This is a genomic window from Acidovorax sp. Root267, from assembly GCF_001429215.1.
GTDB classification, from domain to species: Bacteria; Pseudomonadota; Gammaproteobacteria; order Burkholderiales; family Burkholderiaceae_C; genus Acidovorax; species Acidovorax radicis.
This window is the reverse complement of sequence record NZ_LMJC01000029.1, coordinates 282237-338246: the sequence shown is the minus strand read 5'-3', so window position 1 is coordinate 338246 and position 56010 is coordinate 282237. Positions and strand designations below refer to the sequence as shown.

51 protein-coding genes (2 of these 51 running past the window's edge) are annotated in these 56010 nt (G+C 66.7%); 24 read left to right on the top strand and 27 right to left on the bottom strand.

Annotation, left to right across the window (positions count from 1 at the left end):
• On the top strand, positions 1-2236 hold the 3' portion of the coding sequence (locus tag ASE39_RS17930; protein WP_057272015.1) for an EAL domain-containing protein. It extends 176 nt beyond the left edge of the window; only the last 2236 of its 2412 coding nucleotides appear in the window; the start codon falls outside the window, past its left edge; its stop codon occupies positions 2234-2236.
• On the opposite strand, the gene ASE39_RS17925 is transcribed toward ASE39_RS17930, so the two are convergent.
• Positions 2211-3146 carry an ATP-binding cassette domain-containing protein gene (locus ASE39_RS17925; protein ID WP_057272129.1) on the bottom strand — a complete coding sequence of 312 codons (936 nt, stop codon included), beginning with the start codon at positions 3144-3146 and terminating at the stop codon, positions 2211-2213. The genes ASE39_RS17930 and ASE39_RS17925 overlap by 26 nt on opposite strands.
• Positions 3147-3273: 127 nt before the next feature.
• On the opposite strand from ASE39_RS17925, the gene ASE39_RS17920 reads away from it, so the two are divergent.
• The 3 genes from ASE39_RS17920 (at position 3274) to ASE39_RS17915 (ending at position 4806) form a co-directional block, all read left to right on the top strand.
• On the top strand, positions 3274-4065 hold the full coding sequence (locus ASE39_RS17920; RefSeq protein WP_057272014.1) for a helix-turn-helix domain-containing protein: 792 nt from the start codon (positions 3274-3276) through the stop codon (positions 4063-4065).
• A gap of 115 nt (positions 4066-4180) precedes the next feature.
• Positions 4181-4453 (top strand): FMN-binding negative transcriptional regulator, encoded by a 273-nt coding sequence (locus ASE39_RS27305; RefSeq protein ID WP_348981579.1) that lies wholly within the window; start codon positions 4181-4183, stop codon positions 4451-4453.
• Entirely contained in the window at positions 4384-4806 is a 423-nt protein-coding gene (locus ASE39_RS17915) for an FMN-binding negative transcriptional regulator (protein ID WP_282434132.1), read from the top strand. Before ASE39_RS27305 ends, ASE39_RS17915 begins: the two co-directional genes overlap by 70 nt.
• Positions 4807-4891: 85 nt before the next feature.
• On the opposite strand, the gene ASE39_RS17910 is transcribed toward ASE39_RS17915, so the two are convergent.
• The 3 genes from ASE39_RS17910 to ASE39_RS17900 form a co-directional block, all read right to left on the bottom strand.
• Positions 4892-6028, bottom strand: coding sequence for a GGDEF domain-containing protein (locus ASE39_RS17910; RefSeq protein ID WP_057229385.1), 1137 nt, complete (start codon positions 6026-6028; stop codon positions 4892-4894).
• A 30-nt stretch (positions 6029-6058) separates the two neighbouring features.
• Complete coding sequence (locus tag ASE39_RS17905; RefSeq protein ID WP_010462791.1) at positions 6059-7540, bottom strand: AMP nucleosidase; 1482 nt, start codon at positions 7538-7540, stop codon at positions 6059-6061.
• A gap of 69 nt (positions 7541-7609) precedes the next feature.
• The gene (locus ASE39_RS17900; protein WP_057272013.1) at positions 7610-9682 is read right to left on the bottom strand and encodes a bifunctional diguanylate cyclase/phosphodiesterase; all 2073 of its coding nucleotides are present in this window, start codon (positions 9680-9682) and stop codon (positions 7610-7612) included.
• Positions 9683-9847: 165 nt separating this feature from the next.
• Between ASE39_RS17900 and dbpA the strand changes: the two genes are divergently transcribed.
• The 4 genes from dbpA (at position 9848) to ASE39_RS17880 (ending at position 14177) form a co-directional block, all read left to right on the top strand.
• Positions 9848-11251 (top strand): ATP-dependent RNA helicase DbpA, encoded by a 1404-nt coding sequence (gene dbpA, locus ASE39_RS17895; RefSeq protein WP_057272012.1) that lies wholly within the window; start codon positions 9848-9850, stop codon positions 11249-11251.
• 227 nt (positions 11252-11478) lie between these two features.
• Positions 11479-12222 (top strand): GntR family transcriptional regulator, encoded by a 744-nt coding sequence (locus ASE39_RS17890; RefSeq protein WP_057272011.1) that lies wholly within the window; start codon positions 11479-11481, stop codon positions 12220-12222.
• 122 nt (positions 12223-12344) lie between these two features.
• The gene (locus tag ASE39_RS17885) at positions 12345-13355 is read left to right on the top strand and encodes a tripartite tricarboxylate transporter substrate binding protein (RefSeq protein ID WP_057272010.1); all 1011 of its coding nucleotides are present in this window, start codon (positions 12345-12347) and stop codon (positions 13353-13355) included.
• Between the two features lie 3 nt (positions 13356-13358).
• Positions 13359-14177: an amidohydrolase family protein gene (locus tag ASE39_RS17880; RefSeq protein WP_057272009.1), complete on the top strand. Its 819-nt coding sequence runs from the start codon at positions 13359-13361 to the stop codon at positions 14175-14177.
• 38 nt (positions 14178-14215) lie between these two features.
• On the opposite strand, the gene ASE39_RS17875 is transcribed toward ASE39_RS17880, so the two are convergent.
• The 4 genes from ASE39_RS17875 to ASE39_RS17860 all read right to left on the bottom strand — a co-directional run bounded on the left by ASE39_RS17875 (position 14216) and on the right by ASE39_RS17860 (position 17737).
• Positions 14216-14905 (bottom strand): ankyrin repeat domain-containing protein, encoded by a 690-nt coding sequence (locus tag ASE39_RS17875; RefSeq protein WP_057272008.1) that lies wholly within the window; start codon positions 14903-14905, stop codon positions 14216-14218.
• Positions 14906-14946: 41 nt separating this feature from the next.
• Positions 14947-15444, bottom strand: a complete 498-nt coding sequence (locus tag ASE39_RS17870) for a heme-binding protein (RefSeq protein ID WP_057272007.1) — start codon at positions 15442-15444, stop codon at positions 14947-14949.
• Positions 15445-15576: 132 nt separating this feature from the next.
• On the bottom strand, positions 15577-16206 hold the full coding sequence (locus tag ASE39_RS17865; protein WP_057272006.1) for a response regulator: 630 nt from the start codon (positions 16204-16206) through the stop codon (positions 15577-15579).
• A complete protein-coding gene (locus ASE39_RS17860) occupies positions 16196-17737 on the bottom strand; it encodes an ATP-binding protein (RefSeq protein ID WP_057272005.1) in 1542 nt (513 codons plus the stop codon). The genes ASE39_RS17865 and ASE39_RS17860 overlap by 11 nt, the downstream gene beginning before the upstream one ends.
• A gap of 119 nt (positions 17738-17856) precedes the next feature.
• Here ASE39_RS17860 and ASE39_RS17855 point away from each other — a divergent pair, with 119 nt between their 5' ends.
• The 3 genes from ASE39_RS17855 to ASE39_RS17845 all read left to right on the top strand — a co-directional run bounded on the left by ASE39_RS17855 (position 17857) and on the right by ASE39_RS17845 (position 20651).
• Positions 17857-18795, top strand: coding sequence for a cation diffusion facilitator family transporter (locus ASE39_RS17855; RefSeq protein WP_010462774.1), 939 nt, complete (start codon positions 17857-17859; stop codon positions 18793-18795).
• Entirely contained in the window at positions 18792-19247 is a 456-nt protein-coding gene (gene dtd / locus ASE39_RS17850) for a D-aminoacyl-tRNA deacylase (RefSeq protein ID WP_057272004.1), read from the top strand. Before ASE39_RS17855 ends, dtd begins: the two co-directional genes overlap by 4 nt.
• Before the next feature lie 144 nt (positions 19248-19391).
• Positions 19392-20651, top strand: a complete 1260-nt coding sequence (locus tag ASE39_RS17845) for an MFS transporter (protein WP_057272003.1) — start codon at positions 19392-19394, stop codon at positions 20649-20651.
• A 4-nt stretch (positions 20652-20655) separates the two neighbouring features.
• Here ASE39_RS17845 and ASE39_RS17840 read toward each other — a convergent pair whose 3' ends face one another.
• The 5 genes from ASE39_RS17840 to ASE39_RS17820 all read right to left on the bottom strand — a co-directional run bounded on the left by ASE39_RS17840 (position 20656) and on the right by ASE39_RS17820 (position 27177).
• Positions 20656-21396, bottom strand: coding sequence for a sulfite exporter TauE/SafE family protein (locus ASE39_RS17840; protein WP_057272002.1), 741 nt, complete (start codon positions 21394-21396; stop codon positions 20656-20658).
• Between the two features lie 312 nt (positions 21397-21708).
• Entirely contained in the window at positions 21709-23541 is a 1833-nt protein-coding gene (locus tag ASE39_RS17835) for an FG-GAP repeat protein (RefSeq protein ID WP_082615499.1), read from the bottom strand.
• A gap of 67 nt (positions 23542-23608) precedes the next feature.
• Positions 23609-25558: an FG-GAP repeat protein gene (locus ASE39_RS17830; RefSeq protein ID WP_082615498.1), complete on the bottom strand. Its 1950-nt coding sequence runs from the start codon at positions 25556-25558 to the stop codon at positions 23609-23611.
• A gap of 136 nt (positions 25559-25694) precedes the next feature.
• Positions 25695-26159 (bottom strand): rRNA maturation RNase YbeY, encoded by a 465-nt coding sequence (gene ybeY / locus ASE39_RS17825; RefSeq protein WP_010462763.1) that lies wholly within the window; start codon positions 26157-26159, stop codon positions 25695-25697.
• A 61-nt stretch (positions 26160-26220) separates the two neighbouring features.
• A complete protein-coding gene (locus ASE39_RS17820) occupies positions 26221-27177 on the bottom strand; it encodes a PhoH family protein (RefSeq protein WP_010462761.1) in 957 nt (318 codons plus the stop codon).
• A 47-nt stretch (positions 27178-27224) separates the two neighbouring features.
• Between ASE39_RS17820 and ruvA the strand changes: the two genes are divergently transcribed.
• The 4 genes from ruvA (at position 27225) to ASE39_RS17800 (ending at position 31824) form a co-directional block, all read left to right on the top strand.
• Positions 27225-27800, top strand: coding sequence for a Holliday junction branch migration protein RuvA (ruvA, locus tag ASE39_RS17815; RefSeq protein ID WP_010462759.1), 576 nt, complete (start codon positions 27225-27227; stop codon positions 27798-27800).
• A gap of 71 nt (positions 27801-27871) precedes the next feature.
• Positions 27872-29794 carry a trypsin-like peptidase domain-containing protein gene (locus ASE39_RS17810; RefSeq protein WP_057271999.1) on the top strand — a complete coding sequence of 641 codons (1923 nt, stop codon included), beginning with the start codon at positions 27872-27874 and terminating at the stop codon, positions 29792-29794.
• Between the two features lie 9 nt (positions 29795-29803).
• Positions 29804-30865: a Holliday junction branch migration DNA helicase RuvB gene (ruvB, locus tag ASE39_RS17805; RefSeq protein ID WP_010462755.1), complete on the top strand. Its 1062-nt coding sequence runs from the start codon at positions 29804-29806 to the stop codon at positions 30863-30865.
• A 47-nt stretch (positions 30866-30912) separates the two neighbouring features.
• Positions 30913-31824, top strand: a complete 912-nt coding sequence (locus ASE39_RS17800) for a hypothetical protein (protein ID WP_010462753.1) — start codon at positions 30913-30915, stop codon at positions 31822-31824.
• Here the strand turns inward: ASE39_RS17800 and ASE39_RS17795 are convergent.
• From ASE39_RS17795 to ASE39_RS17765, 7 genes are read right to left on the bottom strand one after another with little or no spacing between them, the layout of a single operon-like run.
• Positions 31766-33595 carry a lysoplasmalogenase family protein gene (locus ASE39_RS17795; RefSeq protein ID WP_057271998.1) on the bottom strand — a complete coding sequence of 610 codons (1830 nt, stop codon included), beginning with the start codon at positions 33593-33595 and terminating at the stop codon, positions 31766-31768. The genes ASE39_RS17800 and ASE39_RS17795 overlap by 59 nt on opposite strands.
• 37 nt (positions 33596-33632) lie before the next feature.
• Positions 33633-34802, bottom strand: a complete 1170-nt coding sequence (locus ASE39_RS17790; protein WP_057271997.1) for a DSD1 family PLP-dependent enzyme — start codon at positions 34800-34802, stop codon at positions 33633-33635.
• Positions 34786-35427 (bottom strand): histidine phosphatase family protein, encoded by a 642-nt coding sequence (locus tag ASE39_RS17785; protein WP_010462747.1) that lies wholly within the window; start codon positions 35425-35427, stop codon positions 34786-34788. The genes ASE39_RS17790 and ASE39_RS17785 overlap by 17 nt, the downstream gene beginning before the upstream one ends.
• 30 nt (positions 35428-35457) lie before the next feature.
• Positions 35458-36069 (bottom strand): DUF4136 domain-containing protein, encoded by a 612-nt coding sequence (locus ASE39_RS17780; protein WP_057271996.1) that lies wholly within the window; start codon positions 36067-36069, stop codon positions 35458-35460.
• A gap of 55 nt (positions 36070-36124) precedes the next feature.
• Positions 36125-37096 carry a tRNA 2-thiocytidine(32) synthetase TtcA gene (gene ttcA / locus ASE39_RS17775; protein WP_199864302.1) on the bottom strand — a complete coding sequence of 324 codons (972 nt, stop codon included), beginning with the start codon at positions 37094-37096 and terminating at the stop codon, positions 36125-36127.
• Positions 37097-37100: 4 nt separating this feature from the next.
• The gene (locus ASE39_RS17770; RefSeq protein WP_010462740.1) at positions 37101-37472 is read right to left on the bottom strand and encodes a dihydroneopterin aldolase; all 372 of its coding nucleotides are present in this window, start codon (positions 37470-37472) and stop codon (positions 37101-37103) included.
• 38 nt (positions 37473-37510) lie between these two features.
• Positions 37511-38296, bottom strand: coding sequence for an SDR family oxidoreductase (locus tag ASE39_RS17765; protein ID WP_010462738.1), 786 nt, complete (start codon positions 38294-38296; stop codon positions 37511-37513).
• Positions 38297-38311: 15 nt separating this feature from the next.
• On the opposite strand from ASE39_RS17765, the gene ASE39_RS17760 reads away from it, so the two are divergent.
• From ASE39_RS17760 to ASE39_RS17750, 3 genes are all read left to right on the top strand, one after another.
• Positions 38312-39430 carry an SAM-dependent methyltransferase gene (locus tag ASE39_RS17760; protein ID WP_010462736.1) on the top strand — a complete coding sequence of 373 codons (1119 nt, stop codon included), beginning with the start codon at positions 38312-38314 and terminating at the stop codon, positions 39428-39430.
• Positions 39431-39576: 146 nt separating this feature from the next.
• Complete coding sequence (locus tag ASE39_RS17755; RefSeq protein WP_057271995.1) at positions 39577-40551, top strand: tripartite tricarboxylate transporter substrate binding protein; 975 nt, start codon at positions 39577-39579, stop codon at positions 40549-40551.
• Positions 40552-40556: 5 nt separating this feature from the next.
• Positions 40557-42974: a hypothetical protein gene (locus ASE39_RS17750; RefSeq protein ID WP_082615497.1), complete on the top strand. Its 2418-nt coding sequence runs from the start codon at positions 40557-40559 to the stop codon at positions 42972-42974.
• Positions 42975-43100: 126 nt separating this feature from the next.
• On the opposite strand, the gene eutC is transcribed toward ASE39_RS17750, so the two are convergent.
• Genes eutC through ASE39_RS17720 form a run of 6 tightly spaced genes read right to left on the bottom strand, consistent with a single transcriptional unit; the run spans position 43101 to position 49865 of the window.
• Positions 43101-43925 (bottom strand): ethanolamine ammonia-lyase subunit EutC, encoded by an 825-nt coding sequence (gene eutC, locus ASE39_RS17745; protein ID WP_057271994.1) that lies wholly within the window; start codon positions 43923-43925, stop codon positions 43101-43103.
• Positions 43922-45316, bottom strand: a complete 1395-nt coding sequence (locus ASE39_RS17740; protein ID WP_057271993.1) for an ethanolamine ammonia-lyase subunit EutB — start codon at positions 45314-45316, stop codon at positions 43922-43924. Before ASE39_RS17740 ends, eutC begins: the two co-directional genes overlap by 4 nt.
• 19 nt (positions 45317-45335) lie before the next feature.
• Entirely contained in the window at positions 45336-46112 is a 777-nt protein-coding gene (locus tag ASE39_RS17735) for a DeoR/GlpR family DNA-binding transcription regulator (RefSeq protein WP_057229327.1), read from the bottom strand.
• Between the two features lie 28 nt (positions 46113-46140).
• Complete coding sequence (locus ASE39_RS17730) at positions 46141-47766, bottom strand: ABC transporter permease subunit (RefSeq protein ID WP_242421480.1); 1626 nt, start codon at positions 47764-47766, stop codon at positions 46141-46143.
• A 20-nt stretch (positions 47767-47786) separates the two neighbouring features.
• Positions 47787-48785, bottom strand: a complete 999-nt coding sequence (locus ASE39_RS17725) for an ABC transporter ATP-binding protein (RefSeq protein WP_057271991.1) — start codon at positions 48783-48785, stop codon at positions 47787-47789.
• A 54-nt stretch (positions 48786-48839) separates the two neighbouring features.
• A complete protein-coding gene (locus ASE39_RS17720; RefSeq protein ID WP_082615496.1) occupies positions 48840-49865 on the bottom strand; it encodes an ABC transporter substrate-binding protein in 1026 nt (341 codons plus the stop codon).
• 214 nt (positions 49866-50079) lie between these two features.
• Between ASE39_RS17720 and hisN the strand changes: the two genes are divergently transcribed.
• From hisN to ASE39_RS17690, 6 genes are all read left to right on the top strand, one after another.
• Positions 50080-50883, top strand: a complete 804-nt coding sequence (hisN, locus tag ASE39_RS17715; RefSeq protein ID WP_057271990.1) for a histidinol-phosphatase — start codon at positions 50080-50082, stop codon at positions 50881-50883.
• Between the two features lie 135 nt (positions 50884-51018).
• A complete protein-coding gene (locus ASE39_RS17710; RefSeq protein WP_057271989.1) occupies positions 51019-51945 on the top strand; it encodes a TauD/TfdA family dioxygenase in 927 nt (308 codons plus the stop codon).
• An 88-nt stretch (positions 51946-52033) separates the two neighbouring features.
• Positions 52034-53089 carry an ABC transporter substrate-binding protein gene (locus tag ASE39_RS17705; RefSeq protein WP_082615495.1) on the top strand — a complete coding sequence of 352 codons (1056 nt, stop codon included), beginning with the start codon at positions 52034-52036 and terminating at the stop codon, positions 53087-53089.
• A 14-nt stretch (positions 53090-53103) separates the two neighbouring features.
• A complete protein-coding gene (locus ASE39_RS17700) occupies positions 53104-54117 on the top strand; it encodes an ABC transporter ATP-binding protein (protein ID WP_057271988.1) in 1014 nt (337 codons plus the stop codon).
• A complete protein-coding gene (locus tag ASE39_RS17695) occupies positions 54114-54989 on the top strand; it encodes an ABC transporter permease (RefSeq protein WP_057271987.1) in 876 nt (291 codons plus the stop codon). Before ASE39_RS17700 ends, ASE39_RS17695 begins: the two co-directional genes overlap by 4 nt.
• A gap of 127 nt (positions 54990-55116) precedes the next feature.
• Entirely contained in the window at positions 55117-55311 is a 195-nt protein-coding gene (locus ASE39_RS17690) for a DUF2905 family protein (protein WP_010462719.1), read from the top strand.
• 47 nt (positions 55312-55358) lie between these two features.
• On the opposite strand, the gene otsA is transcribed toward ASE39_RS17690, so the two are convergent.
• Positions 55359-56010, bottom strand: partial view of an alpha,alpha-trehalose-phosphate synthase (UDP-forming) gene (otsA, locus tag ASE39_RS17685; protein ID WP_057271986.1) — the end only. Its footprint extends 728 nt past the window's final position; only the last 652 of its 1380 coding nucleotides appear in the window; its start codon lies beyond the right edge, outside the window; it ends in the stop codon at positions 55359-55361.

Here is a 56010-nt window from a genome sequence, read left to right as displayed (position 1 = left end):
CGGGCAATTGTTGTTTGGCCTGGGCCGGGTGCCCCTGCTCAGCGGGAATGACAAGGCGGCCTGTTCCGACTTTCTGGCCGACGTGCTCAAGGAGCACCCGCAGTACACGGGCCTACTCACCATCCGGCCGGACGGATCCCTTTTTTGCGATTCGCTGCGCAGCGGCCGCCAGCTCGATCTGCGGGACCGACACTACTTCCAGCGTGCCCTGACGGCCACCATGCCCGTCATGGAAGCCGTCATCGGGCGCCTGACGGGCAAGGGCGTGCTGCAGGTGGCCTACCCGGTCCGCGAGGCCGATGGTGCGCTGCGCTACATCCTTCTCGCATCGCTCGATATGCAGGCCTATGGCAGCGCGATGGTGCAGGCCCAGCGCTACGAGCGCATGCACCTTCAGGTGTGGAATGGAGATGGTTCGGTGGTCATGGACTTCCAGCGCGCCGGCGGCAGCCCGCTGTCTCTGCAGGCTGTTGAGCGCGACTTCATGGGTCGCCCCGAGGGCGGGCACGATCTGATCGAAGGCGCTGACGGAGTGCGCCGCGTCTGGGTGCGCGCACAGCTTCCCCGCTCGCACGATGCCGAGCTGCGCCTGGCTCTGGTCGTTCCCGAGGACGACCTCCAAGGTCCGGTGGAGAGCCAGTTCCGCTGGGCGCTGGGGGGCTTGCTCGCACTGGCTGCCGTGGTGTTCGCGGCGGCGCTGCTGCTGGTGGAGTTTGCGGTGCGCCGCTATGCCACTCGTGCGATCCGGGCGATCGGGAGGATGGATGTGGGCAACTATGCCGAACCCATCGGTGCGCCCTATCCCCCCGGCGAACTGGGCGAGGTGGCGCGGGCCCTGGACCGCATGGCCGCCTCGCTGTTGCGCCAGCAGCAGACCATTGCCCAGCACACCGAGACCCTGGAGCGCCAGGCCCGCGTGGACCCGCTGACACAGCTGGCCAACCGTTATTGCCTGTCCGAGCGCCTGGACGCCGCCCTGGTCAGGGCACGCGACACCGGCCGCATGGTGGGTGTGCTGGTGATGGATCTGGACCGCTTCAAGGGTGTGAACGACAGCCTGGGCCACAGCCGGGGCGATCTGCTGCTGCAGGAGGTGGCGACGCGGCTGCAGGCCTGTGTGGGCGATGGCGGCATCGTGGCGCGGCTGGGCGGGGACGAGTTTGTGGTGGTGCTGCCCGACCTGCCCGGGGTCTCTGCCGTGGAGCCCATGGCCCAGCAGATGCTGCAGGCGTTGACCCTGCCTGTGGAGACGGGCTCCACCAGTTGGCTGCTGAGCACCAGTCTGGGCATTGCGATGTTCCCGCGCGACGGCGAGTCGGGCGATGTGCTGCTGCGCAACGCCGATGTGGCCATGTACGGTGCCAAGAACCAGGGAGGCAATCGGCTGGCGTTTTTCAGCCAGCACATGACCGAAGCGCTGACCGAACGTTTGCACATCGAAGCGGGCCTGCGCCATGCCATCGAGTACGGAGGCCTGCGTTTGCATTACCAGCCCATCATAGATGCGCGCACGGGTCGCGTTTCTTCCGTCGAGGCGCTGGTGCGCTGGCAGGACCCCGAGCGGGGCCTTGTGTCACCGCTGCAGTTCATTGGTATCGCCGAAGAAACGGGCCTGATCGTCCCCCTGGGAGACTGGGTGCTGCGCGAGGCCTGTGCGCAGGCCCGCGGCTGGATGGAGGCGGGTTGGGGTGCAATTCCCGTGGCAGTCAATCTGTCGGCCCGCCAGTTCCAGGAGCCTTCACTGGACCAGACCGTGGCGCACGCCCTGCAGTCCACGGGGTGCCCGCCTGGGTTGCTGCAGATCGAAATCACCGAAAGCTCGATCATGGACCCCGTGGAGCAGGCCCTGCAAACCATGGACCGGCTGACCGCACTGGGGGTGCAACTCGCGATTGATGACTTTGGCACCGGCTATTCGTCGCTCAGTCAGCTCAAACGGTTTCCGGTGCGCAAGCTCAAGATCGACAGGTCTTTCGTGCGGGACCTGGGGCACGATGGTAGTGGCGAGGTGCTGGTCGATGCCATCGTGGCGTTGGCCCAGAAGCTGGGCCTGCGCACTGTGGCCGAAGGGGTGGAGACCGAGTACCAGGCGGCTTGGCTGGCGCGGCAGGGGTGTGACGAATTCCAGGGCTATCTGTTCTCCCAGCCGTGCACGCCCGAGGCACTGGAACAAGTGCTGCGTGAGCGCAACCTGCCACCGGCAGGCGGACTCACTCCCGGATCTGCCGCCCCGTGAGTTTGAGGAACAGATCTTCCAGATTGGCAGGCCGGTGCAGCGTGCGCAGGTGGCCGTGCGTGGCCAGCGCCTGCAGCAGCGGCTGGGCGTTCTGGGTGTAGAAAAATACGGTCTCGCCGCTGATTTCCACGCGGGCGGCCAAGGCGCGCAGCGCGGCATCCTCGGCCATCTGGACGGCGCCCACCCCAAACACCTCCACCACATCGGGCTCCAAGTGCTGGGCGATCAGTTCGCGCGGGCGGCCTTCGGCGATCTTCTTGCCATGGTCCAGTACCAGAAGGCGCGAGCACAGGCGCTCGGCTTCGTCCATGAAGTGCGTGGTCAGCAGAATCGACTTGCCTTGCTGCAGCAGGAGTTGCAGCCGCTCCCACATCAGGTGGCGGGCCTGCGGGTCCAAGCCGGTGGTGGGTTCGTCCAGCAGCAGCAGGCGCGGGTTGTTGACCAGCGAGCGAGCCAGCGACAGGCGCCGTTTCATGCCGCCCGACAGCTCGCCCGGCTTGGCATCTGCCTTGTGGGTGAGGGCGGCGAACTCCAGCAACTGAGGCACTCTTTCGTCCATCACCCTACCCTTGATGCCAAAGTAGCGGCCGAAGACGCGCAGGTTCTCGGCGCAGGTGAAGTCTGGGTCCAGTGTGTCGAACTGCGTGACCACGCCCAGCTGCGCCTTGATGGCCAGCGCATCGCGCGGCATGTGCAGCGGGGTGCCACCCGCTTTCGGATGGAAGTGCACCGCACCTCCATCGGGCGCCGCCAGGCCCAGGCACATGCGGATGGTGGTGGTCTTGCCTGCGCCGTTGGGGCCGATGACGCCCAGGCATTCGCCGGGGGCAATGGCAAACGACACGTCGTCGACCACGGTGGTTTCGCCATAGCGTTTGCGCAGGTTCAGGGCTTCAAAGAGTACGGTCATGGGTTGATTGTGTGCGATGCTGGCGCTCCCAGGGCGGCGGGGTGCCAAGAGCCCATTGGCCGGTTGCCGCGCCATGGTGTGGGGCAAGGCTTTGTCGCGCAAGGCGCATGACGGAACGAAAGGGGATATGGGAATTGCTGTGCTGGACAGCGGTTATGTAGAGCTGCCGTTGGGCACACTGGATGCCACCCGGATCGAAGCGGTGTGGCGCTGTGGCCTGGCTGCGGGGCAGCCGCAGCGGGTGCTGCCAGACGGCCGCATGGACCTGGTCGCGCATTGTGTGCTGCATCCGGACAGCTCTGTGGCGTCGGTCCGGCTGGTCGTGGCGGGCCCCGCCGACACGGCCACGCAGGTGGTTTTGCGCGCCAACACCGTGCTGGTGGGCGTGCGCTTTCACATGGGCTGGGGCGGTGTGTGCCTGGGGGTTGTGCCCCACACGCTGCGCAACCAGGCCCTCACGGGGCCATGTGCCTTGGCGCTGCTGGGTCCTCTGGCCGATGCGGTGGTGCGCGCAGACACCGTGCCGCGTGCCCAGGCCGCCTTGTGTGCCGCGGTCAGTACGTTGGCTGCGCGGGCGGTGGTCACTGCCGCGCATGGCCGGGCACTCCAGGCCATCGCTCGAATGAAACAACGCGTCCAGGCCGGGGCCTTTGGCGAGGCGGCGGGTGCAGAAAGTTCGTCGCGCACCTTGCGCCGGGACATTGTGGCGGTGGCCGGCTTCCCCCTTCGGACCCTATCGGGTGTTTTGCGTTTCCAGCGGGCCCTGGAGCTGCTGGATGCCGGAGGTGGCCCGCTCAGCGGGGTGGCCGTGGCGGCTGGTTACACCGATCAGGCGCACATGACCCGGGAGTTCCGCCGGTTTGGCGGCTTTACGCCCACAGTGCCGCCACCGGCTCCGCTGGTCCGCTTGTTCGGATAAAAACGGCTCCGAATCGGTAGGGCCTTCCTCGGGCTGCGATTGGAGCGTGGCCGAAACGTTCAAGACGCAAACCTTGCCCAGGGCCAGACTGTGGGTTTCTGATTGCCCCAATGCCATGCACAGCCAACCCCTTTTCCAGCTGGAAGACCCCCATGCCATTCACCACCTCATGCGCGCCTATCCATTGGCCACGGTGGTGGTCGTGACGCGCCAGGGGCTGGAGGCGAATCTGCTGCCCCTGGAACTTTGCACCGAAGAGGGTGGACCCACACGGCTGCGGGGACATGCGGCGCGGGGCACCCGCTGCTGCAGCCGGGCATGGACGGCGCTGAGGTGCTGGCTGTTTTTCAGATTCCCAACGCCTACATTTCACCGCGCTGGTATGTGAATGGCCAGCGCAGCGGCCGCCTGGCACCCAGCTGGAACTATGCGGCCGTCGAGGCGCGGGGGCGCCTGCGCTGCGTCGATTGCCGTGACTGGCTGCAGGCCCACCTGCAGGCCCTCACGCTCTCGCAGGAGGCTCGGCGCGACGCGCCGTGGCTGCTGGAGCATGCCGTCTCCGGGTTTGTGGAAGAGGCCGCCGGGCGTTTGCGGGGTTTTGAAATCGATATCGATCATCTGACGGGAAAACGATTCCTGTCGCAGCAACGCACCGAGGCGGATCGGCGTAGCCTGATCGAACACCTGTCCAAGGAGGGCTCGGGCGCCGCGCACGATGTGGCCCGGCTGGTGGTTCCGTGAGGGGGTACGAAAAAAGGCTGCTAGCGCTTATTTGTCAAACGCTCTTTGCTATTCAAAAAATAGCATTCACCTGCTGGTGCAAGGCTCAGGATGCCGCCATCAACCGGCCGCGGCCTGCGGTTTTTGCCTCGTACAACGCGCCGTCGGCACGGGCCATGAGTTCGGCCAGGCCCGATTCGCCAGGCTCCATCACGGCCATTCCGGCGCTGTAGTCCAGCGCAAAGCCCAGTTCTACCACGCTGGCCGCATGCAGACGCCGACGAAGGCGCCGGTCGAACGACAGGCCTGCCGGGGCGCTGTTGTGCAACAGCAGCACGCCAAACTCCTCGCCGCCCAGTCGTCCTACCAGGTCGCCGCTGCGGCTCGTGTCGCCCAGCAGCCGCGCAAATAGCTGCAGGGCTCGGTCCCCTGCCTCATGTCCTTGGGTGTCGTTGACGCGTTTGAAGTGGTCCAGGTCCAGCATCAATGCAGTCATGGGCAACTGGTGGCGGATGGCGTGGGCCAGAAGGCTGCCCCCCTGCGTGGTGAAGCCGCGCCGGTTGAGCAGGCCCGTCAGGCCGTCGGTCATGGCCAGCGTGCGCAGCTTCTGCTCGGCCTCGTAGCGCCAGGCCACCAGCACGGCGACGGTTCCAAGCACCAGGCTCACATTGGTGGCCAGGGCTGCGGCCAGGTTGATTGGGTGGGGGGTGCGGAAACTCGGGTATTGGTCGGTAAAGGCACCCAGCAGCCCGCGCGCCAGCGTGAAAGCGGCCGACGTGAGCAGGCAGCCCAGCAGCAGCGCGCGCCAGCGCCCATCTGCCAGCACCCGCGGGTACAGCGTGGCGCGCGCCACGATGCACAGAATGACCGCCATCAGCCCGTTGGCCCAGCCCACGCGCCATGCGTAGTGGCCAAACCCCAGCGTGTAGCCCAGTGGTGCCAGGACCACCAATGCCAGCAGCACGCGCCGCAGGGGGCGTGGGCCCAGCCACTCTTCAAGGGCCCGGTACAGCATCCACTGCGCTGCTGCATTGCAGGCAATCGACACGGTGGACAGCGCCTGGTCCCACAGGGTGGAGGACGCAATGATGGCGGCCCAGGCCACGGCCTGCAGCAGCATGCTGGCTTGCACATGGCGGGCTGCGCGGCCTACGTCCCGGCCCATGATCATGGGCAGCGCGGCCGAGATCATGAACAGGTTGGCCGCCATGACGGCCATCAGCGTCAAAAAATCCAGTGGCATGGGTCGAATCGGCCCCGTGATTCGGGGTGTTTACTGGAAGGCGACTTCGGCAAAACTGCGCAGCTTGCGGCTGTGCAGCCGGTCCACGCCACCGTTGCGCAGGATTTCGATGGCGCGCATGCCGATGCGCAGATGCTGGTCCACACGCTCGCGGTAGAAGTGGTTGGCCATGCCGGGCAGTTTGATCTCCCCATGCAGGGGCTTGTCGCTCACGCACAGCAGGGTGCCGTAGGGCACGCGAAAGCGAAAGCCGTTGGCGGCGATGGTGGCGCTTTCCATGTCCAGCGCCACGGCGCGGCTTTGGCTGAAGCGGCGCTGGGGCGTGTTGTCGGGCAGCAGCTCCCAGTTGCGGTTGTCGGTGCTGGCCACGGTGCCGGTGCGCATCACGCGTTTCAAGTCCGCGCCGCTGATCTGCGTGATGTCGGCCACGGCCTGCTGGAGTGCCAGCTGGATCTCGGCCAGCGCCGGGATGGGAACCCACAGCGGCAGGTCTTCGTCGAGCACATGGTCTTCGCGCACGTAGGCGTGGGCCAGCACGTAGTCGCCCAGCCGCTGGCTGTTGCGCAGGCCCGCGCAGTGGCCCAGCATCATCCAGGCGTGCGGGCGCAGCACGGCGATGTGGTCGGTGATGGTCTTGGCGTTGGCGGGGCCGACGCCGATGTTGACCATGGTGATGCCGCTGCTGTCCGCGCGCACGAGGTGGTAGCCGGGCATTTGCGGCAAGCGCGGCGGGGCCACGCCCAGTTCGTCGCCGGGCTGGGCACTCAATCCCACGCGGCGGGTCACGACATTGCCCGGCTCGATGAAGGCGATGTACTCGCTGTCGGGTTTGGCCATCTCGGCATGGCCCAGGCGCACGAATTCGTCGATGTAGAACTGGTAGTTGGTGAACAGCACGAAGTTCTGGAACCACTCGGGTGCCGTGCCGGTGTAGTGGCGCAGGCGGTGCAGCGAGTAGTCCACGCGTGGTGCAGTGAACAGCGACAGGGGTTGTGCCTCGCCCGGGCGGGCTTGCCAGGTGCCGTTGGCAATGCCGTCGTCCATGGCTGCCAGGTCGGGCAGGTCGAACACGTCGCGCATCAGCATGCGGCGCTCGGGTGTCAGCGTGCCCTCGATGTGGTCGTGCTCGGCAAATGAGAAGTGGATCGGAATGGGGTGGGCACTGGTGCCCACTTCCAGCTCCACGTTGTGGCTGGCACGCAGCAGACGGAACTGCTCGGCGTAGTAGTGGGCAAACAGGTCGGGTCGGGTGAGGGTGGTTTCGTAGCGCCCGGGGCCCTCCACAAAGCCATAGGCCAGCTTGGTATCGGCCCGCGCCACCGTGGTGGTGTGCACCCGCACAAAGGGGTAGAACGCGCGCACGGCGCCTTCGGGCGTTTCACCCGCCACAAAACGCTGCATGGCATCGCGCAGGTGGCCAATCTGTTGCTGGTAGATGCGCTGCACCTGGGCCAGTGCGTCGGCCGGGTCGGTGTGGCGGGTGGGGGCGATGAAGTCGGGGATGAGGGGCATGCCCCTATTGTCCACAAGCCGGGAACGTGTTTGTGTGACGGGCCTCGGGAAAGGGGGCTGAACAGGTCCTCACGCCGAAAAATCGCGCATCCAGCGCTGGAGCGCCTCGGCGTCCAGTGGCACGGACACCACATGCCCCTGGATCAGGTCGCACTCCAGGTCCTTGAGCAATTGCACCTGTGCCGGGGTTTCAACCCCCTCGGCCACGGTCTTGAGCTGCAGGCTGCGGGCCATCTGGATGATGGCCGTGACAATGGCCACGTCGTCGGGGTTGCCGGGCGTGTCCACCACAAAAGACCGGTCGATCTTGAGGCTGTCGATGGGGTAGCGCTTGAGGTAGGCCAGCGACGAATACCCCGTGCCAAAGTCGTCGATGGAGATGCCCACGCCCAGCGCCTTGAGGGCGTTGAGGGTGTCCAGCACCTGGCCGGTCTGGTGCATCAGCACGGATTCGGTCAGCTCGATGCCCAGGTACTGCGGCGCCAGGCCGGTATCGCGCAGCACGGCCGCGATCTCGCCAGCCACATCGCGCTGGCGAAATTCGAGCGCCGACAGGTTGATCGCCACCGGCACCAGGGCCAGGCCCTTGTCCTGCCAGGCCTTGAGCTGGCGGCAGGCTTCGCGCATCACCCAGCGGCCAATGGGGGTGATGAGGCCGCGCGATTCCGAAAACGTGATGAACTCGTCTGGCCCCACCAGGCCGCGCTGCGGGTGGCGCCAGCGCACCAGCGCCTCCAGGCCCTGCAGGGAGCCGTCTTCCAGGCAGATCTGCGGCTGGTAGTGCAGCACAAAGGCGTTGTCCACAATGGCCTCGCGCAGCAGGCGCTCGTGCTGCAGCACGTCGATGGCGCTGGCCTCCATGCTGGGGGTGTAGAACTGGCGGTTGCCGCGCCCGCTGTCCTTGGCGTGGTGCATGGCCGCATCAGCGCAGCGCAGCAGCGCATCACCGGTGGCGGCATGTTCCGGGAAAAGGCTGATGCCGATCGAGGGGGACACCGTCAGCGGCACCTGGCCCAGGGTGAACACGCCGTGCATGGACTCCAGCAGCTTGTCGGCCACCCGGGCGGCATCGTCGGGGCCCTGCACATCGGTCAGCACCACCACAAACTCGTCGCCGCCCAGCCGCGCCACCACGTCGGCGTCGCGCACGCCCTGGCGCAGGCGTTCGGCCACATTGCACAGCAACTGATCGCCCGCATGGTGGCCCAGCGAATCGTTCACCGTCTTGAAATGGTCCAGGTTCACAAAAAGTACGGCTGCACGGCCATGGCGCCTGCGGGCCAGCGACAGCACCTGCGACAGCTGCTCCATCAGGAAGTGCCGGTTGGGCAATTGCGTGAGGGTGTCGTGCAGCGCAATGAAGGCCTCGCGCTCCTGCGCCTGCTTGCGCGCGGTGATGTCCCGCACCACCACGATGCGGTAGTCCGCATGGTGCATCGGCATGGTCTTGCCCACCACTTCCACGGGAATGGCGTGGCCATCCTTGTGGCGGATGGTGACCTCGTAGGGGTCTTCGCGCCCGGTGCGCGTGTAGTCGAGTGCCACGGCCCGCCATTCGGGGCTGATGAAGTGGAAGATCGAGACGCCCACCACCTCCTGCAGCGCATAGCCTGTCAGGCGGGTGAGTGCCTCGTTGCCGTCGGTGATGATGCCGTCGCGGTGGAACACGATGGCCTCGTCCGTAGCCTCGGTGAACTTGCGCATGCGCTCTTCGCTCTGGCGCACCTGGCGTTCCGCGCGCCAGCGTTCGGTGATATCGGTGATCAGCACAAACGAACCCAACTGTGCCGAGGTGGCGTCGAAGTGCGGGATCAAGTTGACCTCGATCATGCGGACCTCGCCGTTGGGAAGCGTCTGCTCGCGCGTGTACTTCACGTGTTCGCGGCGGGTGGACCGCTCCACATGCGGCTGGATCGCCTGCCAGGCTTTGTCGCCAATGGCCTGCTGCACCGTGAGGCCCAGGATGGATTCGGTCGTGTGGCCGTTGTAGGCCGCGTAGCCCTGGTTGGCGAACTGGCAGCGCAGTGCGGGCACATCGTAGTAGGCCATCAGCGCGGGTATGGAGTCGGCGATCAGGCGCAGCAGCGAGTCGCTAGAGCCCCCTTGCCCGGGGGGATTGGCTGCGTTGGTTGAATCTGGCATATCCCACCCGATGCTGAGAGCGTGTCCCAATCCCGATTGCACGGCAAAGCGGCCCCGTGCAGGCCGCAAATATGTTCTTTCGGTTATAGCCGATACGCCTTACGCGTGCGTAAGGTAGTTGCCCGGATATCAGGGGCTCAATCGCTGGGGCCGGATAATCGGCCGATGACCTCCAAAGAAAACCAAGCCAGCACTGATTTCAGCGCGCTGGCCCTGAGCCCTGCCACGCTGGCCAACCTGCAGCAGCTGGGCTACACCACGATGACGCCCATCCAGGCGGCCAGCCTGCCCCCTGCCTTGCTGGGCAAGGATTTGATCGCCCAGGCCAGCACCGGCAGCGGCAAGACCGCGGCCTTTGCCCTGGCGCTGCTGGCCAACCTCAATCCCCGCCGTTTTGCGGTGCAGGCCCTGGTGCTGTGCCCCACACGCGAACTGGCCGATCAGGTCACCAGCGAAATCCGCCGCCTGGCGCGGGCCGAAGAAAACATCAAGGTCGTGACCCTGTGCGGCGGTGTGCCGCTGCGTGCGCAGACGCTGAGCCTGGAGCATGGCGCGCACATCGTGGTGGGCACCCCCGGCCGCGTGATGGACCACCTGGAGCGCCAGCACCTCAGCCTGGAAGCGCTGAACACCCTGGTGCTCGACGAGGCCGACCGCATGCTCGACATGGGCTTCTTCGACGACATCGTCGTGGTAGCCAAGCAGTGTCCCAAGGAGCGCCAGACGCTGCTGTTTTCGGCCACGTACCCCGAGGGCATCGCCAAGCTCAGCGCCCAGTTCATGAAGTCGCCCGTGCAGATCACCGTGCAGGCCCAGCATGCCGAGGGCAAGATCGAGCAACGCTGGTACGAGGTGAAGAACAGCGAACGCCTGCACGCGGTGTCGCAGCTGCTCAACCACTTCCGGCCTGAATCGTCCATTGCCTTTTGCAACACCAAGCAGCAGTGCCGCGACCTCGTGGGCGTGCTGCAGGCCCAGGGCTTCAGCGCGCTGGCGCTTTTTGGCGAGCTGGAACAGCGGGAGCGCGACCAGGTGCTGGTGCAGTTTGCCAACCGCAGCTGTTCGGTGCTGGTGGCCACCGACGTGGCCGCGCGCGGCCTCGACATTGCCAACCTGGCCGCCGTGATCAACGTGGACGTGACGCCCGACGCCGAGGTGCACATCCACCGCATCGGCCGCACCGGCCGGGGCGATGCAGACGGCCTGGCGCTCAACCTGGCCAGCCTGGACGAGATGGGTTTTGTGGGCAAGATCGAGGTGTTGCAGGGCCGCGAGTCGCGCTGGTTCCCAGTGGCGGAACTGACACCCACCGGCAGCGGCCCGCTGGTGCCGCCGATGGTCACCATCCAGATCATCGGTGGCCGCAAGGAGAAGATCCGTGCGGGCGACGTGCTGGGCGCGCTGACCGGAGAGATGGGCTACACCCGCGAACAGATCGGCAAGATCAACGTGAACGACTTCTCCACCTACGTGGCGGTGGACCGCGCCATCGGCGCGCAGGCGGCGCAGCGCCTGAACCAGGGCCGCGTGAAGGGCAAGACCGTGAAGGCGCGGCTCGTCACGGACTGAGTCGCTAACGGGAGGCCAGCGCCGCTGCGCGGAGGCTGGCTGCGCTGGTGGTAGGTGAATATTGGGGTGAAAACGGCCTTCAGCGCTTGATGGGCGTCATTTGTTGCTATCTATTCGATAGTTAATAAGTCCTGCCCGGCGACGGATCATTCCCGCAGCTGTTTTTTTACACCGTCTGCGGTATTTGCGCGTTGCATCAAGACCTATAGAGGACTATAGTTCTTGGTATGACCACATCCCACAAAGTTGTTGCCTTTGACAGTGCCCCGGGCCTAAGCCGCTACGCCGCCCTGGCTGCTGCACTGCGTGCCCGCGTGGTGGCCGGGGAATGGCCGCCCGGCTCGGCCCTGCCGGCAGAAAGCCTGCTGGCCACGGAGCACCAGGTGGCGCTGGGCACCATGCGCCGTGCACTGGAACTTCTGGTGGCGGAAGGCCTGGTCGAGCGCGTGCACGGCCGGGGCACCTTTGTGCGCCAGGGCATTGCCGGTGCGTCGATGCTGCGGTTTTTCCGGTTTGACAGCGGCAGTGGCGAAATGCCGCGCTCGCGCATCCTGTCGCGCCAGCGCGTGGCGGCACCGGCCGCCGTGGCCCGCAGGCTGGGCCTGGCCACGGGCGAGATGGTGCTGCGGTTGCAGCGTTTGCGCCTGCTGGCCGACCTGCCTTGTCTGCTGGAGGACCTGTGGCTGCCGCTGGATGTGTTCGCGCCCCTGGCCGAAGGCAGCACCGCCGACTGGGACGACCTGCTGTACCCCATGTTCGCGCGCCGCTGCGGCGTGCATGTGCACCGCGCCGTGGACGACATTGGTTTTGCTGTGCTGACAGCCCCGCAGGCCAGCCACCTGGGGCTGGCCGCAGGCCATCCGGGCGTGGTGGTGCAACGGGCCGCCTACGACCTGGGAGGGCGCTGTGTCGAATGGCGCACCACGCGCGGCGATGCACATGCCTTTCACTACACCGTGACCATTACGTGAGCGGCAACCCCTGAGCACTGCCCGGGCCTGGCAAGCCAGTTCCACAGCGCCTACTGGCTTGGGGTTCCCCAGCTTCAGGTGCGGCCCCCTGAACGACTGAAGACTCAACCAAGGAGACCTGTATGCACCATCTGTCCGATCCTCTGAACCCCCCTGGCCTGTCGCGCCGCGCGGCGCTGGCTGCCGTGGGCGCCACCCTGGCCGCCCCCTGGGTGCACACCTGCGCAGCGGGCGTTGGCGGCGGACGCACCGTGACCCTGGTCGTCTCCTACCCGGCAGGCGGCGGTGCCGACCTGATGGCCCGCATCATCGCGCCCCGCATGGCCGAAGCGCTGGGGCAGGGCGTGGTGGTGGACAACAGGCCCGGCGCCAGCGGCCAGCTGGCCGCATCGGCCGTGGCCCGTGCCACGCCCGACGGCACCACACTGCTGCTCGATGCGTCGTCGTTCGCCGTCAATCCGTCGCTGTATCCCAAGCTGCCCTACGACAGCAACACTGCCTTTGTGCCGCTGGCCGTGTTGGCGACCTTTCCGAACGTGCTGGTGTGCCATCCAGGCTTCGGCGTCAACTCCGTCAAGGAGGTCATCGCACGCGCCAAAGCCAAGCCCGAGGACGTGGCCTATGCGTCGTCCGGCAATGGCTCGGCCCAGCATCTGGCTGGGGCGCTGTTTGAAGAGCGCACGGGCGTGCGCCTGTCTCACATTCCATACCGTGGAGGCGGCCCTGCCATGAACGACGTGATGGGCGGGCAGGTGCCGCTGTTTTTTGCCAATGTGGCCTCGTCCCTGGGCCACATCCAGGCAGGCAAGCTGCGCCCGCTGGCGGTAACCAGCGCATTGCGCGCCCGTTCGCTGCCCGATGTACCCACCATGGCTCAGGCCGGCGTGGCCGACTACGAAGTGCTGGAGTGGAACCCTGTGCTGGCCCCGGCGGGCATTGCGCCTGAGGTGCGTACGCAGCTGGTCCATGCCATCCGCAAGGCGTTGGCTGACCCCGAGGTGCTGGGCCGCATCCGCGCGCTGGGCGGCGATGCCTTTCCCGATGCGACCCAGGCCAGTGCAGGCAAGTTCATCCAGGCCCAGCAAGCGCAGTGGGGCAAGGTCATCCGCGAGCGCAAGATCGTGGTGGGCTGACCCATGGGTGCGCTGACCACATCCGCGCCGTTGCGGGATGCCTTGGAGGGATGGGACACGCACGTGCATGTCTTTGACGCAACCGCCCCGGTCCAGGCCGGGCACTACCAGCCTATTCACCAGCCCCTCGAACGCATAGAGGCCGAAGCCGCGCGGCTGGGTGTAGGGCGTCTGGTGCTGGTGCAGCCCAGTGTGTATGGCACCGACAACCGGCTGGTGCTCGACGCCCTGGTGCGCGAACCGGGTCGGCACCGCGCAGTGGTGGTGGTGGAGACAGACATTGCCGACGACGCGCTGCAGACCATGCACGCACTGGGCGTGCGTGGCGTGCGTTTTAATCTGGTGTCCCCCGTGGGCAACGGGGCGCAGGCCGTGCAGGCACTGGCGCCCCGCCTGAAGGTACTGGGCTGGCATGTGCAGTGGTATGCGGCACCGGCCCAATTGGCGCAGATTGCCCAGCTGCATGCGCAAACGGGACTGCCCTGCGTGCTGGACCATCTGGCGGGAATGCATGCGGCCCTGGCGCAGGACGCTACGGCCTGGCGGGCGCTGGCAAGGCTGGCCGACCTGGGCGCGTGGGTCAAGCTGTCGGGCTGGTACCGCTTGCAGGCCGCGGCACCCTATGCTGAATTGCACGGTGCGATCCGCCGCGTGGCCGGGTTAATGGGCGAGCGGCTGGTGTGGGGTTCGGACTGGCCACATACTGCATTTGCACCGGACGCGATGCCCGCCTACACGAGTGTGTGGGAGCCGGTGGTGAATGCCCTGGGCGCGGCGCACGCCAGCAGGGTGCGCATTGCGGGCGCAGAGTTGTACCGCTGAAGTGGGGGAATGCATCGGCGCGGACGCATCCCGCAAACCTACCTGGCGCCTGCTGCTTCCAGCATTCGTACCATGGCGCTGAAACCCCGCTGACGCGCCAGTTGCAGTGGCGTGTTGCCCTGCCGATCGGTCAGCGTGTGGCTGGCACCCGCTTGCAGCAGGGCCTGCAGGGTGGCCTGGTGGCGCGGGCCGCCGTTGCCCAGCACGATGGATTCGATCAGTGCCGTCCAGTGCAGGTTGTTCACATGGTCCAGCGGGGCGCCGGCTGCAACCAGCTGCCGCACCACGCCGTCGTGCCCCAGGTGCGCCGCCGCGATGAGGGCGGTGCCATCGTAGCGGCTGGTCACCTGCTTCGCGCTGGCGCCCAGTTGCAGCAGCAGCCGCAACGTGGCCTCGTCGTCGGCCACGGAGGCAATGGTCACGGCGTCGTAGCGGTCGTTTTCCAGCAGGTCCAGCTGGGCGCCGGCCTTGGCGAGGGCGCGAACCGCCTCGGCCTGCCGTGCGTACGTAGCCACTTGCAACGGCGTGCGGCCCTGCGCGTCGCGGGCGTTCAGGTCACCCTTTGCGGCAATCAGCTTGTTCAGCGCGGGCAAGTCGCCCCGAGCTGCGGCTGCATGCAGGCCCTGGTAGGCCGCTGTTTCGGCAGCCGTGGGCGGCACCTGGGCGATGGTGGGTCCGGCGCAGGCCAGCGCAATGGCCAGCGCGTATGCAAGGTTCCAGTGCTTCATGGGTGCTTCCGATGGCGTGCGTTGTAGATGCGGGTAGGAAATTACTTCAGCAGATCCTGCACCTTGGCGATACCCGCCACGGCACATTGCTCGTCCAGGTGGCCGCCGGGCGCGCCGCCCACGCCCACGGCGCCAATCACTTCATTGCCCACCTTCACAGGCACGCCGCCGCCCAGCAGCAGGTAGCCGGGGATCTGGCCCAGGTTGGCGGCCGCTGGGTTCTTCTGCGAACCTTCCATGATGGCCAGCGTGGTGTTCTTGGCAGATGCCGAGGTGTAGGCCTTCAAACGGCTGGCTTCCAGCGTGTGGGGGCCTGCGTTGTCGGCGCGCTGCACGGCGCGCACGGTGCCTGCACGGTCCACCACGGTAGCGGTCACGTTGTAGCCGTTGGCGCTGCAGGTGGCTACGGTCTGGGCGGCGATCTGTGTGGCCAGGTCCAGCGACATGTTCTTTTCGGTGCGCACGCCTTCGGCATGGGCGGCGGCGGTGGCGATCAGGGACAGGGTGAGGGCGGCTACGGTGGTGAGGCGGTTTTGCATGGTGTTCTCCGGTGTTTGTGTGTCGGCGCCACCCGTTGTGGCGCCGTGGGAGAACTGTAGAAATTGCCGCCGTTTCTGGCTATTCGTGCCGCTACGTTCACCCCTCCGTAGAACTACGCAGTGCTGGTTGGGTCAGGACGCATCCACCAGCGCCGCATAGCGCCGGATGAGCTGTGCCAGCGACTCCGCCCCCAGCTTGCCAAACAGGTTGGCGCGGTGGGTTTCTACCGTGCGGGGCGAAAGCTCCAGCGCCCGGCCGATTTCCTTGTTGGTCAGGCCCTCGACGATCAGGCCCAGCACTTCGCGTTCGCGGGCCGACAGTTGCGCAAAGCGCTCGCGCGCCTGCTGGTCGGCCTGGTGGCGCTCGCGGGATCGCACATGCTGGCGCACCGCGTTCTGCAGGGCTTCGATGAGCACTTCGTCGTCCACGGGCTTTTCCAGAAACTCCGCCGCCCCGGCTTTGAATGCGCGGCGGCACATCTCCACCGTGCCGTGGCCGGTCAGCAAAATCATCGGCTGGTCCACGCCCTGCGCCAGCAACTGCTCCAGCACCGTGAGGCCGCTGATACCGGGCATGCGCACGTCGAGCACGATGGCGCCAATGCTCGCGCGGTCAAACCCCCCCATGAACGATTGCGGGTCGGCCCAGGTCTGCACGCGCAGGCCCACGGTGCTGATGAGCAGGCCCAGGCCGTCGCGCACGGCGGCGTCGTCGTCCACCAGGTGGATCAGGGGCGAGAGGGAGGGGGCGCTATCGGTCATTGGTGGGCGGCGCTGTGGGCAAGGTCAGCACAAACTCGGCGCCCCGTTGGGCTTGGGTGGGCACAGGTGCTTCAGGTGCCAAGGTCAACTGCGCACCCATGGCCTGCGCCAGGCTTTCGCACAGTGTCAGGCCCAGTCCCAGTCCGCCGGTTCGCGTGGTGTAGAAAGGTTCGAACAGGTGCTGGCGTGCCTCGGGCGGTATCCCGGGGCCGTGGTCGCGCACCGACAGGGTCACGTGCCCGGCATCCGCACGCACCATGGTGATGTGCAGCAGGCGTTCGGCGGGCGGCACCTGCTCCAGCGCCTGCAGTGCATTCATCAGCAGGTTGTGGATGATCTGCTGCAGGGCCACGGGCTCGGCCAGCGCGGTGGGCAGGTCGGTGGCAGTGGCTATGTCGGGCACCACACCGCGTTGGGCCAGCTCGGGCTCCAGCAGGTGCAGTGCGTCGTGCACCGCCGCAGGCAGGGCCAGTGGCTGGGCCTGGCCCGCCAGATCAGGGCGTTCCACCAGGCGGCGCAGGCGGCCCACCACGGTGGAGGCGCGGCGCGCTTGCTCCACGGCACGGGCCATGGCGGTCTGGGCGGTGTCGAGATCGGGCGGGTCATCGGCCAGCAGGCGCTGGGCGGCCTGGGTGCTGGACAGCAGGGCGGTCAGCGGCTGGTTCAGCTCGTGCGCCATGCCCGCTGCCAGTTCGCCCAGCGTGTTCAGCCGCGCCACCTGGCCCAGGCGCAGCAGTTCTTCTGCGCGCTGGCGGGCCACGTGCTGGCGCCACAGGGCGCGGCCTGCCGCCCACAGGGCTGCCGTCAGCAGGCACCAGCCGAGCATGCGCCACCAGGGCAGCTCAGGCGGGCCCACGCTGCGGCGGGCCACCAAGTCCAGCGGCTGGCTGGGCGCGGCCAGCAGTTTGTGGAAGTCGTAGGTGCGGATGCCGCTGCCCAGATCTCCCCGGCCCGGCTGCACAACAAAGGCATCGCCACCACGCTCCAGTGTCACGCGCACGGGGCTGGTGGTGATGTCCATGGGCCACTCGTCGGCCGGAGTGGTGGTGCGCAGGTCGATGTACAGCGCATAGCTGGCGGGCACGCCTGCCAGCACCAGGTAGTAGCGGCCCGCAGCCAGGTTCAGCCCCGCCATGGCGGCATGGCCGGTGCGGCGCGAGGTTGCTTCTGCCGTAGCCAGCTCCGCCTGCAGCGCGTCGGGCCAGTCGCGTTGCGCCGTGCGCTGCAGCACCGCCAGGATCTGGGGGTACACCGAGGTCAGGCGAGGCAAGGGTGATGTGCTGTTGTCACCTGCTGCTGCGGCAGGCTGCAGCAGCGCCAGCGTGGCCATGATGGCGTCGTGCTGCACCACCCGCTGGCTCAGAAGCCGGTGCACGATGCGGGCGTCGGTCTCGAACGCTGCCTGCAATTGCTGCAATCGGGCCACCGCCAGCCAACTGGCCCCCGCGCAGGCGACCACGACCCACAGCAACAGGCTAGGGAGGTGCAGGGTGCGGTGCGAAAGAAGGCGGCGGCGCCATGCCGGGGTCATGCGCGGATTCTGGCATGGGGATGTTTTGGAGAGCTTGCGGTGCCAACGGTTAAAGCAGTTCTTAAGACGGCTCTGGTGTAATTCTCAATCCGGTTCCTTGCGCTCTTCAAATACTTCCAATGGCTCCTTCCCCCACCAAGTCACACCACTGGCTCACACCTCGCAACTTGCTGTGGGCGTCGATTGCGGTGGCGGTGGTCACCATCGCGCTCAAGACGCTGGCCTGGGTGGTTACCGGCTCGGTGGGGTTGTTGTCCGACGCCATGGAGTCGTTTGTGAATCTTGCCAGTGCCATGTTTGCGTTGGCGATGGTGACGGTGGCCGCAAGGCCTGCGGATGACGACCACCCCTACGGCCACCACAAGGCCGAATATTTTTCTTCGGGGTTCGAGGGCATCCTCATCGTGGGGGTGTCGGCGGGCATCTTGTGGGCGGCGGGCCATCGGCTGATGGACCCGCAGCCCATCGAGCAGGTGGGTTGGGGTCTGGGCCTGTCGGTGCTCAGCTCGGCGCTCAATGGCTTTTTGGCATGGCTCATGTTCCGCTCGGCGCGCGAGCACCGCTCCATCGCGCTGGAGGCCGATGCCCGCCATCTCGTGACCGACGTGTGGACCTCGGCAGGCGTGCTGGTAGGCATTGCCGGTGCAGCCGTCACGGGATGGCTGTGGCTCGATGCCCTGGCGGCGATCGCTGTGGCGCTCAATATCCTGAAAGAGGGCCTGGAGCTGGTCTGGCGCTCGTCCCAGGGCCTCATGGACTCGGCGGTGGAACCCGAGGTGCAAGCCACCATCGACGCCACGCTGCAGCAGTTCGTATTGGCGCAACCGCCCGGCGCCGTGCGGTTTGACCATGTCTCCACCCGCCGTGCTGGCCAGCGCCAGTTTGTAGACATGCACCTGCACATGCCCGCCCACTGGACCTTGGGCCACGCCGCCGAACTGCGCGGCCAGGTCGAGCGCGCGCTGATGACGGCCGTGCCCGGCTTGCGTGCCACCATCGAGCTGCTGCCCACCGATGTGGAAGCGCATTTTGACGACCCGAAGGATGAAATGAAGTGATCAGTGTCTTGCAACGTGTGCGCGAAGCGCGAGTCGACGTGGAAGGGCAGACCGTGGGCGCCATTGGCATGGGCCTGCTGGTGCTGGTGTGTGCCGAGCGCGGCGATACCGAGGTCGAGGCCGACAAGCTGCTGGCCAAGCTTCTCAAGCTGCGCATCTTTTCGGACGAGGCAGGCAAGATGAACAAAAGCGTGCAGGACGTGGCGGGAGGCCTGCTGCTGGTCAGCCAGTTCACTCTGGCGGCAGATACCACGGGCGGTAACCACCCGAGCTTCACACAGGCCGCTGCGCCCGAAGAGGGGCGGCGGTTGTTTGACTACTTGGTGGAGCGTGCCCGCGCCGCGCATCCCGTCGTGCAGACGGGCCGGTTCGCCGCCGAGATGCAGGTGCACCTGATCAATGACGGGCCGATCACCATTCCGTTGCGCATGGCACCCGCCGCTGTGGCATGAGAGTGGCCAGCTGCTGCATTCCTGCAGCGCACATACCCCTCGTGAAAGGGTGCGTGTTCGGGGCGCCGCCGGTGCGTCCTGCGCAATGTCTGTAGGCTCGGGCAACCGCTTTTCCTATCTTCTGAACCATCTGCCTGCCCAGCCGTGACTGAATCCACCACTCACCCGTCTGTCGGGCCTCTGCCGCCTCCGCGCACCTTGTGGGCCATGTACCTGTGCCTGCTGTCGGCCTTTGCGCTGAGCCAGGCTTACCGCACTGTGACCAGCATCATCGCCACGGGCCTGCAGGCAAGCTTTGGCATTTCACCGGACTCTTTGGGCGCGTTCGCAGCTTTGTTTGGCCTCTCCTTCGGCGTGGCCCAACTCCTCATGGGTATTGGTATGGACCTGCATGGCCTGCGCCGCACTGTGCTGGTGGCTTTCCCTCTGGCGGTGCTGGGGGCCGCCGTGTCGGCCATGGCGCCCAGCTACGGCTGGCTGATGTTGGGGCAACTGCTGATCGGTGTGGGCTGTTCTCCCGCGTTCCTGGCCTGCACCGTTTTCATCTCGCGCCACTTTCCCGCGCAGCGCTTTGCGTTTTTCTCGGGTGTGGGCATGGGCGTGGGCGGGTTGGGGCTGCTCTTTACCGGCACCCCGCTGGCCTGGATGGTTCAGCATTGGGGCTGGCGCACGGGCTTTGCGGTGCTGGCGGTGCTTTCGCTGCTGTCGTGGCTGCTGATTTTTCTGCGTGTGCATGAGCCCACATTGACGCTTGCATCGGAGCGCCCCCGCGAGTCATGGGCGCAGGCGGCGGGCCGATTCGGCAGCTTGTTCAAGGTGCCGCACACCTGGGGCATCCTGGTCCTGGGCATGTCCTGCTACGCGGCCTTCCTGACTTTGCGGGGTTTGTGGCTGGGACCTTTGCTGATGGGGCGCTACGGGTTTTCGCTCATCGAAAGCGGCAACGTTGCCCTGGTGCTGTCGTTGATCGCACTGTTCGTGCCTGCAGCGTTCGGTCGCATTGATCCGGGGCCTGCCCGGCGGCGGCGTTGGATCACCAACTTCTCGCTGCTCATGGGTAGCCTGTTCTTGCTGATGGCCTTTCTGCACGATGCCACCGCCAATGTGGCGCTCATCTTCCTCATGGGGCTGCTGTCTGGCTATGGCGTGCTGCAGTATGCGGACGTGCGCTCCTCGTATCCCGCTGAAATGACGGGGCGTGCGCTGTCGCTGTACACCATGTCGATGTTCCTGGGCGTGGCGCTGATGCAGTGGCTCACCGGCTTGCTGGCCGCGTGGGCGCAGCGCCATGGATATGAGCCTTATCAAGCTGTCATGATCGGCATCGCCTGCATGCTGGCCGCCGCTTCCACCGCTTTTCGCTTCTTGCCACGCTCGCCGTTGTTGCAGCGCGCCGCCGTGTAGTTCCTCAGCCGCGCAGGAAAAACAGCCCCGCCATTACCAGCCCCGTGGCCACAATCCCCCAGCGCAGCCACTGCGCCGGAATGCGCCGCGCCACCCGCGCGCCGCCGTAGCCGCCAGCGGTTGCTGCCACCATCATCATCAGCGCCTGCTGCCACAGCACCACGCCGCCAGCAGCGTAGATCGCCACGGCAATGGCGGTGAGCAGGGCCGACACCCAGTTCTTCAGGCCATTCATGGCGTGGAGGTTGGTCTGCCCCAGCAGGCCGAACAGCGCCAGCAGCAGGATGCCCAGCCCGCCGTTGAAGTAGCCGCCATAGGCCGCCACGGCCAGCACCCCCACGGTGGCTTTGGTGGTGGAGGGGTGGCCACCCGCCATGGCCTTGCGCAACTGTGGCCCGAAGGCAAACAGCGCCGTGGCCGCCAGCAGTAGCCAGGGCACCACGCGGCGGAAGGTGGCGTCGGGCGTGACCAGCAACAGCGCTGCACCCGCCGCGCCCCCGATGAGCGAGAGCACCACCAACAGGCGCATCGACAGCCCCGGCGGCGGGGCCGTGTCTTCGCGGAACCCCCATGCGCCGGCCATGTAGCCGGGCAGCAGTGCCACGGTGCCGGTGGCATTGGCCATGATTGGGGATACACCGGTAAAGACCAGGGCCGGCAGCGTCAGAAAGCTGCCGCCCCCGGCGACGGCATTGAGGGCGCCAGCGACGAAGGCGGCGGTGAGCAGCAGGGCGGTGTTAAACATGCACCGATGGTAGAAGGCGGCGCAGCGGTCATTAGTACTGGCGCGGGTGCAACAGTTTTGTCTGCGTACATCCAAGGGCCAACGTCCACATGACAGTTCGTACCGTGTGGCGTTGGCGTTCCGGCTGGAGTTGTGGTCCTTTACGCCATTGTCCACGGCGAAGCCTGAGGGCGCCGAGGGGCCGGAGGCTTCACTGGGCCGGAGGAGTCATCGCCATAGGCAGCCAACCAGCGTCAGCAGCGCGGCTGTAAAAAAGGGTGCCCCGGTACGGGAGGATCGAAAGCATGGTGGTGCCCTTCTTCTGGAGGGCGGTCAGTAAAGATACAGCGCACCGTCGAACTGGCTGTCCGCCCCGACGGCCAGCGTGTGTCCATCGGCCGACAAGGCCAGGGTCCGGCCGAAGGCAAGCGACATATTGGTGCTCACGGGCTTTACATAGGCGCGCTGGTTCCAGGTGCTGCCGTCGCGGCGGTAGATATACGCGGCGCCTGCCTGCCAGACGGTGTTGTCGGCTTGGTTGCCATTGATGCCGGTGGCGCTGCTTGCCTCTTGGGGGGCGCCGACGGCCAGTGTGTTGCCGTCAAACGATAGCGCCAGGGCATTGCCGAACACGTCCCCGGTGTCGGTATTGCTGGCTTTGATATAGGCCTGCTGGTTCCAGCCGACGCTGCCTCGCGTGTAGACGTAGGCGGCCCCGGCTCCTTGTGCAGAGTTGTCACTCTGCACCCCCTGGATGCCCGTGGCCTTGCTGGCTTCGCCCTGCGCGCCCACAGCCAGTGTTGCCCCGTCCCCTGAAAGGGCGAGGCGATAACCGAAAAAGTCGTTGGCATCGGTGTTGCTGGCCTTGACGTAAGCCTGCTGGCTCCAGACGCTGCTGCTTCGCGTGAACAGGTATACGGCCCCCGCTTTGTTCGCGGACCTGTCTGTCTGGTTGCCGTTGATGCCCGTTGCCGCACTGCGTTCGCCCAGCGCACCAACCGCCAACGTGTTCCCATCGGCTGAGAGGGCAAGGCTGGTGCCAAATTGCTGGGCGTTGGCGATGACATTGATGAACCCGGGGGTTGTCACGTATTCGGGCGTCTGCTCGGTGTTGCTTGCCTTCACATAGGCCTGCTGGTTCCAGGTGTTCGCAAAACGGCTGAATACGTAAACGGCCCCGGCGGTTGGCATCATGGAATTCGTCTGGTCGCCATGGATGCCGGTGGCGTTGCTGGATTCACCCACCGCGCTTACGGCCAGTGTGTTGCCATCTGCCGCCAGCGCAACACTCCAGCCTAACGATTGGGCCACGCCGGTGTTGCTCGGTTTCACATAGGCCTGTTGATTCCATTGGCGGTTGCTGCGGGTAAAGACATACGCCGCTCCGGAGCTGCCCGGCTTGGAGGTATCCGTCTGGTCGCCGTTGATGCCCGTGGCACCGCCACGTTCCCCAATGGAGCCCACGGCCAACGTATTGCCGTCCGCCGACAGTGCCACACTGAAGCCAAATGACGTTTGGGACGCGGTATTGCTGGCCTTGATGTAAGCCTGCTGGGTCCAGCCGCCGCCGCTGCGCACAAACACCACCACGGCGCCGGAGTCGGACGCTGCGGCGTTCGCCGGATCCCCATTGATGCCGGTGGCGCCGCTGTCGTCGCCCGTTGCCCCCACGGCCAGGGTGCTGCCGTCTGCAGAGAGGGCCACGCTGCTGCCCCATCGTGCCGATAGGCCCGTGTGGTTAGGCTGAATCTGGCCAATGGCTTTCGTGAGGTTGGGCAGTAGCGCGGCGGTAAAGGCACCGCAGCCGCTGGCATCGCAGGCGCGAACGCGGTAGATGGCATTCACCCGCTCGTGCAGCAACTGGGATGTCAGACTGTGTGCGTAAGCGGTGGTTGTAAGGGCGCCGCCGATCTGCGCCGCTGGCTGGGAGCCCGTTGCGCCATCGGGGTCCTCGAACAGTTCATACCTTGATGCGTTAGGGCTGGCATTCCAGCTGAAGTTGTAGGCCTTGACGTCATAGCCCACGGTGAAGCCCGTGGGGGGCACGGGGCCTGAGGGCGCAGGATCAGAGGGCTCGGTGCTGCCGGAGCCACCGCAGGCCGTCAAAGCCAGCGCCAGGGGCGCAGCGAGCAACAATGCGCTCAGGCGCCGGGGGATCCATGGCATGGTGGGTTTCCTGGTGGTGATGGCGCGTTGCTGCCCGGCGGAATGGTGCGTGTGGGTCTATCTGTGATCAGTACAGGTACACCGCGCCAACGCCCGCCATGCCCCCGGCGGATATGACGGGTGCCCCGCGGTTGTCGGCCTGGTTGCCCTGGATGCCCGTAGCCAGACTACCTTCACCCGTTGCTCCCACGGCCATCGTGGCCCCGTCCCCCGACAGTGCAATGCTGGCACCGAAGTGGTCCAAGGGGTCGGTGTTGCTGGCCTTCACGTACGCCTTCTGCGTCCAGGCGCTGCCGCTGCGCTGGAATATGTATGCGGCGCCTGCGGCCCCGGCCGACAGCTCAGCCTGGTTGGCGTTGAAGCCTCTTCCGCTGCCGGCTTCAGACGTCGAAGCCACGGCCAGCGTGTTGCCGTCGGCCGAAATCGCCAGGCTCGATCCGAACGCGGCATTGACCCCGGCTTTGCTGGGCTTAATGAAGGCCTGCTGACTCCAATTGGAGTTGCTGCGTGTGAACACGTAGGCGGCGCCAGCACCTATCAGAGAGCGCGGACCGGGTGCCTTGTTGATCCCGTCCGTGTCGCTGGATTCCTTGGGCGCACCCACGGCCAGGGTGTTTCCGTCGGCCGACAGGGCAACGCTGTAGCCGAAGGAGTCGAACGCGTCCGCATTGCTGGATTTCACGTAGGCTTGCTGGCTCCATTGGCCGTCGCCGTTGTGGACAAATACGTAGGCGGAGCCTGAGAAGAGGGTGCCGGAGCCGTTCTGGTCGCCGTTGATGCCGCTGGACGTGCCGTGCTCATGTCTGGACCCTACAGCCAGCGTACGCCCGTCTTCCGACAGCGCAAGGGCGCTGCCGAACTGGGTCTGTTCGGCGGTGTTGCTGGCCTTGATGTAGGCCTGCTGGGTCCAGCTAGCGGGGGTGCGGGCGAACACATACACGGCGCCAGCAAATGGCGCGGACGTGTCTTGCTGGTTGCCATTGATCCCTTTGGCATTGCTGGTGTCACCTGGCGCACTCACCGCCAGCACGCGACCATCGGCAGACAGCGCCACGCTGCTGCCGAACTGGGCGGGGTAGCGCACGCCGAAGACCCCGAGGCCAATCACGATATCGGCCTTGGCCTGCGTATTGCTGGCCTTCACGTAGGCATGCTGGCTCCATGCGCCGCTGCTGCGCGTGAAAACGTAGGCGGCACCTGCGCCGGGGGCCAGTGCATTCGTTGGGTCGCCATCAACGCCTCTGGCATTGCTGGACTCGTCGGGTGCACCCACGGCCAGCGTGTTGCCATCGGACGAGAGCGAAACGCTGGTGCCAAACCGGGCGGTGGCAAGTGGAATGCTGCCAAACAGGAGGACTTCCCGGTTGTTGCTGGCCTTGATATAGGCCTGCTGGCGCCATCTACCGGAGGCCCGCGTGAAGACATACACGGCCCCGGCGGATCGGAGGGAGTTGTCGGCCTGGTCGCCATTGATGCCAGTAGATTTGCTGCCTTCATCAGGCGCCCCGACCGCGAGGGTGCTGCCATCGGCTGACAGCGTAACGCTAGCGCCGTACAAGCCCTTGCCCTGGTCACTGTTGCTGGCTTTGAAGTAGCCGATGGCCTTGGCCAGGTCAGGCACGACGGCGCTGGTAAAGGTGCCGCAGCCGCTGGCATCGCAGGCGCGTATTCGGTAGCTGGCGTTCACACGTTCGTACAACAGTTGTGCGGCCAGGCTGTGCGCGTAACTGGTGGGGGCGATGGCTCCACCCACCTGGGCTTCGGGCAAGGGGCCGAGGCCGTCTGGGTCCTCAACCAGTTCGTAGTGTGTGGCGCCTGCCGTGGAGCCCCAGTGGAACAGGTAGCCCTTGGTGTCGTAGCTGACCGAGAAGCCGGAGGGGGCAGTTGTTTTGTCCAAAGACGCATCGCCACTGCCTCCACCACAGGCGCTGATCGCCAAAGCAGCAAAAGCACCCGTTGCACTGAACTGAAAGGCGCGCAGCAGCATGCGCCGTACCTTCACATCTGGTAAGTGCATTATTTTCAACTCCCTGAAAGTTGGAAACTTTTATACCATCTGGTAAAGGAGCAGAAGAATTGATACCTTTTGTTTCCGGGGGCGCTTTGGTCTGGGTTCCAAAGACTGGGGCTGAGTGCCCCCCGTAACAGAGGAGCTATGGACCAGTGGCGTAAGGGTCTGCAAACCCCAGTTCGCCCAGGATGTCCGTTTCGTAGGACTCCATTGCCTGCGCATCTTCTTCACTGGTCTCGTGGTCCCAGCCCTGGGCATGCAGCGTGCCATGCACCAGCATGTGGGCGTAGTGCTCTTCCAGGCTTTTGTTCTGCTCTTTGGCCTCGCGCTCGATCACCGGGGCGCACAGCACCAGGTCGGCAGTCACCACGGGTTCCTGCGTGTAGTCGAAGGTGAGCACGTTGGTGGCGTAGTCCTTCTTGCGGTACTCGCGGTTGAGCTGCTGGCCTTCTTCGGTGCCCACGATGCGTACGGTGATCTCGGCATCGGTGGCCAGCGCGTGGCGAATCCAGCGGGTGACCTTGTGGCGTGGCAGCACGGCGCGGTGCGCGGCCGCACCGTCAAACGTGCCGAACTGCAGCGACAGGGAGAGTTGGTTCAAAGACATTTTTGCTTTTTTGCCGCCAGCGCTTGATGGATAAGCGCTGACAGCTATAAAAATGATAGTTTTAGTCCCGGCTGCGAGAAGCCGGGGCGCGGCGCGGCGCGTCGTAGGCATCCACAATGCGCGCGACCAGCGGGTGGCGCACTACGTCAGCCGTGGTGAAGCGGGTCACGGAGATGCCTTTGACCCGCTTGAGCACCCGCTCGGCATCGATTAGGCCACTCATCGACCCCTTGGGCAGGTCGATCTGGCTCACATCCCCTGTGACGACCGCCTTGGCGCCAAAGCCGATGCGTGTGAGGAACATCTTCATCTGCTCGGGCGTGGTGTTTTGCGCCTCGTCCAGGATCACGAAGGCATTGTTCAGCGTGCGCCCGCGCATGAACGCCAGCGGTGCGATTTCCAGGGCATTGCGCTCGAAGGCCTTCTGCACCTTGTCGTAGCCCATCAGCTCGTACAACGCGTCGTACAGCGGGCGCAAATACGGGTCCACCTTCTGCGCCAGGTCGCCGGGAAGGAAACCCAGGCGTTCGCCCGCCTCGACTGCCGGGCGGGTCAGCACGATGCGCTGCACGGCGCTGCGCTCCAGGGCATCCACGGCACAGGCCACGGCGAGATAGGTCTTGCCGGTGCCGGCAGGGCCGATGCCGAAGGTGATGTCGTGGCTGGCGATGTTTTCCAGGTACAGGTTCTGCGTGGGTGTGCGGCCCCGCAGGTCGGCCCGGCGGGTGTTGAGCACGATGGCGCCCTCGGGCGCCTCCACCAGCGCGGTGTCGCCCGCCAGCATGAGCTGCAGGTAGTCTTCCGTGACGGGGCGCTCGGCCATCTCGTACAACGCTTGTAGCAACTCCATGGCCTGGGTCGCCTTGGCTTTGGGGCCGTCCACTTTGAACTGCTCATGCCGGTGCGCAATGCTCACCTGCAGGGCCACTTCGATGGTGCGCAGGTGTGCGTCGGCCGGGCCGCACAGGTGGGTGAGCCGGGTGTTGTTGTGGGGGGTGAAGGTGTGGCGCAGGATCACGCGGATAATTCCCGTTGGATCGCCGCAGTGCGCGGCAAAGGACATCAATGATAGGCAAATTGACCGGCACCCTGCTGGAGAAGAATCCCCCCGAGGTGCTGCTGGACTGCCATGGCGTGGGCTATGAGGTGAATGTGCCCATGAGCACGTTCTACAACCTGCCCGCCGTGGGCGAGCGGGTGAGCCTGCTCACCCAGTTCATTGTGCGGGAGGACGCGCAGCTGCTGTATGGCTTTGCCACGGCGCCCGAGCGCCAGGCATTCCGCGAGCTGATCAAAATATCGGGTGTCGGGCCGCGCACGGCGCTGTCCATCCTGTCGGGCATGGGGGTGGCCGATCTGGCACAGGCCATCACGCTGCAGGAGGCGGGCCGCCTGGTCAAGGTGCCGGGCATCGGCAAGAAAACGGCTGAGCGGCTGTTGCTGGAACTCAAGGGCAAGCTGGGCGCAGACATGGGCGCTGCCCACGGCCCCGCCGCCAGCGATGCGCAGGCCGACATTCTGCAGGCACTGTTGGCTTTGGGCTACAACGACAAGGAGGCCGCTGCGGCCCTCAAGGCCTTGCCCTCAGAGGTGGGCGTGAGCGATGGCATCAAATTGGCACTGAAGGCGTTGGCCAAGTAAGGCGTACGCGGGTTTGTTGCGGCAGTTGTTTTCGTGTTCAATGGCGGTTTTGACCGGAGTGGGGGAAAGAAATGAAATTTAGAGTGATGTTGCGCATGGGTGTCGCCTGGAGTGCGGCGATTGCTTTGCTGGCGGGGTGCGGCGGAGGCGGGACAGAAGGAAGCGCGCAGAAAGCCGCCTCTGTGCTGATGGTGGATGGCTGGGTGCAGCCCGCCAGCGTGGACCAGGGCGTGTCGAACGTCAAGTCCCGCAGCGCGCTCGTCGCGGCGCCCACGCCTTCGAAGGTGAGTCTGGGTGCCTTGGAAGAGTCCAAGACCGCATCGCTTGGCGGTGGCATTGGGCCACGCCAGGTGGGGATGGCGCGCGATGTGGCGGCCACACGTACTGTGGAGCAGACACTGCAACAGTTGCAGTGGAAGCCGACCCCCAGCGGCGGCCAGGTGGCTGCCATCAGTTTTTCTGCCGAAGGGGCGCATGGGTTGCGCCTGGGCGTGGTGGCCCGCGCGCTGCCCCCGGGGGCCGTGCTGCGTGTCTACAGCCAGGCGGATACGACCACGGTGTTCCAGATTTCCGGCCAGGAAGTGCTGCAGCGCATTCAGCGCAATGCGCAGGCTGGCGACACCACCCTGGACGGTCAGACCTGGTGGACGCCAGACGTGGGGTCGAACGAGGCCACGCTGGAGCTGGAGCTGCCTGCGGGTGCTAACCCCGGCACGGTAGACCTTTCGGTGCCGCGCGTCTCGCACATCTTCGAGAACCTGTCTATTCCCACCGAGGAAGAGCTTTCCACCAAGATCAACGAATCGGCATCCTGCCACTTGGACGCCAGCTGCTACGAAGCCTACGCGAACCAGCGCAATGCCGTGGCCCGCATGATCTTCACGTCCGGAGCCAACTCCTTTCTTTGCACCGGCACACTGCTCAATGACAGCCAGTCGTCGGGCACGCCGTATTTTCTGACGGCCAACCATTGCATTTCCAAGCAGGCCGAAGCCTCCTCGCTGCAGACCGACTGGTTCTACCGCGCCCCTGTGTGCAACAGCCGCACCCTGTCGAGCACGACCACCAAGCGCGTCAACGGTGCCTCGCTGCTCTACGCTTCGGCGGGTACGGACACGTCGTTCCTGCGTCTCAACGACACCCCTCCATCGGGCGCCGTCTTCGCCGGCTGGGATGCCGGCACCCAGGCACTGAGCTCGTCGGTGGTGGGCCTGCACCATCCCCGGGGCGATTTGCTCAAGGTGAGCCTGGGCTCGTTGACGAGTCTGACTTCCTGCACGGCCACCAGTGGCACCGAGTTCCAGTGCAGCGGTTCGTCGGGTAATTTTTACCGAGTGAGCTGGAGCGAGGGCACCACCGAAGGCGGCAGCAGTGGCTCCGCCTTGTTCAGGGATGGCACATATGTGATCGGTACGCTCTACGGCGGCAGCTCCAGCTGCTCGGCGATTGCATCCCCCGATTTCTATGGCCGCTTTGATGTGGCTTTCAACGCAGCACTCAAGAACTGGCTGTCGTCCGCCACGCCGCCCTCCGGCCCCACGGGCCGGGTGCCTGTCTATCGCTTCTACAACATTGCTGGCCTGGAACATTTCTATACCAGCAACGTGGGCGAGCGGGATCTCCTGATCAATCAGTTTGCATCGAACTTCGTCTATGAAGGCGCGATCTTCTACGCGTACCCCATTGAGGGCTCTAACCTGTTCCCGGTGTATCGACTGGTGGATCTGGCACGCAAGATGCATCTCTATACGGCCAGCCCAGTGGAGCGCGATGCGATGCGCCAGACGTTCCCATCCGTGGCTCTGGAAGGTACGGCATGGTGGGGGCAGGCTGCGCCGGGCAATGGAGCCATGCCCGTCTACCGCTACCTCAACCGCAATACGGGAACCTACTTCTATACAACCAGTGCGGCAGAGCGCAACTACATCAATGCCAATCTGGGCCAGCAGTATCTTGAGCAAGGCATTGGCTTTTATGTCTGGGCGGACAAATAACGGGGCTGCATGACCATCCAGACCGACGACTTCGCCCCCGCCCCCGCCAAACGCGTCATCTCCGCCGTGCCCGCATCGCCCCAGGAGGAGGCGATCGAGCGCGCGCTGCGCCCCAAACTGCTGCAGGAGTACGTGGGCCAGGTGAAGGCGCGCGAGCAGCTGGAGATATTCATTGGCGCGGCACGCAAACGGGGCGAGGCGCTGGACCATGTGCTGCTGTTTGGCCCGCCCGGCCTGGGAAAGACCACGCTCAGTCACATCATTGCGGCTGAGCTGGGGGTCAACCTGCGCCAGACCAGTGGCCCTGTGCTCGAAAAGCCCAAGGATCTGGCGGCGCTGCTGACCAACCTCGAAAAGAACGATGTTCTTTTCATTGACGAGATCCACCGCCTGTCGCCTGTGGTGGAGGAAATCCTCTACCCCGCGCTGGAGGACTACCAGATCGACATCATGATTGGCGAAGGGCCGGCTGCGCGCAGCATCAAGCTCGACCTGCAGCCCTTTACTCTGGTGGGTGCCACCACGCGCGCCGGCATGCTGACCAACCCGCTGCGCGACCGTTTCGGCATCGTGGCGCGGCTGGAGTTCTACACTTCCGAAGAGCTGGCGCGCATCGTCAAGCGAAGCGCCGGTTTGCTCAACGCACCCATGGACGATGAAGGCGGCTTCGAGATCGCCCGCCGCTCACGCGGCACGCCGCGCATTGCCAACCGGCTGCTGCGCCGCGTGCGCGACTATGCCGAGGTCAAGGGAGACGGCCGCATCACCAAAACCATCGCCGACAAGGCGCTCGCCATGCTGGACGTGGACCCGCAGGGCTTTGACGTGATGGACCGCAAGCTGCTCGAAGCCGTGATCCACCGCTTTGACGGCGGCCCCGTGGGGCTGGACAACATCGCTGCCAGCATCGGCGAAGAGGCCGGCACCATTGAGGACGTGATCGAGCCCTATCTCATCCAGCAGGGCTTTTTGCAGCGGACCCCGCGTGGGCGCATCGCCACGCTGGCGGCGTTCCGGCACCTGGGCGTGACGCCGCCCAGCGCCGGAGCGCCAGGGCTTTTCGGGGCCTGAGAACCCTTTCTCCACGCCCGTTGCCGCTCAGGCCACGCAGCACCGCCATGGCCCCACCGCGCAAACCGTCCAAGAAGAACGACCGCCGCCGCCAGCTGCGCGCCGAGGCCCGCGCACGCGCCGCGCGCGGCGGGGCCGGGTCGGACGGGCGCGTGACCGTGCCCGAGCAACAGTTCCTGCGGTCCTGTGCCGTGGCCTTGCTGGCGGGCACGGTGGCCTTCCATGCGCTGGGCGCGCTCGTCTATGGCCAGCTCTCGGTGTTTGTGTTGGAAGGCTTTGCCGACCTGCGCGGCCGCGTGGCCGTGTGCGGCGCGATCGCCGAAGCCGCGTTGGCGGCGGGCCTGGCATCGCACCTGATCGGCGGCCACAGGCAGGGCGGGGCGACCACCGCGTGGGCGCACCGCCTGTTGGTGGGCCGCGCCAGTGCGTACATCCTGTTCGCCGTGCTGGTGCCGGTGACATTCGTGCTGGCCATGGTGGACCGACCGCGCTTCTCCATGGACCTGCCCCCACAGCGCTGGCCGGGGCTGGCGGCCCCATCGGAATGGCTGCTGACGCCCTTGCCCTGGGCCTGGCACTGGCTGCTGCCGGTGGCCAGCGACCGGATTCAGGGTTTGTCGGTGGCCGCTGCGGTGCTGGCGGGCTGTCTGGGCGTGTGGTGTACGGCGGGCAGCACCAAGCGCTGGCGCACCGGGTATGCGTTCTATGGCCTGGCGTGCGTGCTGACCGGGTTCTGGGCCCTGGGCGGCGCCCTGTACCACTACACCGCAGGGCGGGGCTTGATCGCGGTGCAGGAACCACTCATGGTCGCCCTGCTGAAGGCGCGGCCCGGCTGGTACAACGCCGACACGCTACTGTGGCTGCTCAGCGGGGGATTTTTCACCCTGGCGGGCGTTCTGTTCATTGCGGGTGCGGTGTATGTTCCGTCCGCAGCGCTGGCCCGCACGTGGTCACATTAGCCACGGCAGAAACAGGCGCAACGACCGGCAGGCCATCAGGCGCCGTTGCCGCCTTCAGCACCCCCGCCACGATGCAGGCCTGCGCCGCGTAGTAGGTGCCCAACACCCACACCTGCGACCACGGCAGGGGCGACACGAAGCGGTGCGTGGCCAGCAGCGAGTCGCTGAGCATGAAGAACGCCGCCCCCACCGCCACCAGCACCGCCGCCCTGTCGCGCAGCACGCTGGCCCGCCCGATGGCCTGCGCGGCCATCAGCGCAATCACCAGCACATAGGCTGCCACCGGCCCTCGCAGCGCGGCCGGCAGGCCGCCCGTCCACAAGAAGGCGTACATCGCCACGCCCACACCCAGCGTCGCCGCCAGCGCCCCGCGGTGCGGAAACCACCGCTGGCCGGTCTTGAACAGTGCCACGTAGAACAAGTGGGCGATCAAGAAACTCACGAGCCCCGGGATGAAGAACCCCTCGACCATCAAAAACACATCCCCCGCCAACGACCCCACCAGCGCGGCGCCCAGCAGCACCCAGGTTTTGGAGTCAAATCGGAATCTACCGCTCAACTGATAAGCGCTAGCAGCTACCAAAATAATAGCAATCACCATGGTGAGCGGCTTGAACACCCAGTGCCACTGCACAAACCCCAGCGCACTGGTGGCAGTGGCCAGCGCGCCGCTTTGCAGCACCAGCGCCATCAGCATGCCGATACGCCCCTGCATCACCGCACCCAGCGCCCACTGCGCAACCAGCAGCGTGGCAAACCACACCGCGTTCTCGGCCAGCGGCGCGCTATCGGCCCGCCACAAAAAGGCCGCCACACCCGCGAGCATCAGCGCGAACTGCACCAGCGCAAACCACTGCACCGCGCGCGACATCGGCGGGTGGTAGGGCACCATCTGCGCCATGCTGAACGCGGGCTTCGGAAAGCGCGCTGCCACATCGGCCGGCCGCCAGCCCGGGGGCTTGATCCACACCCGGAGCTTGTCGGCCCAGCTGCGCGCATGCCAGCTGTCGTGCGCCAGGCCCGCGTACACCTGGGCGTTGGCCCACAGCGGGTCCCAGCTGTTGAGCAGGCCGCGCGTGCCGTACACGCAGCGGTCCTGGTCGTCTTCTTCCTTGAAGGTGCCGAACATCCGGTCCCACACGATCAGGATGCCGCCGTAGTTCTTGTCCAGATATGCGTCGTTCACGGCATGGTGCGCGCGGTGGTTGCTGGGGCTGCAGAACCAGCGGTCGAACCAGCCGAGCTTGCCCACCTGCTCGGTGTGCACCCAGAACTGGTAGAGCAGGTCGACCAGGGCGACCACCGCAAACACCAGCGGCGGCACGCCCGCCAGCGCCATGGGCACGTAGAACACCCAGCCCAGCAGCGCGCCCGAGCTGGTCTGGCGCAGCGCGGTGGACAGGTTGTAGTCCTGGCTCTGGTGGTGCACCGCATGCGCCGCCCACAGCACCGCCGACTCGTGCCCCATGCGGTGCAGCCAGTAGTAGCAAAAGTCGTAGAACACCAGCGCCAGCAGCCAACCCGGCAGGCTGGTCCAGAACGCATCGCTGCGCCACAGTGCCACGTGTTCGAACAACGCGGTGTAGATGCCGATGCGCAACAGCCGCGTGAACACCGCGCTCGTCTGGCTCAGCATCCCCAGGCTGATGCTGCTGACCGCGTCGGCCAGGCGGTAGGTGTTGCGCCGACGCCGGTAGCCGACCGCCAGCTCGATGGCGATCAGGACGAAGAAGACGGGCGTGGCAAGGACGATGATCTGGCTGGGGCTCATGGCGGCGAGACAAAGAGTTCGCCGATTCTTGCCCCGATCAGGTCAGCGCGCCTCTGGCATCAACCCTGATGATGCGCTCCACCGTGCCCAGGGCCAGCCCCCCGCGCACTCCGATGAGGAAGTCGTGCAGGTTCACCGTGGGGTCGCAGTGGCCGGGAATGAGCCAAAGCATGCGGCCCAGGGTGGGCAGGCGGGCCTTGGGGCCGTCGGCGTAGATCAGGCCGTGTTCGTCGCCGCCGTTGGCAAAGCGCAGGGCGCGGTCAGCCGGCAGCAGGGCCACGGTTGGCAGGCCGGAGTCGATGGCGTGGCTTTTGTGGCCCGCGTCGCACACGGCATGGCTCTCGCGCACCGACACCACCTGGGTCTTGACGAACAGCGCGTGTTCAAAGGCAGGTTGCGCCGGTTCGCGTTCGTTGCGTGCGTAATCCGCGTCCATGAACAAAAACGAGCCTGCCTGCAACTCGCCAAAGATGCCGCTGGCGGCCTCGTGCACCAGCGTGCCGGTGCCCGAGCCTGTGATCAGCGGCACGGGCACCCCCGCCGCCTCGATCAGCTGCCGCGTGTGGCTGGCCGCACGCACGACCTGCGCGATGGCTTCCTTGCGGCCCACGGTGCTGGCCATGTGCTGCGCGCGGCCATGGTAGGCCTGGATCCCCGCAAACCGCAGGCGGGGGCTGCGCGCCACGGCCTGCGCCAGTGGAACTGCGGCCTCGCTGGGAGGCACGCCGCAGCGGCCCTGGCCCACGTCGATCTCCACCAGCACATCGATGCCGGCATCGCTGCCGGTTTGCGCCATCGCCTCGGCCAGACGCTCGATGCCCTCCGCGTGGTCCACGGCCACGCCCAGGCGCCCGCCGCGTGCCGCGAGCTGGGCAGCCAGCCGGGCCACGCGGTGCAGCTTGGGCATGGCGATGACCTGGTTGGTGATGGTGATGTCATCCACCCCGCCGGCCGCCAGTGCCTCGGCCTCGGAGACCTTCTGCACACACACGCCCTGGGCGCCAGAGCGCTGTTGCAGCAGCGCGAGTTCGGCGCTTTTGTGCAGTTTGGCGTGGGGGCGCCAGCGCACCTGGTGCTTGCGCGCAAATTCGGCCATGCGCTGGATGTTGCGGTCCATGGCGTCCAGGTCCACCACGAGGGCCGGGGTGTCGATCAGGTCCACACGTTGGCCGATGCAGGCCTGGAGTGCTTCAGGAATGGGTTTCATCGCGGAGGGCGTTGTTGTCAAGGTGCTGGGTGTCAGCCCAGCCGACCAGGGTCAGGCCGTCGGGTGTCCACAGCAGGCGGTTGATGGCGGCGTTGGAGAGTTGCCAGGTGCGCGGCGCCTGGATGTCCTGGCGCGTGGCCAGGCGGTACAGCACGTCGAGCACGCCGCCGTGCGCCACCATTACCACCTGCTCGCCCACATGCTGCTGCGCCAGGGCGGTCACCGTGTGTTCGATGCGCTCGCGCAGTGTGACGAGTGACTCTCCACCTTCGGGCGTGTAGTGCGGATCGCGCTTGCGCCAGCGCAGCGCGTCTTCGGGCAGTTCGGCTTCGATCTCGGCAAACGTGCGGCCTTGAAAGTGGCCAAAACTGCGCTCGCGCAGGCCGGTATTGGTCACCAAAGGCGCGCCCGTGGTGCGGGCCACGGCCTGGGCCGTGGCGTGCGCGCGTTGCAGGTCGCTGGTGTAGATGGCGGCAATCGGCTCACCCGCCAGGGCCTGTGCCACCTGATTGGCCTGCCACAGGCCGGTGTTGTTGAGCGGGATGTCCAGGTGGCCCTGGATGCGGGTGTCCACGTTCCAGGCGGTTTCGCCGTGGCGGATGGCAACGATGCGGGTGGCGTGCATGCAGGTGATGAAAAGGGGAGTGGGGCGATGTCAGGGAGCGGCATGCACCAGCGGCAGGCGCACTTGCCGGGGCCCCTGGGGCGGCTTCGGGAAGCCATTGAGCGCGGCGTCGAACAGCACGCCGTAGACGGCCGGGTCGCTCACCCACACATCCTCGTGCACGGCAGAGGTTTCGTAGACCACGGCCTGGGTGCTGGCGTCGCGCATCACGATGCTGACCGCGCGGCGGTGCAGGGGCGTGGGCTCGCCAAAACGCCACATTCCATGCACGCCCCAGCCCCGGCCCGCCCAGCCGCCAAAGCCCCAGGGGCCCGGGCCGTATGCGCCGTATGGCCGGAAGGGGTCATTGCGTGGCACGGCATCGGCCTGGACGCCCAGTTGGACCAGCAGGCGGGGCGCGGCATCGTCGCGCTGCAGGCCGGCGCGTGCCATCGACTGTTCTGCCAGCGTGGCGATGGCGTCAAACGAGGGGGTCTGCTGCGATGGCAGGCGTTCTATGCGGTAGGTGGCTGGCGCGGGCACGGCAGTCAGTGTCGAGAAGCTTTGCACCTGGCCGTCCACCAGGCGCGTGGTGCTGCAGCCCGCGAGCAGGGCTGCGGCAAGGCCCAACAAAAGGACGGGAATCCATCGGCGTTGCGTCATGGTCAGAGGCTCCAGAAAAAGAGATCTCTGTGAGAGTGCCGAAGCCCGTCAGGGTTCACGACAGCTGCACCACCTGTACGCCCGGCAGCGATGGCGAAGGCGCCACGAACTCTTCCTTGTCAAACGCCTTGTCGCCGTCTTCGCTGGCGATGCCCGTGGCCTTGGCGCTCTTGAAGTCGTACAGGCTGCCGTCCAGCAGGTGCGAGGGCACCACGTTCTGCAGCGCGTTGAACATGTTCTCCACGCGGCCCGGGAAGCGCTTTTCCCACTCGCGCAGCATCTCGCCCACCTGCTTGCGCTGCAGGTTCTCCTGGCTGCCACACAGGTTGCAGGGAATGATGGGGAAGTTGCGGTGTGCAGCCCAGCGGGTGGTGTCCTTCTCGGCCACGTAGGCCAGCGGGCGGATCACCACATGCTTGCCGTCGTCGCTCACCAGTTTGGGTGGCATGCTCTTCATCTTGCCGCCAAAGAACATGTTGAGCAGCAAGGTCTGCAGGATGTCGTCGCGGTGGTGGCCCAGCGCAATCTTGGTGCAGCCCAGCTCGTCGGCCACGCGGTACAGAATGCCCCGGCGCAGGCGGCTGCACAGGCTGCAGGTGGTCTTGCCCTCGGGGATCAGCTTCTTGACGATGCTGTAGGTGTCCTCGTTCTCGATGTGGAAGGGCACACCGGTGCTGGCCAGGTATTCGGGCAGCACATGCTCGGGGAAACCGGGTTGCTTCTGGTCCAGGTTCACCGCCACCAGATCGAAGTGGATGGGGGCGCGGGCCTTGAGCTTGAGCAGGATGTCGAGCAGCGCGTAGCTGTCCTTGCCGCCCGACATGCACACCATGACCTTGTCGCCTTCTTCAATCATGTTGAAGTCGACGATGGCCTTGCCAACCTCGCGGCACAGGCGTTTTTCGAGCTTGTGGGTTTCGCGCTCGATCTTCATGCGGGCGGCGCCGCTCGCTGCGGCTTCTGCAGGCTCATCGGCCCAGCCGGAGGAAGGTGCGGAGGTGGGGGCTTCGTTCAATACTGCGCTCATGGGGTCACCACTGTCCTGTCTCGATGCGAATGGCCACTTCGCAGTCGTCAAAAATTTCGAGTTTGGCAATCTTCACCCGCACGCCCAGCACGCCGGGCAGCTGCATCAGGCGGTTGGCCAGCTTGCCGATCAGGCTCTCCAGAAGGTTCACATGCTCGGCGGTGCATTCGTCAATGATGATCTGGCGCACACGCCGGTAGTCCAGCACATGGCCGATGTCGTCGTCGCGCGGGGCCAGCGGCTGCACGCCCAGGCTCAGTTCGGCATCGACCTGAATGGGCTGCGGCGCGGTTTTTTCGTGGTCGAGGATGCCCAGGTTGGCGTCAAAGCGCAAACCGGTGAGCGTGAGGATCTGGGTGCCTGCAGCGGGGGTCATGAATAGGTCCTGGATTGAGTGAACGTGTGTGCGTGCGCTCACATCAACGAGAAATCGCGGTCAAACTTCATCAGGTGCTGGCCGCCATCCACCAGCAGCGTGGTGCCGGTGATGGACCGATTTTCCAGCGCAAACTTCACGGTGGCGGCCACATCCTCGGCGGTGGACGAGCGGCCCAGCGGGGAGAGGGCGTGCAGCTGGGCAAACTTGTCGTCGCTGAGCATGTGGCTGGTCAGCGTGAGGCCGGGCGCCACGCCCACCACACGCACCCGCGGCGCCAGGGCCAGGGCCAGCATGGTGCCAGCGGCTTCGAGCGCGGCCTTGGAGAGCGTGTAGCTCACAAAATCGGGGTTCTGGTTCCAGAGCTTCTGGTCCAGCAGGTTGACCACGGCGCCTTGCGCATCGGCCTCGCCCGCTGTGGCGCGGTCGGCCACATGCTGGTGCAGGGCCTGGGCCAGCAGCACGGGGGCGGCGGTGTTGCTGCGCAGGTGCTTTTCGAGCGCGGCAAAACCAAAGGTGGCGGCGTTGTCGTGCTCAAACAGCGAAGCGCTGTTGACCACCGCATCCACACGGCCAAAGTGCGCCACCACGCGGGGCAACAGTCCACGCACGGCAGCTTCGTCGTCAAAATCAGCATCAAAATGGGCGCTGGCGCCTGTCATTCGTGCGCAAGCAGCTACGGTATCGATAGCATCCTGCTGCGATGAGCGATAGTGCACCGCCACCTGCCAGCCGCCCGCGGCCAGGGCCAGCGCAATGCTGCGGCCCAGGCGCTTGGCGGCGCCTGTGACCAGAACGGTGCGTGGATGGGAGGGGGCAGACATGTGGGGTGGGAGACAATGCGGGCCGTGACCCAAAGACCCGACAGTTTAACGACCGCCCTGCACCAGCACATTGCCCAGGCCATTGCCGCCGAGGGCGGATGGCTGGGTTTTGACCGCTTCATGGCCTTGGCCCTGTACACGCCCGGCCTCGGCTACTACGCCAACGATTCCACCAAATTCGGCGCCATGCCCGAGTCTGGCAGCGACTTTGTGACCGCACCTGAGATGACACCGTTGTTCGGCCAGACGCTGGCCGTGCAGGTGGGCGAGGCCCTGGCGCACACCGGTACCAATGAGGTGTGGGAGTTTGGTGCGGGCTCGGGCGCGCTGGCGCTGCAACTGCTGGACGCCCTGGGCGACCAGGTGCAGCGCTACACCATCGTCGATCTGTCGGGCAGCCTGCGCGCGCGCCAGCAGGCCAAGCTGGTGGCGCATGCCCACAAGCTGCGCTGGGTGGACGCACTGCCCGAAAAATTTAGCGGTGTGGTGGTGGGCAACGAAGTGCTCGACGCGATGCCCGTGCAACTGCTCGCGCGCCACGGTGGTCAGCAGGGCGGCGTGTGGCATGAGCGTGGCGTGGTGGTGGATGGCGACGGCCGCTTTGCCTGGGCCGACCGCCCCACCGGCCTGCGTCCGTCCGTGGACATCGAAGGCCCGCAGGACTACCTGACCGAGATCCACGCCCAGGGCGAGGGCTTCATCCGCACGCTGGCCGACCGGCTCACGCGTGGCGCGGCCTTTTTGCTGGACTACGGTTTTGGCGAAAGCGAGTACTACCACCCCCAGCGCCACATGGGCACCGTGATGTGCCACCAGGGCCACCTGGCTGACGGCGACCCGCTGGTGGCGGTGGGCTTGAAGGACATCACGGCCCACGTCAACTTCACCGCCATGGCGCTGGCCGCGCAGGATGCGGGGCTGCAGGTGCTGGGCTACACCACGCAGGCGCACTTTCTCATCAACTGCGGTTTGCTATCAAAAATGGAGCTGCTTCCGCAAGCACAGCGGGCGACAGCGGCCAAATTGATCATGGAACATGAAATGGGCGAGCTTTTCAAGGTGCTGGCCCTGGGCGCGGGCGAGGCGTGGGAACCTGTGGGGTTTGTGCACGGGGACCGGTCGCACCGGCTGTAGCCGCCAGGCGTGCGCCACGCCGCGTTGTCCTGCCATATCTGTTCGGCGCATAAGGGTCTGCGAGAAACTTCGTTGGTGGACAGCGGGGTGCTGCCTACGCTCGGTGGCTTCTTGCTTCCACGGCCGGTGCTCCACCGGCGTCCGCCATGCGCGCTTTGTTCCGCCCCCTCCTGCCGCTGTGCCTGCTGGCCAGCACCGTGGTTTTCACATCGGCCTACGCCGATGGCTACCCCAACAAACCCATCCGCGTGCTGGTGCACAACACGCCGGGCAGTGCCCTCGATGTGGTGACGCGGCGTGTGGGCGCCCGCCTGGCAGAAAACCTCGGCCAGCCGGTGGTGGTGGACAACCGCGCTGGTGCGGGCGGCGTGATTGCCGTGGATGCCGTGGCCAAGGCGGCACCCGACGGCTACACCCTCCTCGCGGGGGCCGATGGCCCCATCACCATCCTGCCCACGCTCTCGGCCAGCCTGCCCTACGACCCCCGACGTGATCTCGTGCCCGTGGTGTCCCTGGGCGAGACGGACTTTTTGCTGGTGGCCCACCCCAAAACAGGCTTCAAAACCGTGGCCGACCTGGTACGCGCCGCCAAGGCCCGCCCGGGCCAGTACAACTACGCCTCTGCGGGCAACGGCAGCCCCCAGCACTTTGCGGCCGAGCTGCTCAAGCAGCAGGCCGGCATTTACGTCACCCACATTCCCTACCGCGGTGGCCCGGTGGGCCTGGCCGACGTGGTGGCGGGGCAGGTGGACGTGATGTTCATCGCCGTGGGCCCCGCGCTGGCGCATGTGCAGGCGGGGCGCCTGGTGGCCCTGGCCAGCGGCGGGGAGGCCCGCCACCCGCTGCTGCCGGCCGTGCCGACCCTGGAGGAAACCTACCCCGGCCTGCGCGCTGGAACCTGGTTCGGGCTGTTTGCACCTGCGGCCACGCCGCCGGCCGTGCTGGAAGCCATGGGCGCCGAGGTGGCCCGTGTGCTGGCCGAGCCCAAGGTGCGCAGCGACTTGGCCGCACAGGGCATCCGGGCCACCGGCTACCCGCAGGGCCGCTTCACGGCGTTTGTGGGCCAGGAGACCCGCAAATACGCCGCGCTGGTCAAGTCCGCCGGCATCCGGGTGGAGTAACTGGCATGAGTGCATTGCTTCCTGTCCACCCCTTTCCTGCCCTGCAGCACGACCCCGCGATCCCCGCCGCCGGGTTGCACCATGCGCCCGCTGGCCTGTACGCCCACAGCAAGGCGCAGCCGTTCATCGGCCGCGTCACCTGCAACACCACGGCCGTCGAGGCGGGCAGCTGGCAGGAAATCATCCTGGACTTCGAGGTCGGCGCCTCCGGCGTGGCCGACGGTGCCTGCGTCAAGGCAACGTTCAAGTTCTATTCGGACTGGGCGCTGTTCCAGACCAGCGACCCCACCGGCGCCAACTTCATCAGTGCCGAGTACCAGGCCGGCCCGCTGCTGCCGGGCCAGAGCCCCGCGTCGGTGCAGTCGCTGGCCGTGCGCTTCGACCAGAAAGGCCACGAGCGCCCGTACCAAAAGGCCGTGATCGTGGACGTGGTGGACGGCTACCTCAACGCCGGCGACCACATCATCATCCGCCTGGGCGACCGGCGCCGGGGTGGGCCCGGAACGCGGGTGCAGACCTTTGTGGAAGACGCTTTCCATGTGCGTTTCTACGTGGACCCGCTGGGCACCTCGCGGTTTGTGGCGGTGCCCGACGACGTGGTGCTGCGGGTGGCGCACGGGCCCGCCTCGCAGCTCTTTTTGAACGCGCCGCGCTACGCCCAGCCTGGCCAGCCGCTGCCGCTGCGCGTGTCGGCACTCGACCGCTGGGGCAACATCGTGCGCGACTGGCCGCAGCCCCTGCAGGTGCGGGTGCTGCAGGCCGGCGCACTGGTGCAGGAGGCGCCGCTCGCCTTTGCCGCCGACGGCTGGGCCAGCACCGGGCTGGCGGGCGAGCAGGCCCTGCGCCTGCTCGAGGGGCGCTACGAGATCGAGGCGCACCTGCCCGGCGCTCCCCAGGTGCCGCCCGCGCGGTTTGCGGTGGATGTGGCTGCCACTTTCCCCACCGCCCGGCCTTTTTATGCCGACCTGCACGTGCATGCCCACGACACCGTGGGCACCAACAGCCCGGGCTACAACGCCGCCTACGCCCGCGAGATCGGCGGCGTGGATATCTTTGGCTACACGGCCAACGATTTTCAGATCACCGACCACAACTGGCGCGTGGGCCTGGAGGCCGTGCAGGCCGCCAACGTGCCCGGCGAGTTCGTGGCCTATGCGGTGCAGGAATGGTGCGGCAGCTCCACGGCCGGGGGCGACCACAACGTGGTGTTCCTGGGCGATGCCACGCCCGGCTTTCCGCACAACGAGCGCGGCGAACACAACCGCACCTTTGTGTGGAACGAGGACATGAAGGGCACGGGCGTGAGCCTGGGGCGCTGGCCGGTGCAGGAGCTGTGGGCCGCGTACGCGGACGATGTCGAAAACCACCTCGTCATGCCCCATGTGGGCGGGCGCCGCTACATCCCCGACTGGCACCACCCGGGCCTCGAACGCCTGGTGGAGATCGCCTCTACCTGGGGACATTTCGGCTGGCTCTACCAGGACGTGATCCGGCGCGGCTACCAGCTGGGCGTGGCCGCCAGCAGCGACGAACACAGGGGGCGCCCCGGTGGCGGCGCCCCGGGGGTGCAGGTGTTTGGCGTGCATGGTGGGCTCACCGGCGTATTGGCCGACCAGCTCGACCGCGCCAGCGTGGGCCGCGCCCTGCGCGCGCGCCACACGTGGGCCACCACGGGCGAGCACGCTGCAGTCATCACCCGCGTGGGGCCGCACCGCCAGGGCGATGCGTTCGACTGGCAAGGCGAGGCCCCGGTGAAATACCAGTTTCTGGGCCAGAGCGGCTGGGAATACCTGGCCGCCTACGACCACACGGGCCGCATCTGGGAGCGCGACCTGCACCGCGAGCTGGGCTACTCGGAGCGGCGCATCCGCCTGCGCTGGGGCGGCGCGCGCATCCCTGATCGCTACCGCTGGGCCGCGTGGCAGGGGCGCATCCAGGTGCTGGGCGGCACGGTGCTGGGCTTTCGCAGCCATGGCTTCGAGCACGCCGAAGAATCGGCCTGGCGCGCAGGGCCCACGGAACTGGGTTTTCGCAGCGACACCTATGGCGACGCCGACAGCATCGAGATCGAGGTCAGCCGCCTGGCGGACCTGCGCATCGTCGTGAGCGGCACCATCGACAGCTTCATCAAGGTGGGTGATCCGCTGCAGCGCAACCCGTTCGTGCACCGCCCGGATTTCCACTGGGAGGTCTCCGGGGCCGAGCTGGTACAGGCCGGGCGCCTGCAGCTCGACCTGGGCGGCACGGAACTCTTTGTGGCGCTGGAGCGCCTGACCGATGAGCCCCTGCCGCAGTCGGTGGAGGGGGTGGTGCCGGTGTCGCCCGACAACGCCGCCTTTGGCTTTCGGCCGGTGTACTTCCATGGGCGCCAGCGCGACGACAGCAAGGCGTGGTCATCGGCGCATTTCATCCGTTTCACGTAGTCACCTGTTTGATTCGGCGTCCATCCACTTGAACCGTTCACGCTGAGCTTGTCGAAGCGACGCGCAGGGCTTCGAAAGGCTCAGCCGAGCGGGTGGGTTCAAGTTCAAAGATGCCGACGCAAATAGTCACGCAGCTGCATCGCTGCTGCCCGTGCCCAGACCGGCTGGTGCGCTCGTCGCCGGCAGGGTGGCCGCGTCACTGCGGTCCTTGAGGCTCACGCCCGTGAGACCCAGGCGCCGGGCCTCCTGGCACAGCCACCACAGGCGCGCGGCCGCTGCCGACGGCGCAAGCCCCTCGGCCCGCACGTTGGAGATGCAGTTGCGCTCGGCGTCGCTGCGGCCCACCTGCGGGTGCCAGGTGAGGTAGATGCCCAGGCTGTCGGGCGAGCTCAGGCCCGGGCGCTCGCCGATCAGCACCGCGACCATGCGTGCGCCCAGCAGCGCGCCCACCTCGTCCCCCAGCGCCACGCGGGCCTGGGTGGCGACGACCACGGGGCCGATCTGCCAGCCCTGCGGCGCGGTGCGCACAATGGTTTCCACAAGGGGCACGGCGTTGCGTTCGACGGCCAGGGACGAGAGCCCGTCGGCCACGACCACAAGCAGGTCGCAGTGTGTGTGGCCGTCCCCCAGACCGCGCAGCCGCTCCGCATCCGCACCGCCAAGCCGCCGGCCGAGGTCGGGCCGCAGCAGGTAGGTGGCGCGGTCGGGCGCGCCGCTGGCCACTTGCAGCGTGCTGCAGCCCAACTCCCTGAGTTGCGCCGCCAACGCGTCCGCGTCGAGCTGCAGGTGCACGGCATCGCGCGCCTGGGCGTGGGCCAGGCCAAAGCTGAGCAGCTCGCGCGTGGGGACGGCCGTGCCCGCGCGGCCCAGCGCCAGCCGCGCGGCGGTGTGGGCGCGCAGGTCATCCCAGGGGTCGGGCAGAGGGCCGGTGATAGGGGCTGACTCGCTCATCTCTGCATCCCGATCTGCCGCAGCTGCGCAATGGCCGCCTGCTGCTGCGCGGCGGGCAGCAGCCGGCCCGTGCCATCGGCCAGGTGCATGCGCGCAAGCCAGGCCTCGAACTCGGGCGCGCGTTTCAAACCCAGCACCTCGCGCAGGTACAGCGCGTCGTGGAACGAGGTGCTCTGGTAGTTGAGCATGATGTCGTCCGCCCCCGGCACGCCCATGATGAAGGTCAGGCCCGCCACGCCCAGCAGCGTCATCAGCGTGTCCATGTCGTCCGAGTCGGCCTCGGCATGGTTGGTGTAGCAGACGTCGCAGCCCAGCGGCACGCCCAGCAGCTTGCCGCAGAAATGGTCTTCCAGGCCGGCGCGGATGATCTGCTTGCCGTCGTACAAATACTCCGGTCCGATGAACCCGACCACCGTGTTGGTGAGCAGCGGCGAGAACGTACGCGCCACGCCGTAGGCCCGTGCCTCGCAGGTCTGCTGGTCCACGCCATGGTGGGCGTTGGCCGACAGCGCGCTGCCCTGGCCGGTCTCGAAATACATCACGTTGTTGCCCAGCGTGCCGCGCTTCAGGGACAGGGCGGCCTCGCGCGCCTCCTGCAGCAGGGCCAGGTTCACGCCGAAGCCGGCGTTGGCTTTTTCGGTGCCGGCGATGGACTGGAAAACCAGGTCCACCGGCGCGCCCTGCTCGATCATCTGCACAGTGTTCGTCACGTGGGTCAGCACACACGACTGCGTGGGGATCTGCAGCTTGGTGATGACTTCGTCCAGCATGTGCACCAGCCCCGTGAGGGCGGCAATGCTGTCCGTGGCCGGGTTGATGCCGATCACCGCGTCGCCCGCGCCGTACAGCAGGCCATCGACCATCGACGCCGCGATGCCGCGCAGGTCGTCCGTGGGGTGGTTGGGCTGCAGGCGCACGGCCAGGTGGCCGGGCAGACCGAGGGTGTTGCGAAAGCGCGTGACCACCCGGCAGTTGCGCGCCACGGCAATCAGGTCCTGGTTGCGCATGAGCTTGCTCACGGCGGCCGCCATCTCGGGCGTCAGGCCCGGTGCCACGGCGGTCAGGGCGGCCGTGTCTGCGGCCAATAGCCAGTCACGCAGCCCGCCCACGGTGAGGTGGGCGATGGGCGCAAACGCCATCGCGTCGTGTGTGTCGATGATGAGGCGCGTGACCTCATCGACCTCGTAGGGCACCAGCGCCTCGTTCAGGAAGCGCGCCAGCGGCACATCGGCCAGACACATGCGCGCGGCCATGCGCTCCACCGCCGAGCCGGCCGCAATGCCGGCCAGCACGTCGCCCGAGCGCGCAGGCGTGGCCTTGGCCATCACCTCGCGCAGGTCGCCAAACGACCAGCGCTGGCCGCTGACGGTGTGGTGGTAGGTGGCTGGCATGCGCAAGGGCCCGGGGAGATCAGGCAATGATGACGCGGCCGCCCGCCGCTTGCAATGCCGACAGGCCCGGCAGCGCGCGCGCTCCGGTGTCGGTGATGATGGTGTCGATGTCGGGCAGGCCGGCGTACACCACGCGGCTGGCCTGGCCGATCTTGCTGTGGTCTGCCAGCACGATCAGGCGCTGAGCCTGGCCTGCCATGGCGCGGGCCACCGCAGCTTCGCGGTGCTCGAAGCTGGTGGCACCGTGCTGGCCGTGGACGCCCACGGGCGAGAGCAGCGCCACGTCGGCCCGGTAGCGGTGGATTTCTGCCACCGTGGTGTCGCCATGGGTGGCCTGCACCTCGGGATCGGTGCGTCCGCCCAGCAGGATCACCTCGTTGCGCGCCGCCCGTCCGGCATCGGCCCCGGCCAGCTTGAGGGCCACGTTGAGCCCGTTGGTCACCACCGTCATTCCGGACAAGGCCGACAGCTCCTCGGCCAGGATGGTGGTGGTGCTGCCGGCATCCAGAAACAGCGTCTGGCCAGGTTGCAACTGCTGCAGCGCGGCGCGGGCGATGGCGCGCTTTTCGCGTTCGCGCACGGCCTGGCGCACGGAAAGCGGCGGCTCGGGCTCGGGGCCCGGAGCCACCACACCGCCGTGCACGCGGCGCAGCACGCCCTGGGCCTCCAGTTCGAGGATGTCGCGCCGCACGGTCTCGCGCGATACGCCGAGCTCTTGCGCGATGCGCTCGGAGCCCACGCGCGACAGCGTCGACAGCAGTGTGCGAATGCGTATGAATCGTTCTTCCTGCAGCATGTCCTTCAGGTCCTGTCGTGTACGTTCTTCATGGGGTGGGCCGACGCTTGCGCGCCAGCAGGTGCAGTGCCAGTGCCAGCGATCCCACCACCGCCATGATGCAGGTCGAGAAGGCCGCGGCCTGCGAGGTGAAGCCGGCCTCGTCCAGCCGCATCACCGTGACCGCACCCATGGGCAGCGACGGGGTGATCAGGAAGATAACGGCCGACAGGGTCACCATGGAGCGCATGAACAGGAACACCAGCACCGCCAGCAGCGTGGGCATGAGGGCGGGCAGCACCACATCGCGCAGCACGCGCCAGGTGCCGCCGCCCAGCACGGTGGTGGCGTCCTCCAGCGTGGCGGGCACGTTTCGCATGCCGGTCATCATGGTCACGAAGCCCTGCGTGTGGTAATGATAGTAATTGCACAGCGCCAGCAGAATGGCCGTGCCGTACAACAAGCCCCAGGGCATGCCGCCCGCGTTGAAGGTGAACACGTAGGCCAGGCCCAGCACCAGCCCCGGCACGCCCACCGGCAGGGCCGAGAGCAGAGTGGCGGCGCGTGCCGCAGGCCCCGGCAGGCGGCGTATGCCAAAGCACAGCAGGAACAGCAGGGCGGTGCCGATGCTGGCGGCCAGGGCCGATACCCAGAGCGAGGTCCACAGCGGCGCATAGCCGCCCGCAATGGTGATGTCGTAGTGCTTGAGCGACAGGTCCAGCCGGTAGGGCCACAGGCGGATGAAGCTGGCCAGCACGACGGTGGCCACCACGGCCACGATGGAACCGGCAATGACCAGGTTGGCGAAGAAGAACGCGGTGTCGCGGCCGGGCCGGCGTGTGGGTGTGGGCGGCAGGGCCGATTCTGCCCCGGCGCCCGCGCGCCGTGCCGCAAAGCGCTCGATGAAGATCGACAGCGCCGCAGGCGCCAGCAGCAGCAGGCCGACCACCGCCCCCATGCCGAACTTCATCTGTCCGCTGACCTGGTTGTAGATCTCGGTGGCCAGCACGGGGAAGTTGCCGCCGATCACCACGGCGTTGCCGAAATCGGTGATGGTGATGGTGAATACCACGAAGGCAGCGCTCAGCAGGCCGTAGCGCGCCTGCGGCAGCGTGATGTCGCGGAACTGGCGCCACGGCGTGGCCCCCAGCACCTCGGCGGCGTCGTGCTGGCGCGCGTCGCCCTGGCGAAGTGCCGTGCGCACGATCAGCACCGCCTGGGGCAGGGCGTACAGCACATCGGCAATCAGCAGGCCCCAGAAGCCGTAAATCTCAGGCCGCACTCCGAGCATCTTGCCGACGATGCCGTTGCGCCCCAGCAGGAAGATCAGCCCCAGGCCCAGTACCAGCGAAGGGGCCAGCATGGGCAGCGCCAGCGCCATGCCCACGAAATTGCGCCCCGGCATGCAGGTGCGCTCCATCCCGTAGGCCACCACGAAGGCCAGCAGCAAGGTGACGGCCGTGGTCACCGCCCCCAGCAGCAGGCTGTTGGACAGGGCGCGCCACACGCCCGGTGTGTCCAGCAGCGCGGCGTAGTTGCCCCAGCCGATGCCGCCGCTGTCCTGCATGAAGCTGCGCCAGGCGATGGACAGCATGGGAATGCCGAAGAACAGCACCAGCGCCGCCAGTGGCAGCCACAGGCAGGCGCGCAGCAGCCAGCGTTCGCCTGCACTCATGGGGGGCAGGGCGGCGCCACTCATGCCTGCACCCAGGCGCAGTCGTCGGCGTTCAGGCCCAGGGCCACGGCATCGCCGGGTTGAAGCGGCTGGGCGCTGCTGGTTTCCACCAGCAGGTCCAGGTCGTGCCAGCGCACCTGTAGGCGCTGGATGCTGCCCAGGAAGGTGGTGCCGAGCACGCGCCCGGGCGCGTCCGCACGCGCCTCGATGCGCAGGCGCTCGGGCCGCACGCACAGCAGGGCCATGCCATCGGGTGCCGAGCCGGGTAGTGCTGGCTGCAGCGTCTGCGCCTGCGCCGGGGTGAGCAGGTTGCTGTGCCCCATGAAATTGGCCACGAAGCGGGTGCGCGGGCGCAGGTACAGCTCGCGCGGCGTACCGGCCTGTTCGATGCGGCCCTGGTGCATGCAGACCACGCGGTCGGCCATGGCCATGGCCTCCTCCTGGTCGTGGGTGACCATGATGGTCGGTATGCCCAGGCGCCGCTGCACTTCGCGCAACTCATGGCGCAGGTCGGCGCGCACGCGCGCGTCCAGCGCCGACAGAGGCTCGTCGAGCAGCAGCAGGGAGGGGTTCACGGCCAGCGCGCGCGCAATCGCCACGCGCTGCTGCTGGCCCCCCGACAGCTGCGCGGGGTAGCGCCCGGCGAAGTCGGCCAGGCCCACCATGTCCAGGAGTTCGGCCACCCGCGCCTTGGTGACGGCGGCAGGCGTGTTGCGGATGGCCAGGCCGTAACCCACGTTCTGTGCCACGGTCATGTGCGGAAACAGGGAGTACGACTGGAACACGATGCCAAAGCCGCGCTCGCGCGCCGGCAGCGTGGCCAGGTTGCGCTCGCCCAGCATGATGGCGCCACCGTCCGCCGGCAGCAGCCCGGCGACGATGCGCAGCAGCGTGGTCTTGCCGCAGCCACTGGGCCCCAGCAGGCACACGAACTCGGCGTTGCCCACGGTAAGCGTGATGCGTTCGAGCGCCACCTGGCCCTCGAAACTCTTGTGCAGGTCGGTGATCTGCAGGGACATGGTGGTGCGCGCGCCTTCTGGTTCTGGGGTGGTCGTCGAAACGGTGCTCGTGGCTCAGCGGCCGATGGTCTTTTGCCAGGTCGAGAGGATGGTGTCGCGGTCCTTGGCCGACTTGGCGAAATCCATCGGGTACAGGGTCTTGGACAGGTCCGCCGGCAGGCCGGCTGCCTTGGCCGCTTTGGACTGGGGCGCGCCGGGGATGGTCACGATTTCCTTGTACTTGGTGTACAGCGCCGCGGCGCTGGGCGACAGCGTCCAGTCGAGGAAGCGCTTGGCATCGGCCTTGTTCTTCGACGCCGCCATCAGGCCCGAGGCTTCGAGCTCGTAGCCCGCCCCGTCGGTCGGGATGACCATCTTCAGCGGGAAGCCTTCTTCCACCGACTGCATGGCCGCGAACGCCAGCGAGGTGCCGATGGCGAACTCGCCCGCCCGCGCGGCCTTGCAGGGGCGCGAGCCCGACTTGATGTACTGGGCCACGTTGCCGTCCAGCGCCTTGAGGAACTTCCAGCCTTCGTCTGTGCCCTTGGACTGCAGCAGCGCCGCGATCTGCAGGTAGCCCGTGCCCGACGACACCGGGTTGGGCATGACCACCTCGCCCTTGTAGACGGGGTTGGTCAGGTCCTTCCACGACTGGGGCATGGGCAGGTTCTTGGCCTTGAGCACTTCGGTGTTCACGCAGAAGGCGGCCATGTAGCCGGTGGTGGTGAACCACTTGCCGTCGGCCGCCTTGTCCTTGGCGGCCAGCTTGTCGCTGCCTTTGGCCGCGTAGGGCTCCAGCAGTGCCGTGATGCGCGGATCAAGGGTGTTGGTGAGCGCCCAGCCCCAGATCACGTCGTGCTGCGGGTTGCTGGCCTCGGCCAGGATGCGCGCTCCCAGGTCGCCGGTGGACAGGCGCAGCACCTTCACGTCCACGTCGGGCATGTCCTTCTTGGCGGCGGCGACGTATTCCTTGATTTCGTCTTCTTCGAGGGCGGTGTAGGCGGTGACGGTGCCTGCATGTACTGCCGGCAGGCCGCTGGCGAGCACGCCGCACAGCGCAAGAAACCGCAAGGCCGAAAGAGCGGGGGAGTGGGTCAGCATGAATTTCTCCAGAACGGTGCGTTGCAAGAAGTTGGGGCGGCGGGCCGCAGGACTCTCACCATGTTTGTGCGTTTTATTGCACTTGTGCTAATTATTGTTTTTGCACGAAAATACATAAGCACTAAATATGCCAACCGCTGGGTCCTTCGCGCTGCGTGCCGAGGTCCGCCGATGGGCTCCGTCCAACCTCCATTGCCCTGACCGGCCGACTCCCATGAACAGCACCACTCCTTCCTCTGCCATCCTCAGCGGAGCATCGTTCGTGCCCATTGCACTGGCGATGGCCGACGCGGCGCGCGCCCCGTCGATGCGCTACTTCCGCACGCCGCTGGACGTGCTCACCAAATCGGACGAAAGCCCGGTGACCATCGCCGACCGCGAGACCGAGGCTGCCATGCGTGCCGTGCTGCACGCGCAATGCCCGGACCACGGCATCCTGGGCGAGGAGCATGGCCGCGAGCGGCTGGAGGCGCTCCATCTGTGGGTGATCGACCCTATCGACGGCACCAAGAGTTTCATCACCGGCTCCCCGCTGTGGGGCACGCTGGTGGCCTTGCTGCACGAGGGCCGGCCGTTGCTGGGCCTGATGGACATGCCGGCGCTGGGCGAGCGCTGGGTGGGCGTGGCCGGCGAGGGCACGCAATGCAACGGCCACACGGTGCGCGCAAGCACCTGCCAGGCACTGGCGCAGGCGCGCATCTACACCACCTCGCCCGATGCCTTCGCGGCCGACGAATGGCGCCGCTTCGATGCGCTGAGCCGCGAATGTGCGCTGCGGCGGTTCGGGGGCGACTGCTATTCGTACGCCCAGCTCGCGGCCGGGCATGTGGACCTGGTGGTCGAGGCCGGCCTGCAGCCCTACGACTACCTCGCGCTGGTGTGCTTGGTCGAGGGGGCCGGCGGCTGCATCACCGACTGGCAGGGACGTGCGCTTTCGGTCGACTCGGACGGCAGGGTGGTGGCGGCTGCCACCCCGGCGCTGCACGCGCTGGCGCTCCAGCGCCTGCAGGGTGCTTGAAGGGGGCGCAAGGCGGCCGATGCTTAGCTGTTTTGGTTGTTAATAACTGAGAAAACATTCGTTCCCAGAATAAGCGGCGCGACCTAGAGTGAAGGTCTCAGGGGCACATATGCCCAGATTCCCCACGAGGTTCCCATGTCGGCCGTCCTTTCACCCGCTTCCCATCCCCTGTCCGCCGTTGCCGGCGACGCGCCGCCGCAAGGTCTGGTGATCCGCCCCGTGGCAGGCGCTGCCGGCCCGCTGGGCGCTGAGGTGCTGGGGCTCGATCTGTCGCGGCCGCTGGGCCGCGAGGACTTCGCCCGCATCCACCGCGCGCACCTGGACCACCACGTGCTGGTGTTCCGCGACCAGCGCATCACGCCGCGCCAGCACATCGACTTCAGCCGCTTGTTCGGGCCGCTGCAGATCCACGTGCTCAAGAACTTTCAGCTCGCGGGCCACCCCGAGATATTGATCGTCTCCAACATCAAGGACGCTGCGGGCCAGCCCATTGGTCTGGGCGATGCGGGCCACTACTGGCATTCTGACCTGTCGTACAAGGACAAGCCGAGCCTGGGCTCGCTGCTGCACGCGCAGGAGCTGCCGTGCGAAGGCGGTGACACCCTGTTCGCCGACCAGCACGCCGCGTACGACGCCCTGCCCGAAGCCCTCAAGGCGCGCATCGCGCCGCTCAAGGCCGAGCACAGCTACCTGGCCAAGTACGAGGAGCTGCGTGCCAAGAGCCCCTGGCGCCCCCAACTCACCCAGGCACAGATCGACGAGGTGGCGCCCTCCATCCACCCCGTGGTGCGCACCCACCCCGAAACGGGCCGTAAGGCACTGTTCGTGAGCGAGCACTTCACCACGCGCATCGTCGGCCTGCCCGAGGCCGAAAGCCAGGCCCTGCTGGCCGAACTGTTCGCCGCCAGCGTGCGCCCCGAGTTCACCTACCGCCACCAGTGGCAGCCGCACGACCTGGTGTTCTGGGACAACCGGTCCGTCACCCACCTGGCTGCGGGCACGCCCGACAGCGAGCGCCGAAAACTCTATCGCACCACCATCGAAGGCGACCTGCCTTTTTGAGGGTGCTCTAATTTTGATAGCTATCAGCGCTTATGGATCAAGCGCTAGGGCCACTTTTTGTTTGATTTTTTTGATTTGGAAGACTGCCATGACCCTTTCGACCCGTCCCTTTCTTGATCGCAGGACCCTGGGCCGCAAGACCGCTGGATGGCTCACGGCCACGGGGCTGCTGTTGGGGAGCCTCGGGCTGTCGGCGCCGGCCCATGCGGTCGAGGGCCAGCTTCGCATCGCGCAGCAGTTCGGCATCGTCTACCTGCTGCTCAACGTGGCGCAGGAACAGAGGCTCATCGAGAAGCACGGCAAGGCCGCGGGCGTGGACATCAAGGTCGAGTTCCTGCAGCTGTCGGGCGGTTCGGCCGTCAACGATGCGCTGCTGTCGGGCAACATCGACATCGCGGGTGCCGGCGTGGGCCCGCTGTTCACGCTGTGGGACCGCACCAAGGGCCGCCAGAACGTCAAGGGCGTGGCCTCGCTGGGCAACTTTCCCTACTACCTGGTGAGCAACAACCCGGCCGTGAAGACCATTGCAGACTTCACCGACAAGGACCGCATCGCGCTGCCGGCCGTCGGTGTGTCGGTGCAGTCGCGCGTGCTGCAGATGGCCTCGGCCAAGCTCTGGGGCGACAAGGAGTTCAACCGCCTGGACAAGAACCAGGTGGCCTTGCCGCACCCCGACGCGGCGGCCGCCATCATCAAGGGCGGCACCGAGATCACCGGCCACTTCGGCAACCCGCCTTTCCAGGAGCAGGAACTGGCCGGCAACCCCAAGGCAAAGATCGTCCTCAACTCGTACGACGTTCTGGGCGGCCCGGCATCGGCCACCGTGCTCTACGCCACCGAGAAATTCCGCGCCGAGAGCCCCAAGACCTACAAGGCCTTCGTCGATGCGCTCGATGAAGCCGCGAAATTCGTCGCCGCCAACCCCGAGAAGGCGGCCGACATCTACCTCAAGGTATCGGGTGGCAACACCGACCGGGGCCTGCTGCTCAAGATCATCCAGAACCCCGAGGTGCAGTTCAAGGTGCGCCCCGAGAACACGCTGGGCATGGGCCAGTTCCTGCACCGCGTGGGCGCCATCAAGAACCAGCCGACCGCGCTCAAGGACTACTTCTTTGAAGACGCGCTCACGGCGTCTGGCAACTGAGTGAGCCTCCTGGCATGAGCGAGCACACCATCCGCCTGGGGCCCTTTTCACCCCCGCTGCAGAGCGAACGCACGGCGCTGGAGGACGAGGCACTGGGCCTGACCGTGGGCGAGAGCCGTGCCGCTGCCGTGCCAGTCCCTGCCGATACCGCGTTGCTACAGGTGCAGGGCGTGAGCATTGACTACCGCACGCGCGAGCGCGTGGTACGCGCCACGCACCGCGTGGGCTTCGACGTGCATAAAGGCGACCGCTTCGTGCTGCTCGGGGCCTCGGGCTGCGGCAAATCCACGCTGCTCAAATCCATTGCTGGATTCATTGCTCCGAGCGAGGGCCAGATCCTGCTCAACGGCCGTGCCGTCACGCGGCCCGGGCCCGACCGGGTGGTGGTGTTCCAGGAGTTCGACCAGCTACCGCCGTGGAAGACCGTGCGCGACAACGTGATGTTTCCGCTGCTGGCCTCGCGCAGCGTGGGCCGCAAGGAGGCCGCCGAACGTGCGGCGCTCTACATCGACAAGGTGGGTCTCACGAAGTTCGCCGACGTGCACCCGCACCAGCTGTCGGGCGGCATGAAGCAGCGCGTGGCCATTGCGCGCGCGCTGGCCATGCAGCCCCAGGTGCTGCTGATGGACGAACCCTTTGCCGCGCTCGACGCCCTCACGCGCCGGCGCATGCAGGAAGAACTGCTCTCGCTGTGGGACGAGTTCCGCTTCACGCTGATCTTCGTCACGCACTCCATCGAGGAGGCGCTGGTGGTGGGCAACCGCATCGCAATCCTCTCGCCGCATCCGGGGCGGCTGCGCGCCGAGGTCAACAGCCACCAATTCGGGCTGCACAGCCTGGGCGGTACCGAATTCCAGGCCACGGCCCAGCGCATCCACCGGCTGCTGTTCGACGAGCCCGCCGCCGGCGCGGTGCCAGGATCGGTGCAGGCCGATGCCGAGGCCCTGGCGCCCGGCCGCCAGGGCGGAGTGCCGCTCATCAATCCCCAGCGGCCCGCGGGTTCGCTGCCTTTCCAGATTTCCGTATGAGCGCTTCGTTGTTGACCCCTCCCGTGCGCCCCGAGTTCGAGCGCAGCCTGGAGCCGCTGGGCGGTATCGCGCCCGTGCAACCCTTGCCGCTGGCCGCGCGCATCTGGCAGCAGGCCTGGGTGCGCAAGCTCGTGATCCTGGCGGTGCTGGCCGTGCTGTGGGAGGTGGTGGCGCGCTGGCAGGACAACGACCTGCTGCTGCCCACCTTCCTGCAGACCGCCAAGGCATTGGTGGAGGGCTTGGCCTCGGGCGAGCTGATCGGCAAGACGGCGATCTCGCTGTCGGTGCTGCTCAAGGGCTATCTCGCGGGCATCTTCGGGGCCTTCGTGCTCACCACGCTGGCCGTGTCCACCCAGTTCGGGCGCGACCTGCTGTCCACGCTGACCTCCATGTTCAACCCACTGCCGGCCATCGCGCTGTTGCCGCTGGCGCTGCTGTGGTTCGGCCTCGGGCAGGGCAGCCTGGTGTTCGTGCTGATCCACTCGGTGCTGTGGCCGCTGGCACTCAACACCTACGCGGGCTTCCAGTCCGTGCCCGAGACGCTGCGCATGGCCGGCCGCAACTATGGCCTCACCGGCATCCGCTATGTGCTGCAGATCCTGGTGCCGGCCGCGCTGCCGTCCATCCTGTCGGGCCTGAAGATCGGCTGGGCCTTCGCCTGGCGCACACTGATCGCGGCCGAGCTGGTGTTCGGCGCGTCGTCGGGCAAGGGCGGCCTGGGCTGGTACATCTTCCAGAACCGCAATGAGCTCTATACCGACAAGGTGTTCGCGGGACTGGTGCTGGTGATTTTGATCGGCCTGGCGGTGGAGAGCCTGGGGTTCCATACGCTGGAGCGGCTGACGGTGCGGCGCTGGGGTGTTCAGCGCTGAAAGAACGAAGGTCCCTGAATCGCTTGTGGTGCTTCCTTCCTCAAGGGGGAAGACCCCAGTGCGGCAGCGCTGCGCCTGCATGTGCGTCGAGAGGCGCTGAAAGGACCTGCCGCCCTACACTGTGGGCATGATCCGCTGGCTTCTTGTCGTCTTTCTGGCTCTGATGTTGCTGAGCTGGCTCTCGCCCCTGCTTCGGCGCATGGGGTTTGGCCGCTTGCCTGGCGACCTGCGCTTTCGCTGGCTCGGCCGGGACTGGGACGTGCCTTTGGCTTCGACGCTGCTTCTGAGCTTTGTGTTGAGCCTGCTGACGAAGTTGCTCTGAGCCTTCGCTGCGCGCGACGGGGCTAGCCAGGCGGCGCGTGGAGGTCGTCAGTCGCCCGCCGCCTGGAGAGCCTTCAGGAACGACTTTCGCCACCAGTGCACGTCGTGCTCGCGCAGGCGAGCCATGAGTTTCTGGTGGCGCGCCTGCCGCTCGGCCAGTGGCATTTGCAGCGCCTGCTGGATGCTGTCGGCCATGCCTTGGGTGTCGTAGGGGTTCACCAGCAGCGCTTCTTTCAGTTGCTCGGCCGCACCCGCGAAGCGGGACAACACGAGCACGCCCGGGTCGTCTGGGTCTTGCGCCACCACATACTCTTTGGCCACCAGGTTCATGCCATCGCGCAGTGGCGTGACCAAGCCCACGGCGGCGGCGCGGCACAGACCCGGCACCCGCTTGCGCGCCACCATCCGGTGGATGTAGCGCACCGGCATCCAGTCGAGTTCGCCATAGTCGCCGTTCACCGCGCCGCACAGGCCCTCCAGCTCCTGGCGCAGGTCGGCATAGGCGTTGACGTCGTCGCGCGTGGGCGAGGCGATCATGATGAGTGTGGCGCTGTCGCGGTTTTCCGGGTAACGGTCCAGCAGCTCGCGGAACGCGCGCACGCGGTGCGGGATGCCCTTGGAATAGTCGAGCCGGTCAATGCCCAGCAGCAGGCGCCTGCGTGAATACTCGTCGCGCATGTTCTCGTACGTTTCGACCGCA

Bases quoted from the DNA above. Each gene is read 5' to 3' on its own strand.
- ASE39_RS17925 (WP_057272129.1), bottom strand. From the start codon at position 3,146: ATGACCGTACTCTTTGAAGCCCTGAACCTGCGCAAACGCTATGGCGAA.
- ASE39_RS17920 (WP_057272014.1), top strand. From the start codon at position 3,274: ATGGGAATTGCTGTGCTGGACAGCGGTTATGTAGAGCTGCCGTTGGGC.
- ASE39_RS27305 (WP_348981579.1), top strand. From the start codon at position 4,181: ATGCACAGCCAACCCCTTTTCCAGCTGGAAGACCCCCATGCCATTCAC.
- ASE39_RS17915 (WP_282434132.1), top strand. From the start codon at position 4,384: ATGGACGGCGCTGAGGTGCTGGCTGTTTTTCAGATTCCCAACGCCTAC.
- ASE39_RS17910 (WP_057229385.1), bottom strand. From the start codon at position 6,028: ATGCCACTGGATTTTTTGACGCTGATGGCCGTCATGGCGGCCAACCTG.
- ASE39_RS17905 (WP_010462791.1), bottom strand. From the start codon at position 7,540: ATGCCCCTCATCCCCGACTTCATCGCCCCCACCCGCCACACCGACCCG.
- ASE39_RS17900 (WP_057272013.1), bottom strand. From the start codon at position 9,682: ATGCCAGATTCAACCAACGCAGCCAATCCCCCCGGGCAAGGGGGCTCT.
- dbpA (WP_057272012.1), top strand. From the start codon at position 9,848: ATGACCTCCAAAGAAAACCAAGCCAGCACTGATTTCAGCGCGCTGGCC.
- ASE39_RS17890 (WP_057272011.1), top strand. From the start codon at position 11,479: ATGACCACATCCCACAAAGTTGTTGCCTTTGACAGTGCCCCGGGCCTA.
- ASE39_RS17885 (WP_057272010.1), top strand. From the start codon at position 12,345: ATGCACCATCTGTCCGATCCTCTGAACCCCCCTGGCCTGTCGCGCCGC.
- ASE39_RS17880 (WP_057272009.1), top strand. From the start codon at position 13,359: ATGGGTGCGCTGACCACATCCGCGCCGTTGCGGGATGCCTTGGAGGGA.
- ASE39_RS17875 (WP_057272008.1), bottom strand. From the start codon at position 14,905: ATGAAGCACTGGAACCTTGCATACGCGCTGGCCATTGCGCTGGCCTGC.
- ASE39_RS17870 (WP_057272007.1), bottom strand. From the start codon at position 15,444: ATGCAAAACCGCCTCACCACCGTAGCCGCCCTCACCCTGTCCCTGATC.
- ASE39_RS17865 (WP_057272006.1), bottom strand. From the start codon at position 16,206: ATGACCGATAGCGCCCCCTCCCTCTCGCCCCTGATCCACCTGGTGGAC.
- ASE39_RS17860 (WP_057272005.1), bottom strand. From the start codon at position 17,737: ATGACCCCGGCATGGCGCCGCCGCCTTCTTTCGCACCGCACCCTGCAC.
- ASE39_RS17855 (WP_010462774.1), top strand. From the start codon at position 17,857: ATGGCTCCTTCCCCCACCAAGTCACACCACTGGCTCACACCTCGCAAC.
- ASE39_RS17840 (WP_057272002.1), bottom strand. From the start codon at position 21,396: ATGTTTAACACCGCCCTGCTGCTCACCGCCGCCTTCGTCGCTGGCGCC.
- ASE39_RS17835 (WP_082615499.1), bottom strand. From the start codon at position 23,541: ATGCCATGGATCCCCCGGCGCCTGAGCGCATTGTTGCTCGCTGCGCCC.
- ASE39_RS17830 (WP_082615498.1), bottom strand. From the start codon at position 25,558: ATGCACTTACCAGATGTGAAGGTACGGCGCATGCTGCTGCGCGCCTTT.
- ybeY (WP_010462763.1), bottom strand. From the start codon at position 26,159: ATGTCTTTGAACCAACTCTCCCTGTCGCTGCAGTTCGGCACGTTTGAC.
- ruvA (WP_010462759.1), top strand. From the start codon at position 27,225: ATGATAGGCAAATTGACCGGCACCCTGCTGGAGAAGAATCCCCCCGAG.
- ASE39_RS17810 (WP_057271999.1), top strand. From the start codon at position 27,872: ATGAAATTTAGAGTGATGTTGCGCATGGGTGTCGCCTGGAGTGCGGCG.
- ruvB (WP_010462755.1), top strand. From the start codon at position 29,804: ATGACCATCCAGACCGACGACTTCGCCCCCGCCCCCGCCAAACGCGTC.
- ASE39_RS17800 (WP_010462753.1), top strand. From the start codon at position 30,913: ATGGCCCCACCGCGCAAACCGTCCAAGAAGAACGACCGCCGCCGCCAG.
- ASE39_RS17795 (WP_057271998.1), bottom strand. From the start codon at position 33,595: ATGAGCCCCAGCCAGATCATCGTCCTTGCCACGCCCGTCTTCTTCGTC.
- ASE39_RS17790 (WP_057271997.1), bottom strand. From the start codon at position 34,802: ATGAAACCCATTCCTGAAGCACTCCAGGCCTGCATCGGCCAACGTGTG.
- ASE39_RS17785 (WP_010462747.1), bottom strand. From the start codon at position 35,427: ATGCACGCCACCCGCATCGTTGCCATCCGCCACGGCGAAACCGCCTGG.
- ASE39_RS17780 (WP_057271996.1), bottom strand. From the start codon at position 36,069: ATGACGCAACGCCGATGGATTCCCGTCCTTTTGTTGGGCCTTGCCGCA.
- ttcA (WP_199864302.1), bottom strand. From the start codon at position 37,096: ATGAGCGCAGTATTGAACGAAGCCCCCACCTCCGCACCTTCCTCCGGC.
- ASE39_RS17770 (WP_010462740.1), bottom strand. From the start codon at position 37,472: ATGACCCCCGCTGCAGGCACCCAGATCCTCACGCTCACCGGTTTGCGC.
- ASE39_RS17765 (WP_010462738.1), bottom strand. From the start codon at position 38,296: ATGTCTGCCCCCTCCCATCCACGCACCGTTCTGGTCACAGGCGCCGCC.
- ASE39_RS17760 (WP_010462736.1), top strand. From the start codon at position 38,312: ATGCGGGCCGTGACCCAAAGACCCGACAGTTTAACGACCGCCCTGCAC.
- ASE39_RS17755 (WP_057271995.1), top strand. From the start codon at position 39,577: ATGCGCGCTTTGTTCCGCCCCCTCCTGCCGCTGTGCCTGCTGGCCAGC.
- ASE39_RS17750 (WP_082615497.1), top strand. From the start codon at position 40,557: ATGAGTGCATTGCTTCCTGTCCACCCCTTTCCTGCCCTGCAGCACGAC.
- eutC (WP_057271994.1), bottom strand. From the start codon at position 43,925: ATGAGCGAGTCAGCCCCTATCACCGGCCCTCTGCCCGACCCCTGGGAT.
- ASE39_RS17740 (WP_057271993.1), bottom strand. From the start codon at position 45,316: ATGCCAGCCACCTACCACCACACCGTCAGCGGCCAGCGCTGGTCGTTT.
- ASE39_RS17735 (WP_057229327.1), bottom strand. From the start codon at position 46,112: ATGCTGCAGGAAGAACGATTCATACGCATTCGCACACTGCTGTCGACG.
- ASE39_RS17730 (WP_242421480.1), bottom strand. From the start codon at position 47,766: ATGAGTGCAGGCGAACGCTGGCTGCTGCGCGCCTGCCTGTGGCTGCCA.
- ASE39_RS17725 (WP_057271991.1), bottom strand. From the start codon at position 48,785: ATGTCCCTGCAGATCACCGACCTGCACAAGAGTTTCGAGGGCCAGGTG.
- ASE39_RS17720 (WP_082615496.1), bottom strand. From the start codon at position 49,865: ATGCTGACCCACTCCCCCGCTCTTTCGGCCTTGCGGTTTCTTGCGCTG.
- hisN (WP_057271990.1), top strand. From the start codon at position 50,080: ATGAACAGCACCACTCCTTCCTCTGCCATCCTCAGCGGAGCATCGTTC.
- ASE39_RS17710 (WP_057271989.1), top strand. From the start codon at position 51,019: ATGTCGGCCGTCCTTTCACCCGCTTCCCATCCCCTGTCCGCCGTTGCC.
- ASE39_RS17705 (WP_082615495.1), top strand. From the start codon at position 52,034: ATGACCCTTTCGACCCGTCCCTTTCTTGATCGCAGGACCCTGGGCCGC.
- ASE39_RS17700 (WP_057271988.1), top strand. From the start codon at position 53,104: ATGAGCGAGCACACCATCCGCCTGGGGCCCTTTTCACCCCCGCTGCAG.
- ASE39_RS17695 (WP_057271987.1), top strand. From the start codon at position 54,114: ATGAGCGCTTCGTTGTTGACCCCTCCCGTGCGCCCCGAGTTCGAGCGC.
- ASE39_RS17690 (WP_010462719.1), top strand. From the start codon at position 55,117: ATGATCCGCTGGCTTCTTGTCGTCTTTCTGGCTCTGATGTTGCTGAGC.